A 53,163-nucleotide genomic window follows, 5' to 3' on the forward strand; every position below is an offset into this window, starting at 1 on the left:
GAGGCGCCCCCGCGAAACCGTACGGACGTGGTACGCGCGTGCCCTTGCCGTCGAGCGTCCGGTTCCGGCCACCGACAGTTGTCGGAGTGCGTGATTCGACTGCGTGTTGGCTGGTTAGAAGACTGGAAGTGTTTCAGCGGTACGGTCCAAAAACGATCGGGAACGTGCTGTGATCGTGAACACCGTGTTGCGCGGCGCCGTAGTGCTGGATACTGCGGGCAGCCGCCCATCGGTGACCGGTGCCGGGCGCGGTGAGCTGGAGGGGACGGTTCGCGTGAGCGAGATACCAGCGAAGGCCACGGAGTCCGGGGACCCGTCGGACGGCGCGAGGACGGGGGCGCCCGTCGACGGCATGTGGCAGAGCAGTCCGCCCGGCTCCATGTACGACTACATCCGCGTCGCGTCCTTCTCCATCGGCCCCGACGGTCTGGTCGACCAGTGGAGCCTGCGCGCCGAGCAGCTCTTCGGCATCCCGGCCGAACGCGCCGTGGGCATGGACCCCATCGCCGCGTTCATCGACCCCGACCGGCGTGAGCTGGGCCATCGCAAGATGGCCGAGATCCTCGACGGCCGCGAGTGGACCGGCGTCGTGCCCTTCCGCAAGCCCGACGAGGAGCCCGGCGGACCGGGCGAGGAGGCGCTCGCCGAGGTCTACGTCATGCCGACGCGGACCGAGGACGGCGAGAAGGCCGCCGTCTGCATCGTCGTCGATGTGCGCACCCTGCGCACGATCGAGACCGATCTCGCGGCCTCGCAGGCGATATTCGGTCAATCCCCGTTCGGCTTCCTGCTGATCGACCCCGATCTGCGGGTGCGCCGCGCCAACAAGCGGTTCGCCTCGCTCTTCGGCGGCACCCCCGACGACCACCGAGGCAAGGGCGTGCACGACTATCTGCCCCGGCCGGAGGCGGATCGGGTGACCGCGACCCTGCGCCGGGTGCTGGAGACCGGCGAGTCCATCACGGACATGCACGTCACCGGCTTCCTGCCGGGCTCCGAGGACCGCCGCCACTGGTCCGTCAACCTCTACCGGGTGCACAGCGGTTCGGGCCGGCCCATCGGTATCGCCTGGCTCGGGACCGACATCACCGCCCGCCGCGCCGCCGCCCGCGAGGCCGCCGCCGCGCGGCGCAACCTCGCCCTGCTGAACGAGGCCGGCGCCCGGATCGGCAACTCCCTCGACCTGGAGACCACCGCCCGCGAACTCCTCGACGTCGTCGTCCCCGGCTTCTGCGACCTGGCCACCGTCGACCTCTACCAGGGCCTGCTGGCCGGTGACGAGACCCCGCCGGGCCTCGCCGACGGCAGCGCGGAACTGCGCCGGGTGGCGTTCGCCAGCGCCGTCTCCGACGCGCCCTTCGTCGGCGGCACCGCGACTGTCGCGGTCGGCGCGGTCCACCACTTCCCGTTCAACTCGCCCTGCGCGGACGCCCTGCGCACCGCCCGCCCGCAGTCCGTGCCCGCCGAGGAGGGCGGCCTCGTCCAGTCCACGCTGGCCGTGCCGATGGTCGCCCACGACACCGTCGTAGGACTCGCGCAGTTCTCCCGGACCAAGGGCAGCGAGCCGTTCGGGGACCGGGACCGGGCGCTCGCGGTGGAGCTGGCGGCGCGGGCCGCGGTGTGCATCGACAACGCCCGGCTGTACCGCAGGGAGCACGAGCGGGCGCTGATACTGCAACGGTCCCTACTCCCGCCCGGCGACCCGGTCGCCTCCGGACTGGACATCGCCTGCCGCTATCTGCCCGGCAACTCCTCCTCCGACCGGCCGAGCGAGGTCGGCGGCGACTGGTTCGACGTCATCGAACTGCCCGGTCACCGCACGGCGTTGGTGGTGGGCGACGTCATGGGCCGCGGCCTGCGCGCCGCGGTCGCGATGGGCGAACTCCGCTCGGCGGTACGCACCTTGGCCCTGCTCGACCTCGAACCGGCGGAAGTGCTCAGCGCGCTGGACGAGATCGCGCGCGGGCTCGGCGCGCCGGGCGGGGTCCAGCAGGCCACCCGCGCCGCCCGCAGACCCCGCGAGGCGGACCTGTCCGAGGTGTACCTGGCCACCTGCGTGTACGCGGTCTACGACTCGGTGACCCGGCGCTGCACCTTCGCCAACGCCGGCCATCTGCCGCCCGTCCTGGTCGAACCCGGCGAGGACGCGCTGATGCTGGACGTCCCGCCGGGCATGCCGCTCGGCGTCGGCGGGGAGCCCTTCGAGGAGGTGGAGGTCGAACTGCCCGAGGGCGCCCTGCTCGCTCTCTACACGGATGGACTGGTCGAAAGCCGCGATCACCCCCTGGACGAGGGACTCCAGGCGTTCGTGGGCGCGTTGACCGACCCGGGCCGCCCGCTGGAGGACGTCTGCGACCACGTCCTCAACACCCTGGACACCCACCACGGCGAGGACGACATCGCGCTGCTCATGGCCCGCGTCCAGGGCCTGCCCGCCGACTCCGTCGGCGACTGGACCCTCCCGCGCGAGCCGCGCAGCGTGGGCCGCGCCCGCGAGTACGCCCGCGGCCAGCTCCTGAGCTGGGACCTGGAGCCGCTGGTGGACACGACCGAACTCCTGGTCAGCGAGCTGGTCACCAACGCCCTGCGCTACGGCGAGGGCGACATCCGCCTCCGCCTCCTCCTCGACCGCACCCTGGTCTGCGAGGTCTGGGACGCGGGCCTGGTCCAGCCCCGCCGCCGCAGAGCCCGCGACACCGACGAGGGCGGCCGCGGCCTGCAACTCGTCGGCCTGCTCAGCGCGGCCTGGGGCTCCCGCCGCACCCCGAGAGGCAAGACCGTCTGGTTCGAACTCCCCCTGCCGGACGGCGAGACAGGTCTGACGGACCCGGCGGAGGCCCTGCTGAGCCTGTTCTGACGGTCACCCTCGCCAGGTCACCCTCGACGCCCGCAGGTTCGCGGCCCCCCGAAGCTCAACGGCACGGAGGGCTCGGGGGCCGCGCCCCCAAGGCGTATGTCCTGCTCCGCCAGGTCGCGGGCGCGGCGGGAGAGGGCGTCCGCGGTGAGGAGGTCGGTGAGGCCGGGTCCGGTGGCCAGCAGGCGCCGGGACTCGGCCAGGCGGGTGCGGGCGGCGCTGCCGACGGTGCCCCGGTGGGTGGCGACGTGGGACTCCGCCGCGGCGGTCGAGGCGCGGGCCACCAGCCAGGCCGCCGTTCTCAGGACCCCGGCCCGGCCGTCCGCGACCGGCACCACCCCGCGCACGATCCGGCGCAGGGCCTCGACCGGGTCGTACGGTCCCGCCAGCAGCTCCTCCCGGACGTCGGACAGGACGCCGTCCGCGTGGGCGAGCCGGACGTCGGCCGGGCCGCCCGGGGTGCCCGTGGCCCGCTCGCGGGCCCCGGCGATCTCCGTCTCGGCGCCGGTCAGCGCGGGCGGGACCAGGGCCGCCGCCGCGGGCAGCTCCTCCGCCAGCCGTTCCACGGCGTCAACCAGGGTCTCGGCCTGTGCGACGGCCGTCTCCGCCGCGCGCAACTGCCCGATCGCCGGGTCCGTTTCGTCGCGGTCCGCGCTCTGGTGGGCCTCGTTGAGGCGGGAGGTGGCGAACACCAGGCGGTCCTTGGCCTGTTCCACGTATCCGGACACCGGCGCGGTCGCCGTCGGGCCGTAGCGTTTGGTCAGTTCCGTAAGGGTCGTGCCCGCGGCCCCGGTACGGGAGGTCAGTTCCCGGAAGCGTGCCTCCGCCGCACCCAGCGCCCCGGCCAGGTCGGCCTCCAGTCCTCGCAGTTGGTCGAAGCCCGCCGCCTCCGTGTCCAGTCGGCGTCCCGCCTCCTCGCAGCGGCCGATGATCCCCGCGAGCACTTGCCGGCGCCCCGCGTCGTCCTCCGGCACCCCGTCGTCGTACCGCTGCCGTATCCGGAACGCCGAGGCCAGCTCCCGTTCCGCCTCCCGGAGCGCCCGCTCGGCCGATTCGTCCGGCGAGGGGACGAAGGTCAGCTCCTCGCGGCTCACCCGCACCCAGTTGTCCGCCTCCACCAGCAGCGCCTGTGAGCGTTCGTCCAGGTCGGCCGGTCCGGGGGAGGCGTCCGGGGCGGGCGCGCCCCCGGGGGTCGTACGGGTCCGGGTGCGCCGGGTGCGGCGTACGTACGCGTATCCCGCGACCGCCACCGCCGCCACGGCCGCCACCAGCGGGAGCACCAGGTCGCCCGTCGAGGTCTCCGCCGGCTCCTCCTGGGCCGCCGCACCGGCCGCGACCCCGGGCTCCGGGGCCGAGGACGGGCCGGGCAGCAGCAGCCACACCGTGGCGACCAGCACACCCGCCACGGCTATGAGCAGCCGCACGGATATCTGCCCCTTGGCCCGCCGAGGCCGGCCCCGGATCAAGGATGGCGTCACATTTGGGAGCGTATGAGCAGGAAACCACCCGCGCGACCGGGGTGGCCCCCCGGAGGGAGCCGCCCCGGGGTCAGGAGCGTCTGCGGATCTTCGACCCGAGCCACACCAGCGGATCGTACTTGCGGTCCACGGCCCGCTCCTTCAGCGGGATCAGCGCGTTGTCGGTGATCTTGATGCCTTCGGGGCAGACCTCCGTGCAGCACTTGGTGATGTTGCAGTAGCCGAGCCCGTGCTCGTCCTGCGCCGTCGCCTTGCGGTCGAGGCCGGACTCCGCCGCCGCGTCCAGCGGGTGCATGTCCAGCTCCGCCACCCGCATCAGGAACCTCGGACCGGCGAACGCCTGCTTGTTCTCCTCGTGGTCGCGCACCACGTGACAGGTGTCCTGGCACAGGAAGCACTCGATGCACTTGCGGAACTCCTGCGAGCGGTCCACGTCCTCCTGCATCATCCGGTACTCGCCGGGCCCCAGTTCCTTCGGCGGCACGAACGCCGGGACCTGCCGCGCCTTCTGGTAGTTGAAGCCGACGTCCGTCACCAGGTCGCGGATGACCGGGAACGCCCGCAGCGGGGTGACGGTGATCGTCTCCTCCCTGCTGAACACCGACATCCGCGTCATGCACATCAGCCGCGGCCGCCCGTTGATCTCCGCGGAGCACGAACCGCACTTGCCCGCCTTGCAGTTCCAGCGCACGGCGAGGTCGGGCGCCTGGGTGGCCTGGAGGCGGTGGATGATGTCGAGGACCACCTCGCCGTCGTTGACCTCGACCTTGAAGTCCTCCAGGTCGCCGCCCTCGGTGTCACCCCGCCACACCTTGAAGCGGGCCTCGTAGCTGCTCACTCGTACAGCTCCTCTTCGGCGAGGTACTTGACCAGCTCCTCCTTGTCGAACAGGGCGAGCAGGTCCGGGCGGATGGGTTCGGTGGTCTCCCGGACGAGGTCGATCTGACCGCGCTCCGGGTCGGTGGCGGCCAGCCCGCCGGTCGGATCGGCCAGCCTGCACAGCAGATTGACGTTGCGCCAGGAGCGCTCCATCGTCGGATGGTCCTCACGGGTGTGCCCGCCGCGCGACTCGGTGCGCTCCAGCGCGGCCCGCGCCACGCACTCGCTGACCAGCAGCATGTTCCTGAGGTCCAGCGCCAGGTGCCAGCCCGGGTTGAACTGCCGGTGTCCCTCCACCCCGGCCCGCCGGGCCCGGACCCGCAGCTCGGCCAGCTTCTCCAGGGCGTGCGCCATCTCGCCCTCGCGGCGGATGATGCCGACCAGGTCGTTCATGGTCTGCTGGAGCTCCTGGTGGAGGGTGTACGGGTTCTCCGGGGCGGCCTCGTCCGGGCTCTCCGCGGAGAACGGGCGCAGCGCCTCCGCCGCGGCGGCGTCGATCTGCGCGTCCTCCACCACGGGCCGTCCGCCCGCGAGCCCGGCGGAGTACTCGGCGGCGTGCCAGCCCGCCCGGCGCCCGAAGACCAGCAGGTCGGACAGGGAGTTGCCGCCCAGCCGGTTGGAGCCGTGCATGCCGCCCGCGACCTCACCGGCCGCGAACAGCCCCGGCACCCCGCGCGCCGCCGCCGAGTCGGAGTCGACGGCGATGCCGCCCATCACGTAGTGACAGGTCGGCCCGACCTCCATCGCCTCGGCCGTGATGTCGACGTCCGCCAGCTCCTTGAACTGGTGGTACATCGACGGCAGCCGCCGCTTGATCACCTCGGCGGGCATCCGCGTCGACACGTCCAGGAAGACCCCGCCGTGCGGGGAGCCCCGGCCCGCCTTGACCTCGGAGTTGATGGCGCGGGCCACCTCGTCGCGGGGGAGCAGTTCGGGGGGCCGCCGGTTGTTCTCCGGGTCGTCGTACCAGCGGTCCGCCTCCTCCTCGGACTCGGCGTACTTCTCCTTGAAGACGTCCGGGACGTAGTCGAACATGAACCGCTTGCCGTCGGAGTTGCGCAGCACCCCGCCGTCGCCGCGCACCGACTCGGTGACCAGGATGCCCTTCACCGACGGCGGCCAGACCATCCCGGTCGGGTGGAACTGCACGAACTCCATGTTGAGCAGCGGCGCCCCGGCGAGCAGGGCCAGCGCGTGGCCGTCGCCGGTGTACTCCCACGAGTTCGAGGTCACCTTGAAGGACTTGCCGATGCCGCCGGTGGCGATCACCACGGCGGGCGCCTCCAGGACGAAGAAACGACCGGTCTCCCGGTCGTAGGCGAAGACCCCGGAGACCTTCTCGTCCTGCTTGAGGACGCGGGTGACCGTGCACTCCTGGAAGACCTTCAGCCGGGACTCGTAGTCCCCGGTCTCCTTGAAGTCCTCCTGCTGCAGGGAGACGATCTTCTGCTGGAGGGTGCGGATCAGCTCCAGGCCGGTGCGGTCGCCGACATGGGCCAGGCGCGGGTACTCGTGACCGCCGAAGTTGCGCTGGGAGATCCGGCCGTCCTTGGTCCGGTCGAACAGGGCGCCCCAGGTCTCCAGCTCCCACACCCGGTCCGGGGCCTCGCGCGCGTGCAGCTCGGCCATCCGCCACTGGTTGAGGAACTTCCCGCCGCGCATGGTGTCGCGGAAGTGCACCTGCCAGTTGTCGTGCTCGTTGACATTGGCCATCGCCGCCGCGATGCCGCCCTCGGCCATCACCGTGTGCGCCTTGCCGAACAGCGACTTGCAGATCACCGCCGTACGGGCGCCGCGCTCACGGGCCTCGATGGCGGCGCGCAGGCCCGCGCCGCCCGCGCCGACCACGACGACGTCCCACTCCTGCCGGTCCACCACGGACATCAGAACAACCTCGGATCGTCGAAGACACCGGACGCGAGCAGATAGACGTAGAAGTCGGCGAGCGCCACGCTCACCAGCGACGCCCAGGCCAGCAGCATGTGGCGGGCGTTGAGCTTCCCCACCCACTGCCACATCCGGTAGCGCACGGGATGCTTGGAGAAGTGCTTGAGCTTGCCGCCGACGATGTGCCGGCAGGAGTGGCAGGAGACCGTGTACGCCCAGATCAGCACGATGTTGACGAGGAACACCAGGGTGCCCAGGCCCATGTGGCCCCACTCGTAGTTCTCGTCGCGGAACGTCAGCACCGTGTCGTAGGTGAGGATCCCGGCCACCGGGACGGCGGCGTAGAAGAAGTACCGGTGGATGTTCTGCAGGATCAGCGGGAAACGGGTCTCACCGGTGTACTTGCGGTGGGGTTCGGCGACCGCGCAGGCGGGGGGCGAGGCCCAGAAGCCGCGGTAGTACGCCTTGCGGTAGTAGTAGCAGGTCAGCCGGAAGCCCAGCGGGAAGATCAGGATCAGGATGGCGGGGGACAGGCCCCACCAGCTGCCGAAGATCTCCCAGTTGGGGCCGTTGCGCATCGGCTCGCAGTTCTCCGCGAGGCAGGGGGAGTAGAACGGCGAGACGTACGGCGCCGCGTAGTAGTCGGCGTTGGAGAAGGCGCGCCAGGTCGAATAGACGATGAACGCGAGCAGACCGGCCGCGGTGGCGGCGGGCGCCAGCCACCAACGGTCGGTCCGCAGATGCGAGGCGGAGATCGCGGCGCGTGTCGGGGTGTGCACACCGCCGCTGTTCAGATGGGGTTCCGTACCAGTGGCCAAGGTTTGACTCCGGTCGGGGGCTGGGTTCAGGGGGCTCGCCGGTCCCGGGCGCCGAGACCCTCGTCGTCGGTGTCGATCCAGAGCGAGTCGTCGTACGGGGTGTCGGGGATCGTGACGAGGTCGGGGCGCTTCTGGGGCGCGGGGGTGGAAGCCGTCGCGCGCAGCAGGTCCACGCTCTCGCGCAGGTGGTCGCAGTCGGTACGGACGCGGCGGATGTCCAGACCGCCGCTGCCGAGCTGCTGTTCCAGACGGCTCACCGACCGGTTCAGGTCGTCGAGGCACCGCTGGACTGACATCAGGTCGTCGTGCACGGACATGACGTGACCTCACTTCCGTCGGCCGTGCGGCCGTGGGTGGCAACGTTCATGCGCCTGCGAGTGTTGCGCGTCACACCTGTCGCTGTGAAGGGACGTGCACCGATTGGCCGAGGCGCATAGGTGCATCCCGTGGTGCTTGCGCCACACGAGTGGGCTTCACGACGTGTGCCGCCGTGTCGCAGCCCGTTGCCGAACCCTTTCCTCTTCAGTGGCCGCATAGATGTGATCAGCTCCATATACCGCCAAACGTGATCATAACGCCCGCGGCCCCCGGAGGTAAGCAGAGATGTCCCACGACGGCCCAGGACCTCGCGCGGTGGCGCGATCGGTCGTTTTCCTGACCGCGGGTGCGCTCGCGGTGCCGCTGCTGGCGGGATGCGCCTCCGAGGATCCCGCGGGCAAGCCACTCGCCGGGCCGGACATCGTCCCCGCCGCCCGTTCCCTGCTGGTCGACGGCGGCACCCTGCGCTGGGCGGTGGACTCCGTGCCGGAGACCCTGAACACCTTCCAGGCCGACGCCGACGCCACCACCTCCCGGGTCGCCCAGGCCGTACTGCCGTCGATGTACCGCCTCGACGAGACGGGACGGCCCGAGATCAACCCCGACTACCTGGAGTCCGCGAAGGTCGTCGAGACCGAGCCCAAGCAGGTCGTGCTGTACAAGCTCAACCAGCAGGCCGTCTGGAGCGACGGCCGGGAGATCGGCGCCGCCGACTTCGCCGCCCAGTGGCGGGCGCTGTCCGGCAAGGACTCGGCCTACTGGACCGCCCGCAACGCCGGGTACGACCGCATCCAGCGCATCGAGCGCGGCGCCAACGACCTGGAGGTCAAGGTCACCTTCGCCCGCCCCTACGCGGACTGGCGCTCGCTGTTCTCGCCGCTGTACCCGAAGGAGGTCATGGGCACCCCGGACTCCTTCAACGACAGCGCCCGGCGCAAGCTGAAGATCACCGCCGGGCCCTTCCACGTCCGCAAGCTCGACCGCAAGGACGACGAGATCACCCTGGCCCGCAACCCCCGCTGGTGGGGCAGACCGGCCAAGCTGGAGAAGATCGTGCTGCGCGCGGTGCCGCGCGACGAGCGCGCCGAGGCGCTGGCCGACGGGAAGGTCGACCTGGCCGAGATCGACTCCGGCACCGTGCGCCGCATCCGTCTGGCCGACCGCGCCGACGGCAGGAAGGACAAGGCGCAGAGCAAGAGCGAGCGCCGGCAGCAGGCCCTCAGGGGCTTCGAGGTGCGCAGCTCCCTGGAGCCCGCCTTCACCCAGCTCGCCCTCAACGGCTCCGAGGGCCCGCTCGCCGACGAACGGGTGCGCCGGGCGGTGGCCAGGGCACTGGACCGCGAGGAGATCGCCAAGGCCGTCCTCAAGCCCCTCGGACTGCCGGCCGAGCCCGTCGGCAGCCACCTGGCCCTCGCCGGACAGGCCGCCTACGCCGACAACAGCGGCGCCCTCGGCGACCAGGACACCGCGGAGGCCCGGGCCCTGCTCGCGGACGCCGGATGGGTGCGCGGCGGCCCGGTCAAGGAGGAGAAGGCCGAGAAGGCGGCCGGGGCGGAGAAGGAGAAGGCCAAGGGGGAGAAGGAGAAGGGCAAGTCCGAGAAGGACGACGGCACCTACGTCGTCGGCGAGGACGACAAGGCGCCCACCGAGGCCGACCGCGAGAAGAAACGTCACGACCTCCAGCAGGGCAGCGCACCGGGCGCCTACGCCCCCAAGGGCACCGCCGCCCCCGCCGAGGCCGTCGCCAAGGCCGGCGCCACGCCCGCCGGTGCCGCGGCCGGTCCGCTGGCCAAGGACGGCAAGCCGCTCACCCTCCGCTTCGTCCTGCCCTCCGGGCCGGGCTCGGAGACCCTGCGGACGGTCGCCGAACGCATCCGGCGCATGCTCGACCGGGTCGGCATCCGCACCGAGCTGACCAAGGTCAAGGACGAGAGCTACTTCAAGGACCACATCGCCTCCGGCGAGTACGACCTGGCCCTGTACTCCTGGCCCGCCTCCGCCTACCCCGCCACCGACGCCCGCCCGATCTACGCCAAGCCGGTCCCGGCGGCGGACGGCTCGCTGAACGTGGAGCAGAACTACACCCGGGTCGGCACCGACCAGGTGGACCAGCTCTTCGAGCAGGCGATCTCCACCCTGAACGACTCCGCGCGCCGCAACCTGATCCGCAAGGCCGACTCCCGCATCTGGGCGGCGGCCGGGTCCATCCCGCTCTACCAGCGCCCGCAGCTCACCGCGGCCCGCAAGAACCTCGCCAACACCGGCGCCTTCGGTTTCCGGACCCCGGTCTACGAAGACATGGGCTTCCTGAAGAAGGGCGCGCGGCCGGCGCCGGGGGCCACCGCCTCCAAGAAGTAGCCCGGAGCCCGCCGAAAAGCCTCCCGTACCCCCTCCAACCTGGGCAGAAGCGGCCCGGCGCGCCGCAGCTGCCCAGGCCCCGTACCATGGGGTGAGGCCGTGGCATGTCAAGCCCGGCAGGGCCCGCGTCACACGGAAGTACGCGCAGGCCGTCCTCACACTCCGGGAGAACGCCGCAATATGGCCACGCGCCACGACATTCGAAACGTCGCCATCGTCGCCCACGTCGACCACGGCAAGACCACCATCGTCGACGGCATGCTGAAGCAGGCCGGGGCCTTCGCCGCCCACCAGCTCGACTCGGTCGACGACCGCATGATGGACTCGAACGACCTGGAGCGTGAGAAGGGCATCACGATCCTCGCCAAGAACACGGCGGTGAAGTACCACCCCAAGGACGGCGGGGAGCCCATCACGATCAACATCATCGACACCCCCGGCCACGCCGACTTCGGTGGTGAGGTCGAGCGCGGTCTGTCGATGGTGGACGGTGTCGTGCTGCTCGTCGACGCCTCCGAGGGCCCGCTGCCGCAGACCCGCTTCGTGCTGCGCAAGGCGCTCCAGCAGCGGCTGCCCATCATCCTGTGCATCAACAAGACGGACCGTCCGGACTCCCGGATCGACGAGGTCGTCAACGAGACCTACGACCTCTTCCTCGACCTGGACGCCGACGAGGACCAGATCGAGTTCCCGATCGTCTACGCCTGCGGCCGCGACGGCATCGCCTCGCTGACCAAGCCCGACGACGGCACGGTCCCGGCGGACTCCGACAGCCTGGAGCCGTTCTTCTCCACCATCCTGCAGACCATCCCGGCCCCGTCCTACGACGAGGACGCCCCGCTGCAGGCCCACGTCACCAACCTGGACGCGGACAACTTCCTCGGCCGTATCGCGCTGCTGCGCGTGCACCAGGGCGAGCTGAAGAAGGGCCAGACGGTCGCGTGGATGAAGCGCGACGGCTCGGTGTCCAACGTCCGCATCTCCGAGCTGATGATGACCGAGGCGCTCACCCGCAAGCCCGCCGAGAAGGCCGGCCCGGGTGACATCTGCGCGGTCGCCGGTATCCCCGAGATCATGATCGGCGAGACCCTGGCCGACCCCGAGAACCCCGTCGCGCTGCCGCTGATCACGGTCGACGAGCCCGCGATCTCGATGACCATCGGCACCAACACCTCCCCGCTGGTCGGCCGCGGCGGCACCGGCAAGGGCGCCGACGCCAAGGCGGCCGTCAAGGACCGCAAGGTCACCGCCCGCCAGGTCAAGGACCGTCTGGACCGCGAGCTGATCGGTAACGTCTCGCTGCGCGTGCTGGAGACCGACCGCCCGGACGCCTGGGAGGTGCAGGGCCGCGGTGAGCTGGCGCTGGCCATCCTCGTGGAGACCATGCGCCGGGAGGGCTACGAGCTGACCGTCGGCAAGCCCCAGGTGGTCACCAAGGAGGTCGACGGCAAGGTCTACGAGCCGGTCGAGCGCATGACCATCGACGTGCCCGAGGAGCACATGGGCGCCGTCACGCAGCTCATGGGTGTCCGCAAGGGCCGGATGGACAACATGTCCAACCACGGCTCCGGCTGGGTGCGCATGGAGTTCGTGGTGCCCTCGCGCGGGTTGATCGGATTCCGGACGGAGTTCCTCACCCAGACCCGCGGAACCGGAATCGCCCACTCCATCCACGAGGGCCACGAGCCGTGGTTCGGCACGCTGACCACCCGTAACAACGGCTCGCTGGTCGCCGACCGCTCCGGTGCCGTCACGGCGTTCGCGATGACGAACCTTCAGGAGCGCGGCGTGCTCTTCGTGGAGCCCGGCACCGAGGTGTACGAGGGCATGATCGTCGGCGAGAACAGCCGCTCCGACGACATGGACGTCAACATCACCAAGGAGAAGAAGCTCACCAACATGCGGTCGTCCACGGCCGATGTGGCCGAGTCGATCGTCCCGCCGCGCAAGCTCTCGCTGGAGCAGTCGCTGGAGTTCTGTCGCGACGACGAGTGCGTCGAGGTCACTCCCGAGGCCGTTCGCATTCGCAAGGTGAACCTGGACGCCCGCGAGCGCGCCCGCGCCGCGAGCCGCGCCAAGCACGGCTGATCCGGCGGGAACCCTCCGCAAGGACGAACGGCGCCGTACACCCCGTCCACGGGTGTACGGCGCCGTTCGTGTTCGAGGTGGGGAGCAACACTTGTGAGCGGAACGCGTAGAGCGTGGGGACGGGGTTGGGGAGGAGCGAAGGAGGGTAGGGAAAACCCTCTGTCCGGCCGGGAGGTCTCGGCGGAGCAGCCTCGACGTACTAGCCTGCCGGGATGGCCTGCCCTTCCGTCAGTTGATCCGGGACATCCGCGGTCCATGGCTGACTGCCTTGCCGGACAGGCGCGCTGAGCGCGCGGCGGCTCTGGGGTACGCGTCGCACGGTGGCGGACACGCCATGCACGGCGGCCACCATATGTGCAATTCGATTTCCCGTTGCGAGTGTCCGGTATTCGGACATCCGACGCCGATAGGCGTGTAACAAGTCCGTTTCGCAGGGATCTTTCACCAAACACTTTGTCCGGGTTCCGGAAGATGTAGGGCCTAGCTGTGATCGAACCGATATCTCGGGGGTGTGGTTCGGCCGGTAGCGCATGGCAGATAGTTAGGCGCGTAGAGCTCGGCTGAACGGGTCACGCGCTGACGGCGCCGACTTACGAGCACGGGAGCACCTGACGATCTCCGACACCGGCGACGGGCGGTGGGCGGTGACATGTCGTGTGCTCCTCTTTGCGGTGAACCAATGGACTCATGAGGAGGAACCCATGCGCGGTGCCAAGAGCGCCAAGTGGGTCGCGGGTGCGATAGTCGTCGCGCTGACCGCTACTGCCTGTGGTGGAAGCGACAGCGACAGCGAGGGGAAGAGCAAGGGCTCCGGCCTTGCCGGGTACGTCTCGATCGACGTCGGCGAGCCGCAGAAGCCGCTGATCCCGGCCGACACCAACGAGTCCAACGGCTCGTACGTCATCCAGTCCCTGTTCACCCAGCTCTTGGACTTCGACGCCAACGGCGAGATCGTCTACACGAACGCAGAGTCGGTCACCACCGAGGACTCGAAGACGTGGACGGTCAAGCTCAAGAAGGGCTGGAAGTTCCACAACGGTGAGGACGTCACCTCCAAGTCGTACATCGACGCCTGGAACTGGTACGCCAACATCAAGAACAACCAGCAGAACTCCTTCTGGTTCCAGGACATCAAGGGCTACGAGGACGTCCACCCGGAGAAGGGTGACCCGAAGGCCGAGGCCATGTCCGGTCTGAAGGTCGTGGACGACCACACCTTCACCATCGAGCTGAAGTACACGATGCCGTACTTCAACTACAAGCTGGGCTACTCCACGTGGGCCCCGCTGCCCAAGGTCTTCTACGACGACCCGAAGGCGTTCGGCCAGAAGCCGGTCGGTAACGGTCCCTACACCTTCGAGAAGTGGGACCACAAGAAGCTCATCCAGGTCAAGGCCTGGGACGACTACAAGGGCCCGAACAAGGCCAAGAACAAGGGCGTTCAGTTCAAGGCGTACACGACGCTTGAGGCCGCCTACAAGGACGTCGTCTCCGGCAACCTGGACATGATCCGCCAGGTCGGCCCGACGGACCTGCCGAAGTACAAGCAGGACCTGGGCGACGGCGCCATCGAGCAGCCGTACGCGGCCATCCAGACGCTGACCCCGGCCTTCTACTCCAAGACCTTCAAGGACATCGACCCGAAGGTCCTCCAGGGTCTGTCGATGGCGATCGACCGCGAGACGATCACCAAGACGGTTCTGAACAACACCCGCACGCCGGCCAAGTCCTTCACCCCGCCCGGCGTCAAGGGCAACCAGGACCTGGACACCGACGTGTTCACGTACGACCCGAAGAAGGCCAAGGAGCTCGTCGAAGAGGGCGGCGGCGTTCCGGGTAACAAGTTCACCATCCAGTACAACACTGACGGTGGACACAAGGAATGGGTGACCGCGGTCTGCGAGTCCATCCGTAACGCCACCGGTGTCGACTGCGTCGGTGACCCCAAGCCGGACTTCGCCACGGACCTTGAGGCTCGTGACAACGACCAGGTGAAGGGCATGTACCGCGGTGGCTGGGTCGCCGACTACCCGGTCAACGCCAACTTCATGAAGGAGCTGTACCACACCACGGCCGAGGCCAACAACGGTCGCTTCTCCAACAAGGAGATCGACAAGCTGATGAACGAGGCGGACCAGGCCTCGTCCCTGGAAGAGTCCGTCAAGGCGTTCCAGGAGGTCGAGAAGAAGCTGGTCGAGCACATGCCGGCCATCCCGCTCTGGTACTACCGCATCAACGGCGGCCACGGTAAGAACGTCGACAACGTGAACGTCGACTTCCACGGTGACCTCGAAGTGTGGGCCGTCACCACCAAGTAAGAGGATCTCGGAACCTCTTTCCACTCGGCCGAAAACCCGCCGCCGCTCCGGCGGCGGCGGGGAGGTTCGTGGGGCCGTCTCGTGACCAAGAGACGGCCCCCCACCTGCGTTAAAACCCCTCACGGAGGCACCTATGGGGCGCTATGTCGCACGACGACTGCTCCAGATGATCCCGGTCTTCATCGGGTCAACCTTGATCATCTTCTGTATGATGTACGCCCTGCCCGGCGACCCCGTCCGGGCCATGATGGGGGATCAGGCGTACGACCCGGCGGTCGTCGCGAACATCAAGAAGGACCTCGGTCTTGATCAGCCGCTGCTCCAGCAGTACGCGAACTACATGGCTGGGCTGGTCCAGGGTGACTTCGGCACCCAGATCGCCAGTCAGCGGCCCATCAGCGACGTCATCGGCGACGCGTTCCCGGTCACCCTCAGACTGACGATCTTCGCCTTCACCTTCGTCACGCTCGTGGGCATCGGCCTCGGCCTCATCGCCGGCCTGCGCCCCGACACGCTGCGGGACCGCGGACTGTTGACGCTGACGCTGTTCCTCGTCTCCATGCCGTCCTTCGTGCTGGGCTTCCTGCTGCAGTACCTGCTCGCGTTCAAGTGGAACGTCACCACCCCCACGGTGACCGATTCCACGGACTTCTCCCAACTCGCGCTTCCCGCCACCGTGCTGGCGTCGCTCTCCCTCGCCTATGTCGCCCGGCTGACCCGCACGTCGATCGCGGAGAACCTGCGTTCCGACTACATGCGCACCGCCGTCGCCAAGGGGTTGCCGCGTCGCCGCGTCATCGGCGTCCACCTGCTGCGTAACTCCCTGATCCCCGTCGTCACCTTCCTCGGTATCGAGATCGGCAGCCTGATGACCGGCGCCATCGTCACCGAGGGCATCTTCAACGTGCGCGGTATCGGTATCGAGATCTACGAGGCGCTCACCCGGCGCGAGGGCGCCACGGTCGTGGGCATCGCCTCGCTGATGGTGCTCATATACCTCGCCGCCAGCTTGATCGTCGACCTGCTCTACGCGGTCCTGGACCCGAGGATCCGGTATGCCTGACAAGACCATCGAGAAGACGGTCGACGCCCTTCCGGGCGACTCCGGGAGGACCGCCGTCGCCGCCATGACCGACGCCGGCCCGGCTCCCGAGAAGGCGCGCAGCCTGTGGTCCGACGCCTGGCACGACCTGCGGCGCAACCCGCTGTTCCTGATATCGGCCGTGCTGATCGTGTTCCTGCTGGTGATGGCGGCCTGGCCGGGACTGTTCACCAGCGCCTCACCGCGCCATGCCGACCTGGCCAAGCACTACCTGGGCGCGCCGAACTGGACCAACTTCTTCGCTGCGGACTGGTTCGGCTACGACGTCCAGGGCCGTTCGATATACGCCCGGGTCGTCTACGGTGCCCGCGCCTCGATCACCGTCGGTGTGGGCGTCACCGTCGCCGTCACCGTTCTCGGCACGGTCATCGGCATGATCGCCGGCTACTTCGGCGGCTGGACCGACACCCTGCTCTCGCGGGTGACCGACATCTTCCTCGGCATCCCGTTCCTGCTCGGTGCCCTGGTGATCCTCAACTCCTTCGACGACCGCACCGTGTGGGTCGTCATCATGGCGCTCGCCTTCCTGGGCTGGACCCAGATCGCCCGTGTCGCCCGCGGTGCCGTGATCACCGTCAAGCAGTCGGACTACGTGGTGGCCGCCAAGGCGCTCGGTGCCTCGACCACCCGGATCATGTTCCGGCACATCCTGCCCAATGCTGTCGCGCCCATCATCGTGGTGGCGACCATCGCGCTCGGCGGTTACATCGCGGCCGAGGCCACCCTGTCCTTCCTGGGCGTGGGCCTTGGTGACTCGGCCGTGTCCTGGGGCGGCGACGTGGCGCGTGGACGTGAGCAGCTCCGCATTGCCCCCCACACCCTGCTCGTCCCGTCGGTGATGGTCTCGATCACGGTGCTCTCGTTCCTGATGTTCGGCGATGCGGTACGCAACGCCCTCGACCCCAAGCTGCGCTGAGGGAGGCGTACGTGACCATCATCGATGAAACGGCCTGGAGCCCGGCGCCGGACGGCGCCGAGGAGGACGGCCGCCCGCTGCTCGAAGTCCGCGATCTGCATGTGGAGTTCAGCACACGCGACGGGATCGCCAAGGCCGTCAACGGCGTCAACTACTCGGTCAACGCGGGCGAGACGCTCGCTGTGCTCGGCGAGTCCGGCTCCGGCAAGTCCGTGACCGCGCAGGCCATCATGGGCATCCTCGACATGCCGCCCGGCCGCATCCCCAGGGGAGAGATCCTCTTCCGCGGCCAGGACATGCTGAAGATGTCCGGCGAGGAGCGCCGGAAGATTCGCGGCAACAGGATCGCGATGATCTTCCAGGACGCGCTGTCCTCGCTGAACCCGGTGCTCTCCGTGGGTTACCAGCTCGGCGAGATGTTCCGCGTCCACCAGGGCCTGTCCAAGAAGGAAGCCAAGGCCAAGTCGATTGAGCTGATGGACCGGGTGAAGATCCCGGCCGCAGCGGCCCGCGTCAACGACTACCCGCACCAGTTCTCGGGCGGTATGCGCCAGCGCATCATGATCGCGATGGCGCTTGCCCTGGAGCCGGACCTGATCATCGCCGACGAGCCCACCACAGCCCTCGACGTGACTGTCCAGGCCCAGGTCATGGACCTGCTCGCGGAGCTTCAGCGTGAGTACCACATGGGCCTGATCCTGATCACCCACGACCTCGGAGTCGTCGCCGACGTCGCGGACAAGATCGCGGTGATGTACGCGGGGCGGATCGTGGAGACCGCGCCCGTGCGCGAGCTGTACAAGCGGCCCGCGCACCCCTACACCAAGGGTTTGCTCGACTCGATCCCGCGCCTTGACCAAAAGGGCCAGGAGCTGTACGCGATCAAGGGACTGCCGCCCAACCTGACGCGCATCCCGGCCGGTTGCGCCTTCAACCCGCGGTGTCCGAAGGCGCAGGACATCTGCCGCACGGACATTCCGCTGCTGTCCCCCGTCACCGAGCGGGACGGCGGCGAGCTGGCCGGCCGCGGCAGCGCGTGCCACTTCTGGAAGGAGACGATCCATGGCTGAGTTGAAGAAGACGGACGAGTCCATGGACGCCACCCCCAACGTCACCGAGGTCGAGACGGCCGACGCCGCGACCGAGGCGGCGGCCGTGGCGGCGATCGACGCGCCAGTCGACCGGGGCGAGCCGATCCTTCAGGTGCGCAACCTGGTGAAGCACTTTCCGCTGACCCAGGGCATCCTGTTCAAGCGGCAGATCGGCGCGGTCAAGGCCGTGGACGGGATCTCCTTCGACCTCTACCAGGGCGAGACGCTCGGTATCGTGGGTGAGTCCGGCTGCGGCAAGTCCACGGTCGCCAAGCTGCTGATGCTGCTGGAGAAGGCGACCGCGGGCGAGGTTTTCTACAAGGGCCAGGACATCACCAAGCTGTCCGGGCGCGCACTGAAGGCGGTCCGGCGGAACATTCAGATGGTGTTCCAGGACCCGTACACCTCGCTCAACCCCCGTATGACGGTGGGCGACATCATTGGGGAGACCTTCGAGATCCACCCGGAGGTGGCGCCGAAGGGTGACCGACGCAAGCGGGTCCAGGACCTGCTGGACGTGGTCGGCCTCAACCCCGAGTACATCAACCGCTATCCGCATCAGTTCTCCGGAGGTCAACGCCAGCGCATCGGCATCGCCCGCGGCCTCGCCCTCAACCCCGAGATCATCATCTGCGACGAGCCGGTCTCCGCGCTGGATGTGTCCGTCCAGGCGCAGGTCATCAATTTGATGGAGAAGCTGCAGGACGAGTTCAACCTCTCCTACCTCTTCATCGCACACGACCTGTCCATCGTCCGGCACATCTCGGACCGCGTGGGCGTGATGTACCTCGGGAAGATGGCCGAGATCGGCACGGACACCCAGATCTACGACCACCCGACGCACCCCTACACCCAGGCGCTGCTGTCGGCGGTCCCGGTCCCCGACCCGGAGTCCCGCGAGGGCCGCGAGCGGATCATCCTCACCGGCGACGTGCCGTCCCCGGCCAATCCTCCTTCGGGCTGCCGCTTCCGCACCCGTTGCTGGAAGGCCCAGGACAAGTGCGCCGAGGAGGTCCCGCTGTTGGCCGTTCCCGAGCGCTTCAAGGCGTCCGACTCCCCGGCAGCCCACGAGTCGGCCTGCCATTTTGCTGAGGAGAAGGACGTGGTGCACGCGGCCTGACCGCGCCACGACGGTAAGAGCCGGTTGCCGGTACCCGCGGGGTACCGGCAACCGGCTTTTTCGGTTGCGGGTACCGCACACGGCCGGTCGAGATGCGGCCAAGAAGACAGCAGGCCGAACTCGTCCAGGAGCGCAGAGGGCGCTTTCGCTCTTCCGGCCAAGGTTCGGACACGGCCGTATGCGAAGCGTGCAGGCTCGTGAAGGATCTTGCACTCCGCACGGAGCCCGCCCATCCCGGGCTAGGCGCGAGGTCGCCTCCGGTGAACCTGCTCCTAAGGCCCTCCAGGCTCCGCTGAGGGCACGGTGAACCGACCTACCTGGTGGATGGTCCGTTCCGTGGGAGGACGCGCCTGGGTCCTCCGTTCGGAGTAGCGCCGCACTCCGACGGTGCAACTGAATGAGATCAATGCGGCTATTGGCGCGATATTGGCGAGAAGGAGCAGTGCACGCACCCACCGCACGTACTAGGAGGACTCCATGCGTGGAGCCACGCACGCCAAATGGACCGCATGCGCGGTGGCGGTAGCTCTCGCGGCGACGGCCTGCGGAGGCGGGGACGACGACGGGGGCAGCGGCGGCGACACCAGCGCGGTGCTGAGTGCCTCCTGGGGCGACCCGCAGAACCCGCTGGAGCCCGCCAACACCAACGAGGTGCAGGGCGGCAAGGTCCTCGACATGGTCTTCCGCGGCCTGAAGCGCTACAACCCGGAGACCGGCGCCGCCGAGGACATGCTCGCGGAGTCCATCGAGACCTCCGACTCCCAGAACTTCACCATCAAGATCAAGGACTGGACCTTCAGCAACGGTGAGAAGGTCACCGCCGACTCCTTCGTCAACGCCTGGAACTACGGCGCCAGCCTGAAGAACAACCAGAAGAACGCGTACTTCTTCAGCTACATCGAGGGCTACGACCAGGTCCACCCGGAGGACGGCAGCAAGCAGACCGCCGACACCCTCTCCGGGCTGAAGGTCGTCGACGAGAAGACCTTCACCGTCAAGCTCAACCAGAAGTTCTCGACCTTCCCCGAGACCCTCGGCTACTCCGCCTACGCGCCGCTGCCGCAGGAGTTCTTCGACGACCACTCCGCCTGGCTGAGCAAGCCCGTCGGCAACGGCCCGTACACCATCCAGTCCTACGCCAAGGGCTCCCAGATGTCGCTGCGCGCCTGGGAGGACTACCCCGGCGAGGACAAGGCGCAGAACGGCGGCGTGGACCTGAAGGTCTACACCGACAACAACACCGCCTACACCGATCTGCTGGCCGGCAACCTCGACCTGGTCGACGACGTGCCCGCCTCCCAGCTCGCCAACGTCCAGGCCGACCTCGGCGACCGCTACCTCAACACCCCGGCCGGCATCATCCAGACCCTCGCCTTCCCCTACTACGACGAGAAGTGGGACCAGCCGGACTCGGACAAGGTCCGCACCGGGCTGTCGCGGGCCATCGACCGCAAGCAGATCACCGAGACGATCTTCCAGAAGACCCGCACCCCGGCCACCGACTGGACCTCCCCGGTGCTCGGTGAGGAGGGCGGCTTCGAGGAGGGCTTCTGCGGCGACGCCTGCGAGTACGACCCCGACGAGGCCAAGAAGCTCATTGAGGAGGGCGGCGGCCTCCCCGGCGGCCAGGTCAAGATCACGTACAACGCGGACACCGGCTCGCACAAGGACTGGGTGGACGCGGTCTGCAACTCCATCAACAACGCCCTCGACAACGAGAAGGCCTGCGTCGGCAACCCGGTCGGCACCTTCGCCGACTTCCGCAACCAGATCACCGACCTGAAGATGAGCGGCCCGTTCCGCGCGGGCTGGCAGATGGACTACCCGCTCATCCAGAACTTCCTCCAGCCGCTCTACTACACCAACGCCTCCTCCAACGACGGCAAGTGGTCGAACAAGGAGTTCGACGACCTCGTCGACCAGGCCAACGCCGAGGCCGACACCGCCAAGGCCGTCGACCTGTTCAAGCAGGCCGAGGCCGTCGTCCGGGACAACATGGCCGCCATCCCGCTCTGGTACCAGAACGGCAGCGCCGGCTACTCGGAGCGGCTGTCCAACGTCAAGCTCAACCCGTTCAGCGTGCCCGTCTACAACGAGATCAAGGTCGGCTGAGCCCCCATGGGACGGTACGTCGTCCGGCGCCTGCTCCAGATGATCCCGGTCTTCATCGGGGCGACCCTGCTGATCTTCCTCATGGTGAACGTGATGGGCGACCCCATCGCGGGCCTGTGCGGCGACCGGCAGTGCGACCCGGCGACGGCCGCCCAGCTGGAGAAGGAGTTCGGACTCGACAAGCCGGTCTGGCAGCAATACCTGACGTACATGGGGAACGTCTTCACCGGCGACTTCGGCACCGCGTTCAACGGGCAGGAGGTCACCGAGCTGATGGCGTCGGCGTTCCCCGTCACCATCCGGCTCACCATCGTCGCCATCCTGTTCGAGATCGTCATCGGCATCACCCTGGGCGTCATCACCGGCCTGCGCCGCGGCCGGCCCGTCGACACCGGGGTGCTGCTGATCACCCTCGTGGTGATCTCGGTGCCGACCTTCGTCACCGGTCTGCTGCTGCAGCTCCTGCTCGGCGTGGAGTGGGGCTGGATCAAACCGTCCGTCTCCACCGACGCCACCTTCGGCGAGCTGATCGTGCCGGGCCTGGTGCTCGCCTCGGTGTCCCTGGCGTACGTGACGCGGCTGACCCGCACCTCGATCGCGGAGAACCGCCGCTCCGACTATGTCCGGACGGCGGTGGCCAAGGGGCTCCCGCGGCGCCGGGTGATCACCAAGCATCTGCTGCGCAACTCGCTGATCCCCGTGGTCACCTTCATCGGCACCGACATCGGCGCGCTGATGGGCGGCGCCATCGTCACCGAGCGGATCTTCAACATCCACGGTGTGGGCTACCAGCTCTACCAGGGCATCCTGCGCCAGAACACCCAGACGGTGGTCGGCTTCGTGACCGTCCTGGTGCTGGTCTTCCTGGTCGCCAACCTGCTCGTCGACCTCCTCTACGCCGTACTCGACCCGAGGATCCGCTATGCCTGAACCTCCCATCGAACCCGAGGGCGCGATCGCCTCGACCGGCGCGGGCGGTGCGATGGACCTGGCCACCGCGGAGGGGGAAACCCTGGAGAAGAATCCGCTCGGCCCGGAGGGCACCGGCCCGCGGGAGAAGCCGCGCTCGCTGTGGTCGGACGCCTGGCGCGACCTGCGCCGCAACCCGGTCTTCATCATCGCCGGGCTCGTCATCCTCTTCCTGGTCTTCATCTCCCTGTGGCCGGGCGCCATCACCTGGATGAGCCCCCTCAAGTGCGACCTGTCCAAGGCCCAGCAGGGCTCCCAGCCCGGCCACCCGTTCGGCTTCAACGGCCAGGGCTGCGACGTCTACACCCGTACGGTCTACGGCGCCCGGACCTCCGTGGCGGTCGGCGTCTGCGCCACGCTCGGGGTCGCCCTCCTCGGCAGCCTGCTCGGCGGGCTCGCCGGGTTCTTCGGCGGGGCGGCGGACTCGTTCCTGTCCCGCATCACCGACATCTTCTTCGCGATCCCGGTCGTCCTCGGCGGCCTGGTGCTGCTGTCGGTGGTCACCAGCAACACCATCTGGCCGGTCATCGGCTTCATGATCCTGCTGGGCTGGCCGCAGATCTCCCGCATCGCCCGCGGCTCGGTCATCACCGTCAAACAGAACGACTACGTGCAGGCCGCCCGTGCCCTCGGCGCCTCCAACTCCCGGATGCTGCTGCGCCACATCGCCCCGAACGCGGTGGCCCCGGTGATCGTGGTGGCGACGATCGCGCTGGGCACGTACATCGCCCTGGAGGCCACGCTCTCCTATCTGGGCGTGGGCCTGAAACCCCCCAGCGTCTCCTGGGGCATCGACATCTCCTCGGCCTCCCCCTACATCCGCAACGCCCCCCACGCCCTGCTGTGGCCCTCGGGCGCCCTGGCCCTCACGGTCCTGGCCTTCATCATGCTCGGCGACGCCGTCCGCGACGCCCTCGACCCGAAGCTGAGGTGACGCCGGCGATGACGGCGCCCATCGAAGCCCTCCGCGCCGACCGGGCGGCGGCCTGTCGCCGACGGTCTTCGCCCTTGGGCACGGCGTTCACCCGCCCGCTCCCCGCGCCGCCGGGCACGGCGCCCCTGCCCGGTCCCCGCCACCCACCGGGGAGTCTTACGCCGTGGGCGAGTCCTCCGCCCGAAGGCGGGGCGGTCCGACGGGACGGCGCCGCGCGGCACCACCGCCCGCCCGGTCGCCGTATGCCCCGCGCGCCCCATCCACCACCGGCCCGGAGTGACGTCGCCCCACCCGGCCCGCCGCCCCCTCACCCCCGACCCCGAAGCGAGGCGAGACGTGCTGCTCGAAGTGCGTGATCTGCATGTGGAGTTCCGGACCCGGGACGGGGTGGCCAAGGCCGTCAACGGGGTCGACTACGGCGTGGACGCCGGTGAGACGCTCGCCGTGCTCGGCGAGTCGGGGTCCGGGAAGTCCGTCACCGCGCAGGCGATCATGGGGATCCTCGACATGCCGCCGGGGAAGATCACCCAGGGCGAGATCCTCTTCCAGGGCAAGGACCTGCTGAAGCTGAAGGAGGAGGAGCGCAGGAAGGTCCGCGGCGCCGAGATGGCGATGATCTTCCAGGACGCCCTGTCCTCCCTGAACCCCGTGCTCAGCGTCGGCGATCAGCTCGGCGAGATGTTCGTCGTGCACCGGGGCATGTCCAAGAAGGACGCCCGCGCCAAGGCCGTCGAACTGATGGACCGCGTCCGCATCCCCGCCGCCAAGGAACGCGTCAAGCAGTACCCGCACCAGTTCTCCGGCGGTATGCGCCAGCGCATCATGATCGCGATGGCGCTGGCCCTGGAACCCGCCCTGATCATCGCCGACGAGCCCACCACCGCCCTCGACGTCACCGTCCAGGCCCAGGTGATGGACCTGCTCGCGGACCTCCAGCGCGAGTACAACATGGGCCTGATCCTCATCACCCACGACCTCGGCGTCGTCGCGGACGTCGCCGACCGGATCGCCGTGATGTACGCGGGCCGCATCGTGGAGTCCGCCCCCGTCCACGACATCTACAAGGCCCCCGCCCACCCCTACACCCGCGGCCTGCTCGACTCCATCCCCCGCCTGGACCAGAAGGGCCAGGAGCTCTACGCCATCAAGGGCCTGCCCCCGAACCTGATGCACATCCCGCCCGGCTGCGCCTTCCACCCGCGCTGCCCCATGGCCCAGGACGTGTGCCGCACCGACGAACCCCCGCTCTACGAGGTCTCCGAGGAGCGCGGCAGCGCCTGCCACTTCTGGAGGGAGTGCCTCCATGGCTGAGCCGATCCTCGAAGTGCGCGGGCTGGTCAAGCACTACCCGCTGACCCAGGGCATCCTGTTCAAGAAGCAGGTCGGCGCGGTCAAGGCCGTCGACGGCGTGGACTTCGACCTCGGGCAGGGCGAAACCCTCGGCATCGTCGGCGAGTCCGGCTGCGGCAAGTCCACGGTCGCCAAGATGCTGGTCCATCTGGAACGCCCCACGGCCGGCACCATCCGCTACAAGGGCGAGGACATCACCAGCCTGTCCGCCAAGGCCCTCAAGGCGGTCCGCCGCAACATCCAGATGGTCTTCCAGGACCCCTACACCTCCCTCAACCCCCGCATGACGGTGGGCGACATCATCGGCGAGCCCTACGACATCCACCCCGAGGTGGCCCCGAAGGGCGATAGGCGCCGCAGGGTCCAGGACCTGCTGGACGTCGTCGGTCTCAACCCCGAGTACATCAACCGCTATCCGCACCAGTTCTCCGGCGGCCAGCGCCAGCGCATCGGTATCGCCCGCGGCCTGGCGCTGCGCCCCGAGGTGATCGTCGCCGACGAACCGGTCTCGGCGCTGGACGTCTCGGTCCAGGCCCAGGTCATCAACCTGCTGGACCGGCTCCAGAACGACTTCGACCTGTCGTACATCTTCATCGCCCACGACCTGTCGATCGTCCGGCACATCTCCGACCGGGTCGGCGTGATGTACCTCGGCCGCATCGTGGAGATCGGCCGGGACAGCGAGATCTACGACCACCCCACGCACCCCTACACCCAGGCGCTGCTCTCCGCGGTCCCGGTCCCCGACCCGGAGGCCCGTGAGCACCGCGAGCGGATCATCCTCGCCGGTGACGTCCCGTCCCCGACGAACGTCCCCTCCGGCTGCCGCTTCCGCACCCGCTGCTGGAAGGCCCAGGAGCGGTGCGCGGTGGAGGTGCCCGTGCTCGCGGTCCCGCCCCACCTCAGCACGGTCAAGGGGCCCGCGGCCCACGACTCGGCCTGCCATTTCGCCGAGGAGAAGCACGTCGTCCCGACGGAGGCGGAGCAGTAGCGGGGACGGGAGGAGTAACACGCAGGCAACTCGCCCGACCCTGTTCCGATATACGGACGCGCCACTCTGAACAACGTACGGCCGTGCGGGTGCCGTAAACGGACCGGAGTGCCGCCATGTCACTCCGGTCCGTTGCCGTCTCAGCCGGACTGCATCCCCAACGACCGCTTCAGGAAGTCGACCTGGAGCAGCAGCAGGTTCTCCGCGACCTGTTCCTGCGGGGTCATGTGGGTCACCCCGGACAGCGGCAGCACCTCGTGCGGGCGGCCCGCCGACAGCAGCGCCGAGGACAGCCGCAGGGCGTGCGCGACGACGACGTTGTCGTCGGCCAGGCCGTGCACGATCATCAACGGCCGGTGCGGCTCGGCCGGTTCGGACAGCCTCTCGTCGGTGACGAGCGAACTGTGCGCGTACGACTCGGGGTTGACCGCCGGATCGCCCAGGTACCGCTCCGTGTAGTGGGTGTCGTACAGCCGCCAGTCGGTGACCGGCGCCCCCGCGATCCCCGCGTGGAAGACGTCCGGGCGGCGCAGCACCGCGAGCCCCGCCAGCCAGCCGCCGAAGGACCAGCCGCGCACGGCGACCCGGGACAGATCGAGCGGGTAGGTCTTGGCGAGGTCGTGGAGGGCGTCGATCTGGTCCTCCAGGGTGACGGTGAGGTCGTGATGGATGGCCTTCTCCCAGCCGGGCGAGCGGCCGGGTGTGCCGCGCCCGTCCGCGACGATCACCGCGAACCCCTGGTCGGCGAACCACTGGGAGGTCAGCAGCGCGTTGTGCGCGGCGACCACCCGCGGACCGTGCGGACCGCCGTAGGGGTCCATGAGGACCGGCAGGGAGGTGTCACCGCGGTAGTCCGTTGGCATAAGCACGGCGCACGGGACGCGCCGTGCGCCCCCCTCGATGAGGGTCACGCGCGGGGTCAAACCGGGATCTTCCGCATACGAGGCGATGGTGGCTTTCTGCTTCCCGTCCTTCAGAACCCGTACCTGCGCGCCCGGCCGCTCCAGCGACGCCGACACCAATACGGTCACGCCCCCGGCGCGTACCGCGGAGTGCACGCCGGGCTCCTGCGAGACGCGCTCCACGCCCAGCTCGTTGACCCGGTACACATGAACCTCGCCGATCTCCGGCTCGGCCGCGTCCTCCCCGGCGGACGCCGAGACCAGCACGTCATCGGCGGACACGTCCAGTACCGCACGTACGTGCAACTGGGCACCCGTCAGGGGTCGTTCGCCCACCGCGAGCACCCGTGCGCCGCCCTCGTCGGCGATCCGCACGAGCTGTCCCGAGGGGGACCAGCAGGGCACCCCGGCGAAAAGATCAAGCCAAGTTGGATCTTCGTCCGCGTGCACCATCCGGGTGGCGCCGGTGTCCGGGTCCACCGCCAGGAACAACTGGCTGCGCTGGTCGCGCGCCTGGACGAGCAGCAGCGGGGCACCCGCCGCTGACCAGTGCACATGCGCCAGATACGGATAGCGCGCCCGGTCCCACAGCACCTCCGTGCGCCCCCCGCCGAGGTCGATCACGAACAGCCGCACCTCCGCGTTCGCGCTGCCCGCCCGCGGGTACGCCACCCGCTGCGGCTCGCGGTCCGGATGCGCCGGATCGGAGATCCACCACCGGCTCACCGGCGTGTCGTCCACGCGCGCGACCAGCAGCCGGTCCGACTCTGGACCCCACCAGAAGCCCCTGTACCGCCCCATCTCCTCGGCCGCGATGAACTCCGCCAGACCGTAGGAGATCTGCTCCGACTCCTCCTCGGCGAGCACGCGTTCGTCCTCGCCCTCGGCGCCGACGACCCTGAGGGCGCCGTCCGCGACGTAGGCGACATGACGGCCGTCGGGGGAGGGGCGCGGGTCGATCACCGGGCCCCGGGCGGGGAGTTCACGGGCCGTCCCAGCTCGCAGCTCCGCCACGAAAAGCCGCCCCGACAAGGCGAAAGACGCCAACTCCAGGGCCGCGTCGGTGGCGTAGCCGACGATGCCGGCGCCGCCCTCACGACTGCGTTCGCGCCGGGCGCGCTCCTGCGGGGACAACTGCTCCGCCGTACCGTCCAGCAGCGTGCGCGGGTCCGCTGCCACGCGCTCCCTGCCGTCCTCGGGATCGAGCACCCACAGCGCGTTGGCCCGGTCGGTGCCGGAGGAGGAGCGCAGGAACGCGACCCGTGAACCGTCGGGCGCCACCGTGAACGCGCGCGGCGCGCCGAGGGTGAAACGCTGGGTACGGGCGTGCCGTCGGGGGAAGGAGTCAGACCTCGTCGTCATGTGCCGACCATATTGGCCATGCGCCCCCTTGTGCGGCCGTGCGCCGATCGATGCGCGCGTACGGATAGTTATGATCGCTAGCGCATAGTGGGTATGAACCTGCTGGCCGTTGTATGGATTTATCTGCCCCCATAGTTCCGTCCTGTCCGACCCCACGTCCCTGGGTTCTTTGGAGGTGAGCCGCCGTGGCACTCTCGATTTCGGCGGTGGTGCTGCTGGCGATCATCGTCTTCTTGCTGATCAAGAAGTCGGGCCTGAAGGGCGGACACGCGGTCGTCTGCATCCTCCTGGGTTTCTACCTGGCCTCGTCCACGATGGCCCCCACGATCAACGACCTGACGACGAGCGTGGCGAGCATGATCGGCAGCATCAAGTTCTGACGCGCGGCTCCGCCCCTGGCGGCGCCTGGGCGGCCGCGCCGACTGCGTCCGTTACGTCGGCGGCAAGATGGTCGGCGTCGGGGAAGAGGGTCCCTCAATCGGGTGGATCCCGACGCGTGCTCCCACGAGGTCCAGTCCGCCCTGATCGACGTACCCCTCAGCCCTTGGAGGCGTACGCCACGAAGTCGGCCCAGGCCTCCGGCGAGAGCCGGAGGCGGGGGCCGGCGGTGTTCTTGGAGTCGCGGACGTGGATGGTGGTGGGGGTGGGCGCTATCTCGACACAGTCGTTGATGTCGCTGCTGTCGCTGTAGCTGCTCTTGAACCAGATCAGGGCGGAAGCGTTGTCGGTTGCGCTGATCATGTCTCTCCCCGCAGGCGCTCGATGAAGGCCAACGATTCGTCCGGAGTCAGAGCCTGCGCCCGGATCATGCCATACCGCAGCTCAAGGATCCTGAGCTGCCTTGGATCGGAGACAGGGCGACCGTTGAATGCTCCCTCGGAGCGTCCGACAGCCGTACCGTCTTCGAACTTCAGCAACTGAATCAGTCCGCTCATGCCCGCGTGCTCCATCCGGCTCGTCGGCATCACTTGGATCGTGACGTTGCGCAACCTTCCTACTTCCAGCAGGTGTTCGAGCTGGCGGCGCTGCACCATCGTCCCTCCGATCGGGCGGCGCAGTGTCACCTCTTCTTGGACAAAACTGAGAACCGGGGCAGGGGACTGCCCGAAGACCGACTTTCGAGCCATGCGTGCCATCACGCCACGCTCCACCTCTTCGGGGGACTGCGGCGGTTGGGCCATCTCGAACAGAGCCTTCGCGTGTTCCTCGGTCTGAAGCAGCCCATGCAAGTTGTGGTTCCCATAGGACAGAAGTTCGACCGCCTTCGCCTCCATCTGGGCCAGATCCCGTACCTTCTTCGGATACCGGACCTTCTCCACGTCCTCCTTCATTGCGGAGACGAGTCCATCGGCCTGCAACACCCCGTCCGCCGTGTCCAGGAACTCCGGGCGTGGAATCCGCTTGCCGGACTCGATTTTGTAGACCATGTCCTCGCCGTACCCGACGGCCTTCCCGAAGTCGGCCGCCCGCATTCCCACCGCTTCGCGTCGCAGCCTCAACTGCCGCCCCACCGTGGCGATGACCGCGATCCCCCACTCGTCGTCCGGGTCCACCTCCCACCCAGGTTCGTCCGCCTCACCCACGACCTCGACGTCCGTCGCCATCCCGCACCCTCCGTCCTGTGACGTCCTGTGACTCCGCGAGCGACGCCCTACCCGCACGGCCCTGTCGACAGCGTGGACACCGCCGGACAACCCCCGGACAGTCACCGTACGCAACCGCATCGTCACTGTTCACGGTAAGCGGCTGCGGCCACTCTGAGTGACGTGATCCAGGAAACTCCCACCTCCGAATCCCAAGCCCACCAGCACATCCGCAACTTCAGCGTGCAGTTGTCGCCCACGCCTCGCGGCGCCCGACTGGCGCGGCTACTGGCGGTGGAGCAACTTCGTGCCTGGGGGCTGCCGTTGGACCCGGCCCGGCAGATCGTGGCCGAACTAGCGCTGAACGCGGTCACGCACGGTCGCGTGCCCGGAAGGGACTTCCGGCTGCTGCTGTACGTCGTCGCGCAGACGCTCCGTATCGAGGTGACGGACACCGCCGGGGACCGTCGGCCCTGCTACGGGACCGGCCACGGCCTGCGTCTCGTCGATGCCTTCTCCACTCGCTGGGGCTGGGCGCTCGGTGCTCACCCGCGCAAGACGGTGTGGGCCGAGGTCGAACTCCCGCCAGTTTGCTGCCCGGGCGGCCGAAATCCGTGCCCTCCGTTGAACGCTCCGCGGAAGCCCCAGAAGATGGTCATGGATGCGTGACGGCGTGACTACGTCACGCTGACTGTCGGAGTCGGGGAACCGGGGGCGAGCGTGCTGGAGAGCGGCTGTGCGGCGATGAGCGGTCGCCGATGAGGAACCGCATGCAGGTCGCGCTCCAGATCGTGCTCGCTCTGGTGGCATGCCTGTTCGGGATCGCCACCAATTACGCGACCAGCACGGATGAGGCGCCCTGGGGGTTCGGGACCATTCAGCGGTTCGCTGTCCCGGCCGTCGCCGTTCTCATCGTGGCGCTCGTGGTGGGCCAGGTCGTGGTCTACCGGCTGGAGAACCCCGCGCCGCCCCGGATCGAGTGGCCGCGAGACCGCGTGCCCTATCCGGGGCTCGACGCGTTCGACGAGGACGAGGCCGCTGTCTACTTCGGGCGGGAGGCCCAGGCCGCCGAACTGGCCCGCCGACTGCACATCACGGCGGCTCGCCCCGCGGATCGGTTCGTGGTGCTGGTGGGTGCTTCCGGCAGCGGAAAGTCCTCACTGGTCAGGGCCGGAGTGATGCCCAGGCTCCGGGAGCGCCGATGGACCGTTGTGCCGGCCTTCGCGCCCGGTGTCAGTCCGCTGGGCGCGCTGGCGGGTGCGCTGGCCGCCGCTGCGGGCGGGCACGAGTCGGCGAGCGCCGTGCTGCGGAGGCTGCGCCAAGGGCCCGACACGTTGCGGGAGGAGCTGTCCCGGCTCCGTGGGGGACGGTTCCGCCGGGTACTGCTCGTGGTCGACCAGTTCGAGGAGATCGTCACCCAGGCGGGGGAACGTGACCGTGAGCAGTTCATGGCGGCACTGCGCACGTGCGTCGAGCAGGATTCGGCAATTCGTGTCCTGGTCACTCTGCGGGTCGATCTCCTCGGGAGGGTTCTTCTGACCGGCCATGCGGATCTCCTTCAGCACCCCGTCGTCATTGGCACATTGGACCGTGCGCAACTCGTCGAGGTCGTGGAACGGCCGGGAGCCCTCGTCGGCCTTCGCTTTGAGCCCGGGGCCGTCGACTCCATCGTGAGCGAGACGGGTACGGACGACGCCCTGCCGCTGCTCGCCTACCTCCTCCAGGAGCTCTATTACGCGGCCGGTAGCGGCGGGACCGTGACCGAGGAGGTGTACCGGCGGCTCGGCGGCGTACCGGGAGCGCTGGCACGGCAGGCCGACAACACCGTCACCGCGCTCGGCACCGGCATTGGCATCGACTTCGTGCTCCGGGTACTGCTCCGCTTCGTCACTGTGGAGGGGCAGGACGTCGCCCGCCGCCGTGTGCCGCTGGCGGAACTCGACGAGCGTGAACGCGATGTCGTCGACGCCTTCGTCGAGGCCCGGTTGCTGCGTACCGACGTGACGGGCGGCGGAAATGACCCCGCGATCGAGGGCGGTGAGCCCTGCGGGCAGGTTACGCACGAGGCGCTGTTCCGTCAGTGGGCGCCGCTGCGTCAGGAGGTCGAGGCGTATGCGGAACGGCTTCGCGAGCGGGCCGAACTTGAGCGGTGGGCGGCGGACTGGGAGAGGGCTGGACGCAGCGACGATTACCTTCTCACCGGGGAACGTCTCACCGCCGCCCGGCGCTGGCTCCAGGCCCTGGAAGAGGCCGGTCAGGCATCCGAGCCCAGCCGTGCGCTTGTCGAGTCGTCCCAACGGCGCGACCTGACGTACCTGAAGCAGGTCTCCGACAGCATCGGCCGCCATGTGCTGCTGAGTGCCGAGACCGAGCCCGAGCTCTCCATCCTCCTGTCGCTCGCCGCGCTCGGTGAGTGTGCGCCGACGGCCTCGGCCGGGCGTGGGCTGATGACAGCGCTGGCGGCGAGCCACGTGCGCGCCCGGCTCGACGGGCACACGGACACGGTCCGGGACATCGCGTGGTCACCGGACGGCCGCATGCTGGCAACGGCGTCCCGCGACGGCACCGGGCGCATCTACGACGCGCCGTCCGGCCGGGCGCGGTCGGTGCTGCCGTGCGACGGCGTCATGGTCGAGTCCGTTGCCTGGTCACCGGACTCGACCATGGTGGCCACGACCGGCCGCGACCGTGTCGTACGGATCTGGGACGCCGCCTCGGGAGAGCCGGTACGGCTGCTGACCGGCGCCGGAGACATCAACAGGCAGGTGGCCTGGTCCCCGGACGGAAGACATGTCGCGGCGAGTTCCAAAGACCGAATCGTGCGCGTCTGGGAGTGCGGCACCGGGCGTCTCGCCCACGAACTGCGCGGTCACGCCGACGACGTGTGGGGTGTGGCCTGGTCGCCCGACGGCAACCGGCTCGCTTCCGCGTCGCACGACCAGACGGCGATCGTGTGGGATCTGCCGACCGGTGCGGCGACCACCACCCTCACCGGCCACTCGGACTTCGTCGAGGGCATTGCCTGGTCGCCGGACGGACGGTTCGTCGCCACCGGGTCCGGTGACCATACGGCCCGTATCTGGGATGCCGGAAGCGGTGCTCTGCGCCTGCTGCTGCGGGGCCACACCGACTACGTGTGGAATCTGGCCTGGTCACCGGAGGGGCGGATGCTCGCCACCGCCTCTTCGGATCGGACGATTCGCATCGCCGACACCGAGGACGCCAAAGTCGTGGCTGTGCTGCGCGGGCATGCGGACACGGTGTGGGGCGTTGCCTGGTCGCCCTGCGGGACGATGCTCGCCAGCAGTTCCACCGACGGCACCGGACGGATATGGAGTCTGCGTCCGCGTGGCGCCGAGGCTGTCATGGCCGACGGACACGGGGGACCGGTGAACCAGGCCACCTGGTGCGCGGACGGCAGCCGTATCGCCACGGCGTCGGACGACGGCACCGTCAGGATGTGGGACGCGGCCACCGGCACGCCGGCCGGGTCGGTCGCACGGGTGGCTGACCGGGTCTGGGCTGTCGCCTCGGCTCCGCAGGGGGAACGGCTCGCCCTCGGTACGAGCGACGGCCTCTTCAGGGTGGTCGACGGGCGGGGGCACACCCTCTTCGAACAGTGCGGTGCGGCGGTGGAGGGGTGTGCCTGGGCTCCGAGCGGCGGACGGATCGCCATCGGCAGTCATGACGGCGCTGTGCGGGTGCTGTCCGTCCCGGACGGCGCCGAGCTGCTGAAGTTCACGGAGCATCAGGACTGGGTCGGCCGCGTCGCCTGGGCGCCCAGTGGACGGCTGCTCGCAAGCTGCTCCGACGACCGCACGTGCAGGCTGTGGGACATCGCTGAGGGGCGCCAGCTCACGGTGCTGCGCGGCCACGAGAACTACGTGGAGGACGCGGCCTGGTCCCCGGACGAGACCAGGATCGCCACCGCTTCCGGGGACTGGACAGCCGCCGTGTGGGACGTGTTCACCGGACGGCGTATCGAGGTGCTCAAGGGGCACGAGGGACGGGTGCGTGCGGTCGCCTGGTCACCGGACGGCAGGCACATCGCCACAGGTGCCGACGACCGCACGGTGCGCGTCTGGTCCGCCGGCACTCTTGAGGAGCTCGCGGTCGTCGGTGTGCACCAGGACAGGGTGACCTCAGTGGCCTGGTCCCCGGACGGTACGCGCCTCTTGACCGGCTCGGTCGACGGCACTGCTCGGGTGTGGCTGGCAGAACCGGACCTCGACCGACTTGAGGCGACGGCCCGGGGAAGGGTCTTCCGCACCCTCACCCGCGAGGAGCGGCGCCAGTATCTGCTGCCTGCCGATCCCGGGTGAGGGCGTGCTCAGTACGCCACCTCGACGGTGCGTTCCTCGGTGCTGATGAGGTAGTGGTCCGGGTCCAGACCCATGGCTTCACGTTCGGGCGCTGCCCAGTACAGCGCGTTGCGCTCGGTGAAGGTCTCCGGACCGTCGTAGGAGATGAGCCAGATGAACTGGTTGTGCTGCCGGTCGACCCAGGCACCCCCGAGAGTGAACCCCAACTTCAGTCGAAGCGGCACGATTTCCTCGCGCCAGCGCTCCACCCACTCGTCGAGCAGGCCATCCCGGACGGTGTACGTGCGCAACTGCGTGGTCTTCGGCATGAGGACATCCTTCCCGACCGCACGCCTCGGCGCGGCGGAACTCCTTGGCGCCAACGATCGCGTGCCAGGACACACGCTCACTCACGCGAATGAATTCGCCAACTCCGCTGGATTCGGGATCCTTTGTCTGCCCTACGCTCAGAGCTGCACAACCGCAGACATGTGACGGCCCCCGCCGGGACTGCCATCCCAGTGCGAGGGCCTGACCACCGAGGAAGACAAGGACTTCCCGATGGATACGCGGAACCTTGGCGGGCCCCGGCCGAGCCATCATTGCGTCGGCCCGGTGGCGCTGTCGTGAGCGCCGCTCTCCCGTTGCCGCAGCCCGAGCCCGTCGCGCCCCAGCCCCGTCTCTCGGGCCGGATAATCTGGCCAGGGCACGTACGGGAGGACACCATGAGCACTCAGGCCGACCATGGACGTGAGCTGATCCCCCGCCCCGAGCAGACTCCGGATGCCCTGCGCGCGGCGCTTGCCGTCGTCGACCCTTCGCGGCTGGAGGAGATGCAGGCCACGAAGGACGACGCCTTCGCCAAGGCGGTCGAGTGGCAGTCCCTGAGCCCGGTGCAGAGCTGGGTACTCACCTGGGCCAGGGATATCGAGATCGCCCGGCGGCCCGAGTTGTCCGCCCGCCTCTCGCGCGCGCGGGCGAATCTCGAACACGAGGACTCCGTCATCGCCCGGGAGGCTCTGCGTGAGCTGAGCGCCGTCCTGGACGAAGCCATGAAGGCAGTCGGCGGGTGAGTTGGAAATGGGAGTACGCGTTCGGTGCTGAGGAAGCCGCCCGCACTGCTCCGGGCGATTTCCTCGCCGAGGTGGCGAGACGGGCAGAGGAGCTGGTCAGAGCCGCCGAAGCATTTCACGTTCACGGTCGAGCACATGATGGTCTCGACCCCAAAGGGGGCGATCTCATCGTCCCCGGCGGCATGTTCACGTACCAGGTCGTGGTGCGCAGCGAGCGCGTCTACGTGGTGCAGATCACCTATCTCGGGTTCTGACTTTTTCGCAGCTTGCGTGAGTACAAGCCGTCGCTGCCATTGACCACTGCCCTCGCGACCGCCCACGTGCTCGACGACGAGGAGTGAGCCGCACCCCGGAGCCGGCGGGCGGGCGGTGGAGGCCGCGGGCCTCGTAGGGTGGCCCCATGACGGAACTGCCCGCCCGGCGTCTGCTGCTGGTGCACGCGCACCCGGACGACGAGTCGATCAACAACGGCGCGACCATGGCCGCGTACTCCGCCCAGGGTGCCCACGTGACCCTGGTCACCTGCACGCTCGGTGAGCGGGGTGAGGTCATTCCGCCCGGTCTCGCGCATCTGTCCGGCGCCGCCCTCGGTGAGTACCGCCTGGGCGAGCTGACCGAGGCCATGCGCGCGCTCGGTGTCGACGACTTCCGTCTGCTCGGCGGTCCCGGCCGCTACTGCGACTCCGGGATGATGGGCTTGCCCGACAACGACGACCCGCACTGCTTCTGGCAGGCGGACGTCGACGAGGCCGCCGGGTACCTGCTGGACGTGATCCGCGAGGTCCGGCCGCAGGTGCTGGTCACCTACGACGAGAACGGCGGCTACGGCCACCCGGACCACATCCAGGCGCACCGCGTCGCCATGCGCGCCGCCGAACTCGCCGCCGAGGCCGGCGTCCCGATCGAGAAGGTGTACTGGAACCGGGTGCCGCGCAGCGTGGGGGAGCAGGCCTTCGACCGGCTCCGGGACGCCCTGCCCGACCTGCCCTTCACCAAGACGGCGGTACTCGACGACGTTCCCGGAGTCGTGGACGACGAGCGGATCACCACCGTCGTCGACGGCACCGCGCACACCGCCGCCAAGCTCGCCGCGATGGCCGCCCACGCCACCCAGATCGAGGTCTCCGGCGAGTACTTCGTCCTCTCCAACGAACTCGCCCAGCCCGTCTTCACCACCGAGTACTACGAGTTGGTGCGAGGGGAGCGGTCCGGTACGCCCGAGACCGACCTGTTCGCCGGAATCGGGGACCCGCGATGAAGAGCGGACAGACCTCCATGCTCGCCCAGCCCCTGAGGGCCCCTTCCCCGCGCCGGGCCGTACTGCTGTTCGGTCTGTTCCTGCTGGGCGCGGTCGTCGGGGTCGCGGGCGCGCTGGTGCAGGCCGCCTGGTTCCCGCTCGGACTGCTGCTCGCCCTCGCGGGTGAGATCGGCCTCTGCCTCGGCGGCGCGCTCGCGATGCGCGGCCGGGGCGGCGCGGTCGCTCCCGCCGGCGGCTGGATGGTCACCGTCATCCTGCTCACCACCACCCGTCCGGAGGGCGACTTCGTCTTCGCCTCGGACGGCGGCTCCTATGTCTTCCTGCTCGGCGGCATGGTCGCGGCTGTGATGTGCGCCACCCTCGCGCCGGTGCGGCAACCGGACGACGACGGCGTCCGACTTGGCAAGTGACGTACCACTTCTCCGCGTCGCGCACGTGCGAGTCCCGTGTGGGTTTCCCCGGCGGTCGTGGGATACGGGCCAGAAGTGGCCAGTATGGTGGTGCGCGCCGCCGAGCCGCCCGGAGCAGTGAGGTCGTGTCGGGCGGCGGAGCCAACCGGGAGAACCTGCCTTGAGTCGTGAAACTGACAGTCCGTCCTCCGGGCCCAACGGGCGCGGCGGAGCCGCTTACCCCTCGGGCACGCCGCCTTACGGGACGCCTGCGGTTCCCGACGGCGGTCCGGAATCGGGCCGTTCGGCCGCGCGGCCGGAGGAACGCAAGACCGAGACCACACTGACGACCCGGATCCGGATCAACATCCCCGGATCGCGGCCCATTCCGCCGGTCGTGGTGCGCAAGCCCGTCGTGGACTCCGACACCGCCGAGCACTCCACCGACCCCGAGGCCCCCTCCGCCCCGGGCGGCACCACCGCCACGCGTGCCCCCGAGCCGCCCGCCGAACCGGTGGCCCCGGCCGCCGAGGAGAAGACGAGCGACTGGTTCGCCCCGCGCAAGTCCGGGCCCCCGAAGGCCGGTCAGAGCAGCAGCCAGACCAACGGGGGCAAAACGCCCGGAGGTTCCGGAACCGGCACCGCTCCTTCGGCACCCCGCCCGGCCGGGGGTACGTCCGGTGGCGGCGTCGCCGCGATGAGCGCGCAGAGCGGCCCCCGTCCCGGCCCGTCCAAGGGCGCGAGCAACGGTTCCGGGCTTCCGGGCGGTGCGACCGGTGGACCGGTGGCTCCCGGTCACGGCGGCGGCACCGGCTCCTTCGACGTGACCGAGGCGCTCGCCGCGAGCCGCGCCGCCGACGAACCCCGCCGCGACGAGCTGCCGTACTTCGCGGGCAACGGACAGAACGGCCAGAGCACTCAGAACGGGCAGAACAGCTACGGCGGCCCCGCCACCCCGGGCGGCTTCAACGGACCCGGCGGACCGGCGGTCCCCGGCGGCGCGAGCGGCACGCACGGCCCGGCGGGCCCGACCACCGGCCCCGTCACCGGCGACGGCCCGACGGTGCCCCCGGTCAACGGCGCCGCCGCCCCCGGCATGTACGCCCCCGGCGGCGGCCTGAGCGACGACACCGCGATCCTCACCCCGCAGAAGCCGGCCCCCGAACCGGGCACCCCGGGCTACGGCAACCCCGGGGGCAACGTCTCCGGGCACACCGTCACCAGCGGCATCCCGGTCGTCCCGTCCGGCGGCACCCCCTTCGACGCTCCCGGCGCGCTCACCGACGGCCCCCTGCCCCACCAGCCGCCCAAGCTCCCCGAGCCCGTCGCCCAGAACGTGCCCTCGGCGCCCGCGCCGAAGAAGAAGGGCCGCGGCAAGCTGGGCCTGCTCACCGGCGGTGTGATCGTCCTGGCGGGCGGCGTCTACGGCGCGGGCCTGCTGATGAACCACTCCGACGTACCCAAGGGCACCACCGTGCTCGGCGTCGACATCGGCGGCGGCACCCGTGACGACGCCGTCCAGAAGCTCGACGACGCCTTCGGCGGGCGCGTCAACAAGGCGCTGAAGCTGACGGTCGGGGACAAGACCGTCACCCTCAAGCCGGACCAGGCCGGGCTCCAGCTCGACGCGGCGGCCACCGCCAGCTCCGCGGCGAAGAGCGACTACAACCCGGTCTCCGTGATCGGCTCGCTCTTCGGCCAGAAGCGCGTGGTCGAGCCGGTCATGCCGGTCGACGAGGAGAAGCTGGCCGCCGCCCTGGAGAACGCGGCGGGCGGCGCCGGCACGGTGACCGAGGGCACCATTACCTTCGACACCGGCAAGGCGGTCGCCGTGTACGGCAAGCCGGGCGAGGGCATCGACGTCGCCAGGTCGACCGCCGCGGTCGAGGAGGCGTACCGCACCCAGGTCGAGACCGGCGCGGCGCCCGCGGTCAAGGTCGCCACCACGACCAAGGAGCCCACGGTCTCCAAGGCCGAGGTCGACCGGATGATGAAGGAGTTCGCCGAACCCGCGATGTCCGGCCTCGCCACCGTGCAGACGGACCCGGCGCACAGCATCAACTTCGGCAAGCTGTCCCTGCCCAAGATCCTCGGCGTCAAGGCCGTCAACGGAAAGCTCGTCGACACCTACGACCTGAAGGCGCTCAAGGAGGCCTATGGCACCACCTTCGACGGCGTCCTGATCACCCGGGGCACCGGCAAGAAGACCGAGGTCACCCCCAACGACGTGGTCGTCGCGCTGCGCCAGGCCCTGCGCGGCAAGACCGCGGCCGAGCGCACGGTGGTCATCGACACCACCCCGAACTGACCGGCCCCGCGGCGCCGGACGACCTGACCTCGTCCGGCGCCGCGGCGCGTCCCGAAGGCACGGGAGCCGTGGCGGAGACGCGGGAGCCGTGGCGGAGGCGAGGGAGCCGTGGCGGAGGCGAGGGAGCCGTGGTGCAGGCGGCTCAGTTCAGCATCGCCCGTGCCGCCTGCGCCTGTCGGCGTACCCGCTCCGCGCCCGGGGCGTCGACCGCCTCCAGCACCCCCGCGTACGCCTCCAGCTCCGCCGCGCCCGTGAGGAAGTCGCCGCGCTGCACCAGCAGCTGCGCGCGCTCATAGCGCAGCCGGGCCGGGTGCGAGGGCAGCAGCAGGGCCAGTTCCACGGCCCACAGGGCCACGTCCGAGCGCTCCGGGCGGGCCGCGGCCCAGGCGCGGATGTTGTTCAGGATCCGCGCGACCACCTCCAGCGTGGTCGCGGGCACCAGCATCGACGGATCGAGCCCCGTCCCCGTGGCCCCGGCCACCAGCAGCTCCGCGTCGGCCCCCGTCAGCGCGCGGCCCCCGTTGAACGGGTCGGCCAGGACCTCCTCGTCCGGCTCCCCGAACCCCACGACGAAGTGCCCCGGCAGGGCCAGCCCGTACACCGGTGCCCCCGCCCGGCGGGCCACCTCCAGCCACACCACCGACAGCAGGATCGGCAACCCGCGCCGCCGCCGCAGCACCTCGTGCAGCAGCGAGGACTCCAGCCGCTGGTAGTCCGCCGGGGTGCCGTGGAAGCCGAGCCGGTCGCCGAGCAGCTCGCGCAGAGACGCGGCCCAGGCGCGCGCCCCGCCGGGCCGGAAGGGCAGCAGCCCCGCCAGCCGGTCCAGCTCCACCTGCGCGGCGTCCATGCCCGCCTCGTCCAGGGCACCGTCCGCCTCGGCGCCCACCAGCAGGCACAGCGTCGACAGATCGGGCCGCTCGCAGCGGGCCTCGTCGGCGAACCGGCGGCGCAGTTCGGCCGAGCGTCCGGGCGGCGGGGGACAGGGGGAAGGCATAGCAGGGTCGTGCCCTCTCACGGCGATCGGTTACCGGCCCGAGCCGGAGGAGTTCCCCGGCTCTCGGTAGTGGTGGTAGGCGTGGTGCGCGGCGAATCCCATCCCCGCGTACAGCGCTCGGGCCCCGGTGTTGTCCGCCTCGACCTGCAACCAGGCCGCCGACGCCCCCTCCTCCAGCGCCCGCCCGGCCAGCGCGGCCATCACGGCGGAGGCGAGCCCCCGGCGCCGCAGCGCCGGATCGACCTCGACGGCGGCGAACCCCGCCCAGCGCCCGTCGACCACGCACCGCCCGATCGCCGCCGGCACGTCGCCGTCCCCCGGGACCGTCGCGAACCACACCGAGGGACCGCTGCCGAGCACCTTCAGGGCGACGTCGCTCAGCCCCTTGCGCTGGTAGCGGGCCAGCCACGCCTCGTCGGCCGTCCGGGACAGCACCACCCCGGCGGGCTCCTCCCGGTCCGCGAGCGGCGCCAGCGAGCCGATCCACAGCTCGGCGGTCACCTCCCGCGTCCAGCCCCGTTTCTCCAGCTCCGCGCAGAGCAGCTCCTGCGTCCCCTCGGCGCCCGTCGCGGTCTGCACGTAGGCGGGCAGCCCGCGCGCGGCGTACCAGCGCCGTACGGCCGTCAGGGCGTCGTCCAGGGGCAGGCCCGGGTCGCCCAGCGGAAGCGCGGAGTTGGCGCGCCGGGTGAAGCCGGAGGCGGCGCGCAGCTCCCACGCGCCGAGCCGCTCGCTCTCCACCGGCCGCCACGCGCGCGTGGAGACGCGCGCCAGTTCCTCGTAGGAGGCGGCGGGTCCGCGGCGGCGGGCCGGGGCGCTCGGCACAACCTTCCCCGCGACCAGCGAGGATTCCGCGATCCGGACGGTTTCGCCACTCTTCCGTGTGATCACGAGCACACCGTCGTCCCATGATGCGAGAACACCCACCGTGTCGGTGAACTTCTCACCCGCCCGCGCAGGATCGTTCAGGCGTCGCACCGAGACCCGTTTACCCACGTCAGCAGCGGTGATACGGACCTCAAGGCGCCCCGTCGCTGAGATTTCCACAGGTCAGTTCACCCCTCCTGTTCGGATCATGCCCAAGAACGGAGATACTAGGGGCGGGCATCGACGACGCCGCGCTCCCGCGCGCCAGGCGGCGGAGCCTGCGGAGGCCCGCCAGCGCCCTATCGAGGAGGAACGACAGCGTGACCTACGTCATCGCGCAGCCTTGTGTCGACGTCAAGGACAAGGCGTGCATCGAGGAGTGCCCGGTCGACTGCATCTACGAGGGCCAGCGGTCCTTGTACATCCACCCGGACGAATGCGTCGACTGCGGTGCCTGCGAGCCGGTCTGCCCGGTCGAGGCGATCTTCTACGAGGACGACGTGCCGGAGGAGTGGAAGGACTACTACAAGGCGAACGTCGAGTTCTTCGACGAGCTCGGCTCTCCCGGCGGCGCCAGCAAGCTGGGCCTGATCGAGCGCGACCACCCCTTCGTCGCCGCGCTCCCGCCGCAGGCCGAGTAATTACGCAAGCGGCCCGCACAGCTGTGCCGCCTCGGTCCCGCACGGCCCGATCCGCCCGGATCGCCGTGCGGGGCCGAGGCGTTTGCCGTACGGACGAGAAAGAGAGCCTGATCCCGTGTCCGCAGTCTCCGACCGTCTCCCCACCTTTCCCTGGGACAAGCTGACGCCCTACAAGGCGACGGCTGCGGCCCACCCGGGCGGCATCGTCGACCTGTCCGTCGGCACCCCGGTCGACCCGGTCCCCGAGCTGATCCAGAAAGCGCTGATCGCGGCGGCCGACTCACCCGGCTACCCGACGGTCTGGGGCACCCCGGAGCTGCGCGACGCGATCACCGGCTGGGTGGAGCGGCGGCTCGGCGCCCGCGAGGTGACGCACCGGCACGTCCTGCCGATCGTCGGCTCCAAGGAACTCGTCGCCTGGCTCCCCACCCAGCTCGGCCTCGGCCCCGGCGACCGGGTCGCCTACCCGCGTCTGGCCTACCCCACCTACGAGGTCGGCGCCCGCCTCGCCCGCGCCGACTACGAGGTCTACGACGACCCGACCGGGCTGGACCCCGAGGGCCTGAAGCTCCTGTGGCTCAACTCCCCGTCGAACCCGACGGGCAAGGTGCTGTCCAAGGAGGAGCTGACCCGGATCGTCGCCTGGGCGCGCGAGCACGGCGTCCTGCTCTTCTCCGACGAGTGCTATCTGGAGCTGGGCTGGGAGGCCGACCCGGTCTCGGTCCTGCACCCGGACGTCAACGGCGGTTCCTACGAGGGAATCGTGGCCGTCCACTCCCTGTCCAAGCGCTCCAACCTCGCCGGGTACCGCGCGGCCTTCCTCGCGGGCGACCCGGCCGTCCTCGCCCCGCTGCTGGAGATCCGCAAGCACGGCGGCATGATGACCTCCGCGCCGACCCAGGCGGCCGTGATCGCGGCCCTCGGCGACGACGAGCACGTCCGCGTCCAGCGCGAGCGCTACGCGGCCCGCCGCGAGGCCCTGCGCGCCGCCCTGACCGGCCACGGCTTCCGTATCGAGCACAGCGAGGCCAGCCTCTACCTGTGGGCGACGCGCGGGGAGTCCTGCTGGCAGACCGTGGCCCACCTGGCCGAGCTGGGCATCCTGGTGGCGCCCGGCGACTTCTACGGCGAGGCGGGCGAGCAGTACGTCCGCGTGGCGTTCACGGCGACGGACGAGCGGGTCCAGGAGGCCGTACGGCGGCTTCAGTAGACGGCAGGAAGGGGCCCCGGGGAGGGCGTCTCCCCGGGGCCCCTTCGTGTGCGTCGACCTGTTGCTCAGCCGCCCAGCGGGAGGCCGCCGCCGACCGGCAGGCTGTCGGTGGGCAGGCCGCCGCCCTTGGTCAGGGAGTCCGTCGGCAGACCGCCCTTGGTCGCCGTGGACGTGGCGTCGCCCAGGACGTCCCCGGCCGAACCGGCCGCTTCGCCCGCGGTCTTCTGCGCGGCGGGCGCCGCCTTCTTGACGGCCTTGCCCGCGGTCGGGGCCGCCTTCTTGACCGCCTTGGTGCCGCTCTCGGCCGCGAGCCCGGTGACGTTCTGCGCCGCACCGTCGACCGTGTTGCCGAGGCCCGCCCCGTCCAGGGCGGTCAGACCGCCGAGGTTGGGGGTGGCGGGCAGTTCCGGGGCCGCGCTGGCGGAGCCGGCCGCACCGACCCCGGCGGCCGCTCCCGCAGCGACGAGCAGCGCGGCACGGGCGATCCGGCGGGTCAGGGGGAGGGTCATGATGCTCCTTCGACGGGTCTGTCTGGTGGGAACGGTGACTGTCCGACCGGCTGTGATCTCCGGCCTCGGACGCAGTGACTACCGCTCGAAGTCCGCGAAGGTTGCGGAGGGATAACGTAAAGAGTTGGCAATGCGTCGCATTATCTGCTGTGGATAAAAACGGGCAAAGAGATCGCGCGCGGGAACGCCTGCCGAATCCTTACAGCCCTTTGTCGCCAAGGGATTTGCAGGAACGGGGAACGAATGCGACGGCACACGGGGAAATCGTGGACCCGCCGCCTCGCGGGATAACCCGCGCGGATGACGCCCCGTACTACTGCTCGATCTGCGGCGCGATCTATTGCGCGGTCACGATGCGGACGGACCCGGCGTCCTTCTCCGCGCCCGCCGCGCCCTCGGACACGACCGGACGCCACGGGCTGCCGGTCGTCCGCCCGGCGGTCCACTCAAGACCCGCGTACGTCACCCGCTCTATCCGCAGCGCCGAGGCGTTGGCGACGGCCCAGTGCGCGAGCTGCCAGCCGCGCTGCTCCGCCGTGCGCGCACCGTCCTTGGACACCGGCAGCGTCAGCGTGCGCCCGTCCCGCACGCCCTGGGCCGTGTCGCCGCCGCCCGCGCCGACCACGGCACCGGCGGGCTTCAGCACGTCCTGCCCGAAGTCCCGTGCCAGCGCGGTGCGCACCGGGTCGGTGCCCCGGACCGGGGCCTCGCCCAGGCGCCCCTCGCAGGTCAGGGTGGCAGCGGAACGTCCGGTCAGGGCGGCGGCCAGCAGCTCGGCGTCCGGCTCGTGCTTGGCGTACGCGTCCGGGTAGCCGCTGCGCTGCACGCGCTGCGCGGCCTCGGTGAGCGGCAGCTCGGTGTAGTCCTCCACCTTCACCAGGTGGTCGTAGAACTCCCCAGCCGCGTACGTCGGGTCCATGATCTGCTTCTCGCTGCCCCAGCCCTGCGATGGCCGCTGCTGGAACAGGCCCAGGGAGTCGCGGTCGCCGTGGGAGATGTTGCGCAGCGCGGACTCCTGCAGCGCGGTCGCGAGCGCTATCGTCACCGCCCGCTCGGGCAGCCCGCGCCCGGTGCCGACGGCGGCGATCGTCGCCGCGTTCACCGCCTGCTCCGGCGAGAACTCGTACTCCGCTCTGCCGTCGTCGCCCGAGACGACCCGGCAGCCCGGCGAACCGGCGCCTCCGGTGACGTACTGCACCACGAGATAGCCCGCTACGGCGAGCAGGACCACGAAGGCCGCCGTCAGTCGGAAGAGGCGGCCACGACGTCGGGAAGTGGGGGACGGCTCTGGCACGCGTACAAGGTACTGGAGAGTAGAACGGGCCATCGAGAGTCGTCCGGAAACTGCCGGTGACCACGGGGCGCTAGGGTCGGGGCCATGCCCGACACCCCGCTTGACCTCACGCTGGACGCCGCGCTGCTGACCGCGCGGCTCGTCGACTTCCCCTCCGAGAGCGGCACCGAGAAGCCCCTCGCGGACGCGATCGAGACCGCGCTGCGCGCCCTGCCGCACCTCACGGTCGACCGGTACGGCAACAACGTCGTGGCGCGCACCGACCTCGGCCGCGCCGAGCGCGTGATCCTGGCCGGCCACATCGACACCGTGCCCATCGCGGACAACGTCCCGTCCCGGCTCGACGACGACGGCATCCTGTGGGGCTGCGGCACCTGCGACATGAAGTCCGGGGTCGCGGTACAGCTGCGCATCGCCGCCACCGTCCCGGCCCCCAACCGCGACCTGACCTTCGTCTTCTACGACAACGAAGAGGTCGCCGCACACCTCAACGGGCTGCGGCATGTGGCCGAGGCCCACCCCGACTGGCTGGCCGGGGACTTCGCGGTGCTGCTGGAGCCGTCCGACGGCCAGGTCGAGGGCGGCTGCCAGGGCACGCTCCGGGTACTGCTGAGGACCAAGGGGGAGCGGGCGCACTCGGCACGCGGCTGGATGGGCTCCAACGCCATCCACGCCGCCGCCCCGATCCTGGCCCGCCTCGCCGCGTACGAGCCCCGCTGGCCGGTCATCGACGGCCTGGAGTACCGCGAGGGCCTCAACGCCGTCGGTATCTCCGGCGGGGTCGCGGGCAACGTCATCCCCGACGAGTGCGTGGTCACGGTCAACTTCCGCTACGCCCCCGACCGCACCGAGGAGGAGGCGCTGGCTCACGTCCACGAGGTGTTCGCGGACTGCGGCGTGGAGGAGTTCGTCGTCGACGACCACAGCCCCGGCGCGCTGCCCGGCCTGTCCCACCCGGCCGCGGCGGCCTTCATCGACGCGGTGGGCGGCACGCCCATGCCCAAGTACGGCTGGACCGACGTCTCCCGCTTCTCGGCACTGGGAGTCCCCGCGGTCAATTACGGCCCCGGGAACCCGCATCTGGCGCACAAGCGGGACGAGCGGGTGGAGACGGCGAAGATCATCGAGGCGGAACAGCGGCTGAGGTCCTGGCTGACGGCGTAGGAGTACGTTTGTCAGGGCGGAACCGGACATACCAATGTCCCCCCTCCGTAACCCGCGTAGATCTACGCTGAGGTGGAACGCACGCACGACGGAGGGAGCGCGTATGGCTACCGGGAATCCCGCGGGCAAGAAGCAGCCGCCGGAGGAGCAGCGCCTGGGTCCGGTCCTCCGACGGCGGTCCCAGGTCACCCGCAGTACGACCGACCAGCGGCTGCTGGACGCGGGCGGGCCGTCCGACTGGGTGCACACCGACCCCTGGCGGGTGCTGCGCATCCAGTCGGAGTTCATTGAGGGCTTCGGCACGCTGGCCGAGCTGCCGCCGGCGATCAGCGTGTTCGGCTCGGCCCGGACTCCGGTCGACTCTCCCGAGTACGACGCGGGCGTCCGCCTCGGGCGGGGCCTGGTGGAGGCGGGGTTCGCGGTCATCACCGGAGGGGGCCCCGGCGCGATGGAGGCCGCCAACAAGGGGGCCTGCGAGGCGAGCGGGATCTCGGTCGGCCTCGGCATCGAGCTGCCCTTCGAGCAGGGGCTGAACCCGTACGTCGACATCGGGTTGAACTTCCGGTACTTCTTCGTCCGGAAGATGATGTTCGTCAAGTACGCCCAGGGCTTCGTGGTCCTGCCCGGCGGCCTCGGCACGCTCGACGAACTCTTCGAGGCCCTGACCCTGGTCCAGACCCAGAAGGTCACCCGGTTCCCGATCGTCCTCTTCGGCACGTCCTACTGGGGCGGCCTGGTCGACTGGCTGAAGAACACCCTCATCGCCCAGGGCAAGGCCTCCGAAAAGGACCTCCTCCTCTTCCACGTCACGGACGACGTGGACGAGGCGGTGGCGTTGGTCTCGAAGGAAGCAGGCCGCTGACGCACGGGGCGGCGGAGCCAGGCTTTCCTCGCCCCCGCCGCCCCTACCCTCCCCCAGAGGGGGGACCCCCCACCGTCCCCTGGGGGCTCCGCCCCCAGACCCCCGATCGGCCCTGAAGGGGCCTCGTCCTCAAACGCCGGACGGGCTGAAATCAGCCCCTCCGGCGTTTGAGGAGCGGGGGTCCAGGGGGCAGAGCCCCCTGGGATGGGACGGGTAGGGGCGGCGGGGCGAAAAAGCCCTCTACGCCAGCCCCCGCCTCGCCACCGCCGGCGGACGGTGGCCCGCGATCGACGCCACCATGTCCACCACCTGCCGCGTCTCCGCGACCTCGTGCACCCGGTACACCTGCGCCCCCAACCACGCGGACACCGCGGTCGTGGCGAGCGTCCCCACCACCCGCTCCTTGACCGGCCGGTCCAGCGTCTCGCCCACAAAATCCTTGTTGGACAGCGACACCAGCACAGGCCACCCCGTCGCGACCATCTCCCCCAGCCGCCGAGTCGCCTCCAGACTGTGCCGCGTGTTCTTCCCGAAGTCGTGCCCGGGATCGATCATCACCGACTCCCGAGGCACCCCAAGAGCCACGGCCCGCTCGGCCAACCCCACGGTCACCCGCAGAATGTCCGCCATCACGTCGTCGTACTCGACCCGATGCGGCCGCGTACGGGGCTCGGCGCCCCCGGCATGCGTACACACCAGCCCCACCCGATACCGCGCCGCCACCTCCGCCAGCCGGGGATCAACCCCACCCCACGCGTCGTTCAGCACATCGGCCCCGGCCTCGCACACGGCCTCCCCGACCTCGGCACGCCACGTGTCCACGGAGATCACGACATCCGGGAACCGGCGCCGCACCTCCGCCACGAAGCCCACGGTCCGCCGCACCTCCTCCGCCGCGGACACCTCCTCGCCGGGCCCGGCCTTCACCCCGCCGATGTCGATGATCGCGGCGCCCTCCGCCACGGCCTGCTCCACGCGCGCGAGGGCGGGCTCGTCGTGGAAGGTGGCCCCCTGGTCGTAGAAGGAGTCGGGCGTCCGGTTCACGATCGCCATGATCACCGGCTCATGCGTGTCGAACTCACGCCGTCCCAGCCTGAGCATCTGCTGTGAACCTCTCCCGTACGAACTGATCATCGGCCGTCTGCGACCCTAACCGCCGGACTCGCATGGCACGATCGGACCCTGACACACTCGACCGCACACTTCACCGACCCTGGGGACCAAAAGCGATGGTTATGTTCTTGTTCCTGGTCGTCGCGCTCGCCGTCGTGGTCGCCGCGGTGACCCTCGCGGTGGTGGGCGGCGGCGAGGGCGGCGGCCCGCTGCCGGACGCCGCGCCGGAACGCCTCCAGGACTCGCTGCCGTACGACCGCCCCGTGGCCCGCACCGACATCGAGCGTCTCCGCTTCCCGCTCGCCGCCCGCGGCTACCGCATGTCCGACGTGGACGACGCCCTCAGCCGCCTCGGCGCCGAGCTGGCCGAGCGTGACGCCCGTATCGCCGACCTGGAGGCCGCGCTCGCCGGAGCCCGGTCCGCGCGCCCCGGCCCGGTGCCCATGGACAAGCGGCCGGAGGAGAACCGGTGAGCGAGGGCGCCGCCCTGGCAGGCGCGGACGGTGTGCTGCGCTGCCCCTGGGCCCTGTCCACGCCGGACTACGTGACGTACCACGACGAGGAGTGGGGCCGCCCGGTCCACGGCGACGACGCCCTCTTCGAACGCCTGTCCCTGGAGGCGTTCCAGTCGGGCCTGTCCTGGATCACGATCCTGCGCCGCCGCCCCGGCTTCCGCGCGGCCTTCGCCGACTTCAAGATCGCGAAGGTGGCCGCCTTCACCGACGAGGACCGCGAGCGCCTCCTCGTCGACGCGGGCATCATCCGCAACCGCGCCAAGATCGACGCCACTCTCGCCAACGCCCGGGTCCTCGCCGACTGGACCCCGGGCGACCTCGACGAACTGATCTGGTCCCACGCCCCGGAGCCGGGCACGCCGCCCAAAACCCTGGCCGACGTCCCGGCCGTCACCCCCGAGTCGACGGCCCTGTCCAAGGCCCTGAAGAAACGCGGCCTGCGCTTCGTCGGCCCGACCACCGCGTACGCCCTGATGCAGGCATGCGGCCTGGTCAACGACCACCTGGAGGCATGCGGGGCGCGGACCGCACGCCGGGGCTAGCGGCCCAGGTACTTCGGCCTCTCCTTGTTCACGAACGCCTGCACCGCGATCGTGTGGTCCTCCGACGCGCCCGCCCGGGTCTGGAGTTCGTCCTCCTTCTCCAGGGTCTCGGCGAAGGAGTGCGAGAAGCCGTACGCCACCGACTCCTTGATCGCCGCGTACGCGACCGTCGGGCCCTCGGCCAGCGTCCGGGCGACCTTCTCGGCCTCCGCGGACAGCTCCGCGGCCGGTACCAGCCAGCTCGCGATGCCCAGCTCGTAGGCCTCCTGGGCCTTGATATTGCGCGGGAAGAGCAGCAGGTCGGCGGCCCGGCCGGGGCCGACCACGCGGGGCAGCGTCCAGGAGATGCCGGAGTCCGCGGTCAGGGCGACACCGGCGAACGACGTGTTGAAGGCGGCGGTGTCGGCCACCACCCGGTAGTCCGCGGCCAGGGCGAAGCCGAAGCCCGCGCCGGCGGCAACGCCGTTGACCCCGGCCACGACCGGCTTGGGCATCTCGGTCAGTGCCCGAGCGATCGGGTTGTAGTGCTCGCGCACCGTGCTCATCACCTGACCGGACCCCTCGGCCAGCAGTCCGATGTGCTCCTTCAGGTCCTGCCCCACACAGAAGGCCCGGTCCCCGGCCGCGGTCAGCAGCACGGCCCGCACTGAGGAGTCGGCACCCGCCGCCGTCACCGCCTCGCGCAGGGCGACCTTGGTCTCGATGTTCAGCGCGTTCATCGCCTCGGGGCGGTTCAGCGTGATCGTCGCGAGCCCGTCGCTCACCTCGTAGAGCACGGTGTCGGCCATGGTGTATCCCCTTTGATGTCGCGGCTCATCTGTGCGGCTGGTGTCTCAGGACAGCATGGCGGAGATCGCCGGGGGCGCACGTGTGACCTGCGTCAAAGAAATCCGGCCGGTTTCCGAACGGCGGACACGTGTGGGGTGGCGCAGTATCGCAGTCACATCGCCGAATTGAGTGGTTTTGCTCGGGCGCGTTGCCCAAGCGATGCCGACTGATGTTGGTCATCGGGTCCTGCGATGCGGGATAATGGCTGGGAAGCAATGTGTTCGATGCCGGTGTCGCGTGTCTCTCAGGGACCGCGCATGCCCTCCATGGGGCCGTCGGCTTTGACGATGAGCTGGTTTCAGGAAGGGGAACGAGCATGGCGGCCATGAAGCCGCGGACGGGCGATGGCCCGCTCGAGGTGACCAAGGAGGGGCGGGGCATCGTCATGCGCGTTCCGCTCGAAGGCGGCGGTCGACTCGTCGTCGAGCTGACCCCTGACGAGGCCGACGCGCTCGGCGACGCCCTCAAGAAGGTCGTCGGCTGACGCGCAAGCGACCATATCCTTTCAGCTGCCCCGGCATCGTAATCAGGTGCCGGGGCAGCTGTTTTCCCGGCCCTGACCTGGGGCGATGTGCCGTTCCTCAGCGCTTGACCGCGCACAGCAGGCCGTCGCCCACCGGCAGCAGCGACGGCACCAGGCCCTGGCTCTCGCGCACCGTGCGCAGCAGCTCCCGCAGCCGCAGTACCTCGGTGGGCTGCGGCCCCGAGTCGACGGTGCGGCCGTGCGCGAAGACGCCCTCGAAGACCACCAGGCCACCCGGACGCAGCAGGCGCAACGATTCAGCGAGGTAGTCGAGGAACTCCAGCCGGTCGCCGTCGCAGAAGACGAGGTCGTAGCCGGCGTCCGCGAGGCGGGGGAGTACGTCGAGCGCGCGGCCGGGGATGAAGCGGGCGCGATTGCTGGCGAAGCCGGAGGCGCGGAAGGCCTGCCGGGCGAACTGCTGGTGCTCCGGCTCGGGGTCCACGGTGGTCAGCACCCCGTCCGGGCGCATGCCGTGCAGCAGATGAATGCCGGACACGCCGGTCCCGGTACCGATCTCGGCAACCGCTTTCGCGTCCACCGCGGCGGCGAGCAACCGAAGCGCCGCGCCCGTGCTGGGCGACACCGAGCGCAGCCCGGCCTCGCGGGCCCGGTCGCGGGCCCAGCGGAGCGCGTCGTCCTCGGCGACAAAGGCGTCGGCGAACGCCCAGCTCGTCTGCCGGTTGCCGGTAATGACCCTCTCCTGTCCCCGTGGTTGCCTGGGCGTGACTGTATCCGTTGCGCCCGGGAACCCGCAGATGGGACCGGGCGTTTAGAAGGGTGGGAGACGTCAGGGGGGACACGGTTGGATCACGATGGCGGGCCGGGGGCCGAGCACATGCTGACGCAGACGCACGAGCCGTATCAGCCCAGATCAAATTCAAGTAAAACCGCTTATCCGGAGCTAACGGGCGAGGTGGCTATGGTAGGGGCTCCACTGGACACCACCAGAGCCGACAGGGGAGGTGCGGCTGCGCCTGTGGATCGGGGAGGAGTGCTGCGGCGCTTTCTCGGATCGGCGGGTAAGCCGAAATCCGTGAACGACACCGCAGCTGACCACGCCGCCGACCACGCCCAGACCGCGACCTTCTCCACCGACGCGGACGGGCAGGCGTGGACTCCGCCCACGTGGGAGGAGATCGTCAGCACCCACAGCGGTCGTGTCTACCGCCTCGCGTACCGGCTCACCGGCAACCAGCACGACGCCGAGGACCTCACCCAGGAGGTCTTCGTCCGCGTCTTCCGCTCGCTGTCCACCTACACCCCGGGCACGTTCGAGGGCTGGCTGCACCGCATCACCACCAACCTCTTCCTGGACATGGTCCGGCGCAAGCAGCGCATCCGCTTCGACGCACTCGGGGAGGACGCGGCCGAGCGGCTGCCCAGCCGGGAGCCGTCCCCGCAGCAGGTCTTCAACGACGCGCACTTCGACGCCGACGTCCAGCAGGCCCTCGACACCCTCGCGCCGGAGTTCCGCGCCGCGGTCGTCCTGTGCGACATCGAAGGACTGTCGTACGAGGAGATCGCCGCCACGCTCGGCGTCAAGCTCGGCACCGTGCGGTCCCGTATCCACCGCGGTCGCTCGCAGCTGCGCAAGGCCCTCGCACACCGTTCCCCGGAGGCCCGGGCCGAGCGCCGGTCCTTCGTGCCGCGCGTGCCCGCACTGGGGGGAGGGGGCGCGACCGCGTGAGTGGCACCCGACCCGAACCGGGCGAGCGACGGCTCGCCGAGCAGCACCTGGGAGACCGACTCTCCGCCCTGGTGGACGGAGAGCTCGGTCATGACGCGCGCGAGCGGGTCCTCGCCCACCTGGCCACCTGCGCCAAGTGCAAGGCGGAGGCCGACGCCCAGCGGCAGCTGAAGAGCGTCTTCGCGGAGGCGGCCCCGCCGTCTCCCTCCGAGAGCTTCCTGGCCCGTCTGCAGGGCCTGCCCGGCGGTGACCTCGGCGGCTCCGCGCTGGGCGGAGGCGGCTTCGGCGGGTTCTCCGAGCAGCCCGGCGACGGCCCCTTCGGGACCCGGCGCGAGGACCGCTTCGAGTTCGGCTACGTCCCGGCCCGGCCGCACACCCCCGCGCTCACCGGCGCCTCGGCGGGCGGCTTCCGGGTGCACTCCGTCGGCCGCCCCGACGCGGACCGGCCGTCCTCACGCGGGCTGCGGTTCGCCTTTGTGGCCGCCGGAGCGGTCTCGCTGGCCGCCATCGCGCTGGGCGGCGTCACCGTCGGCGGTGTCGCGGGCGAGCCGGAGGCACGCGGTTCCGGCTCCGGCAGCAATGTGACCCCGGCACGCAGCCAGGGCAGTACGGCCGCGGCCACCCCCGAGACCCAGCGCCGCCGCGGCGTCGGGCCCCTGCTGGTGCAGGGCCAGGGGCAGCGGGCGGTCGGGGACACCCCGGCGCCCTCGACCTCGGTGTCCGCGCCGCTGCTGCCGGGGCCCGTCAAGGCCGCTCAGCAGACCGGCGGCTCGCTCACCACCCCGGTGGACGCGGTCGCGATGTCCCCGCTGATACGTCCGCTCAGCGCCACCCCGCCGCTCACGCTCACCACCTGGCGCCCCGCGCCGGAGGTCGCGACCCCGGGCCTGGCGGCCACACCCGTCCCGGGGGCGAGCCAGTCCCCGTCCGTGTCCCCCACCCTCTCCGGCACCAACCGCTGACCCGGACTCTGCGCGGCGGCGCGTGAACCTGGTTGAATCCGGGGTGGGCCGCGTTCCGGGCAGGACAGCCGGGGCGCGGCGGCGGAGTTCGAGGGGCCGTCGTGGCCGGCTGTGGGGAGAGCATGGACGAGGGGAAGCCGACGAAGGCGAAGAGGTGGGGCCGCTCCTGGCTCCAGGGCCCTTCGGCCCGCACGGCCGAGGCGACACCGAACGCCGACGGCGACTTCGAACTGGAGCGACCCATCGCCGAGACGTCCTCCGACGGCGACTACGAACTGAGCCGTCCCGGTCCTCCGGCCCCGGAAACAGCGGCACCGGTGAGTGCCCATGGCTCCGGCTCCGCAGGATCGACGGCGCTCGACACGGCGGCTCCTGGGGAAGCGCCCGGTGCCCCCGGGGGCTCGACGGCATCGGACGGCTCCGGAACGATGGAGGCTTTCGCCGCCGCCGAGGCTCCGACCGCGCCCGGTACGGCCGCTCCGGCAGCAGCCATGCCCCCGGCCTCCGGCGAGCCCACGATGGCCGACGCCCCGGCCCCGGCAGGCCCGGCCGCCCCCGGCGCCGCCGCTCCAGTCGCCGCCGTTCCCGCCGAAGCGCACGCCGTCGATGGCGGTTCCGCCCCCGCCGACGACCGCCCCCGCCCCCTTCACGACCCCGACCCCTACAGCACCCCGCCCTACGGCGAGCCCGGCCCCT

General features: G+C 70.2%; 46 protein-coding genes and 1 pseudogene. 31 read left to right on the forward strand and 16 right to left on the reverse strand.

Annotated elements, in window-relative coordinates:
• Positions 1 to 274: 274 nt before the first annotated feature.
• The gene (locus GA0115233_RS25870) at positions 275 to 2,857 is read left to right on the forward strand and encodes a SpoIIE family protein phosphatase (RefSeq protein ID WP_093722703.1); all 2,583 of its coding nucleotides are present in this window, start codon (positions 275 to 277) and stop codon (positions 2,855 to 2,857) included.
• A 17-nt stretch (positions 2,858 to 2,874) separates the two neighbouring features.
• Here GA0115233_RS25870 and GA0115233_RS25875 read toward each other — a convergent pair whose 3' ends face one another.
• The 5 genes from GA0115233_RS25875 to GA0115233_RS25895 form a co-directional block, all read right to left on the reverse strand.
• Entirely contained in the window at positions 2,875 to 4,332 is a 1,458-nt protein-coding gene (locus tag GA0115233_RS25875; RefSeq protein ID WP_255310350.1) for a hypothetical protein, read from the reverse strand.
• A 70-nt stretch (positions 4,333 to 4,402) separates the two neighbouring features.
• Complete coding sequence (locus tag GA0115233_RS25880) at positions 4,403 to 5,170, reverse strand: succinate dehydrogenase/fumarate reductase iron-sulfur subunit (protein WP_093722704.1); 768 nt, start codon at positions 5,168 to 5,170, stop codon at positions 4,403 to 4,405.
• Positions 5,167 to 7,095, reverse strand: a complete 1,929-nt coding sequence (locus tag GA0115233_RS25885; RefSeq protein ID WP_093722705.1) for a fumarate reductase/succinate dehydrogenase flavoprotein subunit — start codon at positions 7,093 to 7,095, stop codon at positions 5,167 to 5,169. The genes GA0115233_RS25880 and GA0115233_RS25885 overlap by 4 nt, the downstream gene beginning before the upstream one ends.
• Positions 7,095 to 7,916, reverse strand: a complete 822-nt coding sequence (locus GA0115233_RS25890; protein ID WP_093722706.1) for a hypothetical protein — start codon at positions 7,914 to 7,916, stop codon at positions 7,095 to 7,097. Before GA0115233_RS25890 ends, GA0115233_RS25885 begins: the two co-directional genes overlap by 1 nt.
• 26 nt (positions 7,917 to 7,942) lie before the next feature.
• Positions 7,943 to 8,233, reverse strand: a complete 291-nt coding sequence (locus GA0115233_RS25895; protein ID WP_093722707.1) for a hypothetical protein — start codon at positions 8,231 to 8,233, stop codon at positions 7,943 to 7,945.
• A gap of 286 nt (positions 8,234 to 8,519) precedes the next feature.
• Between GA0115233_RS25895 and GA0115233_RS25900 the strand changes: the two genes are divergently transcribed.
• The 12 genes from GA0115233_RS25900 to GA0115233_RS25955 all read left to right on the forward strand — a co-directional run bounded on the left by GA0115233_RS25900 (position 8,520) and on the right by GA0115233_RS25955 (position 25,583).
• Positions 8,520 to 10,592 (forward strand): ABC transporter family substrate-binding protein, encoded by a 2,073-nt coding sequence (locus GA0115233_RS25900; RefSeq protein WP_093722708.1) that lies wholly within the window; start codon positions 8,520 to 8,522, stop codon positions 10,590 to 10,592.
• Between the two features lie 180 nt (positions 10,593 to 10,772).
• Positions 10,773 to 12,680, forward strand: coding sequence for a translational GTPase TypA (typA, locus tag GA0115233_RS25905; RefSeq protein ID WP_093722709.1), 1,908 nt, complete (start codon positions 10,773 to 10,775; stop codon positions 12,678 to 12,680).
• Positions 12,681 to 13,381: 701 nt separating this feature from the next.
• Complete coding sequence (locus tag GA0115233_RS25910) at positions 13,382 to 14,998, forward strand: peptide ABC transporter substrate-binding protein (RefSeq protein WP_093722710.1); 1,617 nt, start codon at positions 13,382 to 13,384, stop codon at positions 14,996 to 14,998.
• Positions 14,999 to 15,131: 133 nt separating this feature from the next.
• Positions 15,132 to 16,061 (forward strand): ABC transporter permease, encoded by a 930-nt coding sequence (locus GA0115233_RS25915; RefSeq protein WP_093722711.1) that lies wholly within the window; start codon positions 15,132 to 15,134, stop codon positions 16,059 to 16,061.
• Positions 16,054 to 17,016 carry an ABC transporter permease gene (locus tag GA0115233_RS25920; RefSeq protein ID WP_093722712.1) on the forward strand — a complete coding sequence of 321 codons (963 nt, stop codon included), beginning with the start codon at positions 16,054 to 16,056 and terminating at the stop codon, positions 17,014 to 17,016. The genes GA0115233_RS25915 and GA0115233_RS25920 overlap by 8 nt, the downstream gene beginning before the upstream one ends.
• Before the next feature lie 11 nt (positions 17,017 to 17,027).
• The gene (locus tag GA0115233_RS25925) at positions 17,028 to 18,086 is read left to right on the forward strand and encodes an ABC transporter ATP-binding protein (RefSeq protein WP_093722713.1); all 1,059 of its coding nucleotides are present in this window, start codon (positions 17,028 to 17,030) and stop codon (positions 18,084 to 18,086) included.
• On the forward strand, positions 18,079 to 19,227 hold the full coding sequence (locus GA0115233_RS25930; protein ID WP_093722714.1) for an ABC transporter ATP-binding protein: 1,149 nt from the start codon (positions 18,079 to 18,081) through the stop codon (positions 19,225 to 19,227). The genes GA0115233_RS25925 and GA0115233_RS25930 overlap by 8 nt, the downstream gene beginning before the upstream one ends.
• 477 nt (positions 19,228 to 19,704) lie before the next feature.
• On the forward strand, positions 19,705 to 21,339 hold the full coding sequence (locus GA0115233_RS25935) for a peptide ABC transporter substrate-binding protein (RefSeq protein ID WP_093722715.1): 1,635 nt from the start codon (positions 19,705 to 19,707) through the stop codon (positions 21,337 to 21,339).
• A 6-nt stretch (positions 21,340 to 21,345) separates the two neighbouring features.
• A complete protein-coding gene (locus tag GA0115233_RS25940; RefSeq protein WP_093722716.1) occupies positions 21,346 to 22,269 on the forward strand; it encodes an ABC transporter permease in 924 nt (307 codons plus the stop codon).
• Positions 22,262 to 23,242, forward strand: a complete 981-nt coding sequence (locus GA0115233_RS25945) for an ABC transporter permease (protein ID WP_093722717.1) — start codon at positions 22,262 to 22,264, stop codon at positions 23,240 to 23,242. Before GA0115233_RS25940 ends, GA0115233_RS25945 begins: the two co-directional genes overlap by 8 nt.
• Before the next feature lie 336 nt (positions 23,243 to 23,578).
• Positions 23,579 to 24,553: an ABC transporter ATP-binding protein gene (locus GA0115233_RS25950; protein WP_093722718.1), complete on the forward strand. Its 975-nt coding sequence runs from the start codon at positions 23,579 to 23,581 to the stop codon at positions 24,551 to 24,553.
• Positions 24,546 to 25,583, forward strand: coding sequence for an ABC transporter ATP-binding protein (locus GA0115233_RS25955; protein ID WP_093722719.1), 1,038 nt, complete (start codon positions 24,546 to 24,548; stop codon positions 25,581 to 25,583). Before GA0115233_RS25950 ends, GA0115233_RS25955 begins: the two co-directional genes overlap by 8 nt.
• Positions 25,584 to 25,723: 140 nt before the next feature.
• Here GA0115233_RS25955 and GA0115233_RS25960 read toward each other — a convergent pair whose 3' ends face one another.
• Positions 25,724 to 27,847: a S9 family peptidase gene (locus GA0115233_RS25960; protein WP_093722720.1), complete on the reverse strand. Its 2,124-nt coding sequence runs from the start codon at positions 27,845 to 27,847 to the stop codon at positions 25,724 to 25,726.
• Positions 27,848 to 28,032: 185 nt separating this feature from the next.
• On the opposite strand from GA0115233_RS25960, the gene GA0115233_RS25965 reads away from it, so the two are divergent.
• On the forward strand, positions 28,033 to 28,227 hold the full coding sequence (locus GA0115233_RS25965) for a hypothetical protein (RefSeq protein ID WP_093722721.1): 195 nt from the start codon (positions 28,033 to 28,035) through the stop codon (positions 28,225 to 28,227).
• A gap of 157 nt (positions 28,228 to 28,384) precedes the next feature.
• Here the strand turns inward: GA0115233_RS25965 and GA0115233_RS25970 are convergent, their stop codons facing one another.
• Both GA0115233_RS25970 and GA0115233_RS25975 read right to left on the reverse strand, forming a co-directional pair.
• Complete coding sequence (locus tag GA0115233_RS25970) at positions 28,385 to 28,588, reverse strand: DUF397 domain-containing protein (protein ID WP_093722722.1); 204 nt, start codon at positions 28,586 to 28,588, stop codon at positions 28,385 to 28,387.
• Positions 28,585 to 29,451, reverse strand: coding sequence for a helix-turn-helix domain-containing protein (locus tag GA0115233_RS25975; RefSeq protein ID WP_093722723.1), 867 nt, complete (start codon positions 29,449 to 29,451; stop codon positions 28,585 to 28,587). The genes GA0115233_RS25970 and GA0115233_RS25975 overlap by 4 nt, the downstream gene beginning before the upstream one ends.
• Positions 29,452 to 29,613: 162 nt before the next feature.
• Between GA0115233_RS25975 and GA0115233_RS25980 the strand changes: the two genes are divergently transcribed.
• Both GA0115233_RS25980 and GA0115233_RS25985 read left to right on the forward strand, forming a co-directional pair.
• Positions 29,614 to 30,099: an ATP-binding protein gene (locus tag GA0115233_RS25980; protein ID WP_255310351.1), complete on the forward strand. Its 486-nt coding sequence runs from the start codon at positions 29,614 to 29,616 to the stop codon at positions 30,097 to 30,099.
• 89 nt (positions 30,100 to 30,188) lie between these two features.
• On the forward strand, positions 30,189 to 33,752 hold the full coding sequence (locus tag GA0115233_RS25985) for an NACHT and WD repeat domain-containing protein (RefSeq protein ID WP_255310352.1): 3,564 nt from the start codon (positions 30,189 to 30,191) through the stop codon (positions 33,750 to 33,752).
• Positions 33,753 to 33,760: 8 nt separating this feature from the next.
• On the opposite strand, the gene GA0115233_RS25990 is transcribed toward GA0115233_RS25985, so the two are convergent.
• Positions 33,761 to 34,060 (reverse strand): NIPSNAP family protein, encoded by a 300-nt coding sequence (locus tag GA0115233_RS25990; protein ID WP_093722725.1) that lies wholly within the window; start codon positions 34,058 to 34,060, stop codon positions 33,761 to 33,763.
• A gap of 396 nt (positions 34,061 to 34,456) precedes the next feature.
• Between GA0115233_RS25990 and GA0115233_RS25995 the strand changes: the two genes are divergently transcribed.
• The 5 genes from GA0115233_RS25995 to GA0115233_RS26015 all read left to right on the forward strand — a co-directional run bounded on the left by GA0115233_RS25995 (position 34,457) and on the right by GA0115233_RS26015 (position 38,759).
• Entirely contained in the window at positions 34,457 to 34,804 is a 348-nt protein-coding gene (locus tag GA0115233_RS25995; RefSeq protein WP_093722745.1) for a hypothetical protein, read from the forward strand.
• On the forward strand, positions 34,801 to 35,058 hold the full coding sequence (locus tag GA0115233_RS26000) for a hypothetical protein (RefSeq protein ID WP_093722726.1): 258 nt from the start codon (positions 34,801 to 34,803) through the stop codon (positions 35,056 to 35,058). Before GA0115233_RS25995 ends, GA0115233_RS26000 begins: the two co-directional genes overlap by 4 nt.
• A 146-nt stretch (positions 35,059 to 35,204) precedes the next feature.
• Positions 35,205 to 36,062, forward strand: coding sequence for an N-acetyl-1-D-myo-inositol-2-amino-2-deoxy-alpha-D-glucopyranoside deacetylase (mshB, locus tag GA0115233_RS26005; protein WP_093722727.1), 858 nt, complete (start codon positions 35,205 to 35,207; stop codon positions 36,060 to 36,062).
• Positions 36,059 to 36,472 carry a DUF6113 family protein gene (locus tag GA0115233_RS26010; protein ID WP_093722728.1) on the forward strand — a complete coding sequence of 138 codons (414 nt, stop codon included), beginning with the start codon at positions 36,059 to 36,061 and terminating at the stop codon, positions 36,470 to 36,472. Before mshB ends, GA0115233_RS26010 begins: the two co-directional genes overlap by 4 nt.
• 160 nt (positions 36,473 to 36,632) lie before the next feature.
• Positions 36,633 to 38,759, forward strand: coding sequence for a hypothetical protein (locus tag GA0115233_RS26015; RefSeq protein ID WP_176711940.1), 2,127 nt, complete (start codon positions 36,633 to 36,635; stop codon positions 38,757 to 38,759).
• Between the two features lie 142 nt (positions 38,760 to 38,901).
• Here the strand turns inward: GA0115233_RS26015 and GA0115233_RS26020 are convergent, their stop codons facing one another.
• Positions 38,902 to 39,753, reverse strand: coding sequence for a transglutaminase family protein (locus GA0115233_RS26020; protein WP_093722730.1), 852 nt, complete (start codon positions 39,751 to 39,753; stop codon positions 38,902 to 38,904).
• A 30-nt stretch (positions 39,754 to 39,783) separates the two neighbouring features.
• Complete coding sequence (locus tag GA0115233_RS26025) at positions 39,784 to 40,797, reverse strand: GNAT family N-acetyltransferase (protein WP_093722731.1); 1,014 nt, start codon at positions 40,795 to 40,797, stop codon at positions 39,784 to 39,786.
• 140 nt (positions 40,798 to 40,937) lie between these two features.
• Between GA0115233_RS26025 and fdxA the strand changes: the two genes are divergently transcribed.
• Both fdxA and GA0115233_RS26035 read left to right on the forward strand, forming a co-directional pair.
• A complete protein-coding gene (gene fdxA, locus GA0115233_RS26030; RefSeq protein ID WP_018571242.1) occupies positions 40,938 to 41,258 on the forward strand; it encodes a ferredoxin in 321 nt (106 codons plus the stop codon).
• Positions 41,259 to 41,373: 115 nt separating this feature from the next.
• A complete protein-coding gene (locus GA0115233_RS26035; RefSeq protein ID WP_093722732.1) occupies positions 41,374 to 42,468 on the forward strand; it encodes a bifunctional succinyldiaminopimelate transaminase/glutamate-prephenate aminotransferase in 1,095 nt (364 codons plus the stop codon).
• 65 nt (positions 42,469 to 42,533) lie between these two features.
• Here GA0115233_RS26035 and GA0115233_RS26040 read toward each other — a convergent pair whose 3' ends face one another.
• Together GA0115233_RS26040 and GA0115233_RS26045 are read right to left on the reverse strand one after the other, a co-directional pair.
• Positions 42,534 to 42,977: an ATP-binding protein gene (locus GA0115233_RS26040; protein ID WP_093722733.1), complete on the reverse strand. Its 444-nt coding sequence runs from the start codon at positions 42,975 to 42,977 to the stop codon at positions 42,534 to 42,536.
• A 337-nt stretch (positions 42,978 to 43,314) separates the two neighbouring features.
• Positions 43,315 to 44,271, reverse strand: a complete 957-nt coding sequence (locus GA0115233_RS26045) for a heavy metal transporter (RefSeq protein ID WP_093722734.1) — start codon at positions 44,269 to 44,271, stop codon at positions 43,315 to 43,317.
• Between the two features lie 84 nt (positions 44,272 to 44,355).
• On the opposite strand from GA0115233_RS26045, the gene dapE reads away from it, so the two are divergent.
• A complete protein-coding gene (gene dapE, locus GA0115233_RS26050; RefSeq protein ID WP_093722735.1) occupies positions 44,356 to 45,435 on the forward strand; it encodes a succinyl-diaminopimelate desuccinylase in 1,080 nt (359 codons plus the stop codon).
• 103 nt (positions 45,436 to 45,538) lie between these two features.
• Complete coding sequence (locus GA0115233_RS26055; protein WP_093722736.1) at positions 45,539 to 46,297, forward strand: LOG family protein; 759 nt, start codon at positions 45,539 to 45,541, stop codon at positions 46,295 to 46,297.
• A gap of 240 nt (positions 46,298 to 46,537) precedes the next feature.
• Here the strand turns inward: GA0115233_RS26055 and folP are convergent, their stop codons facing one another.
• Positions 46,538 to 47,398, reverse strand: coding sequence for a dihydropteroate synthase (gene folP, locus GA0115233_RS26060; RefSeq protein ID WP_093722737.1), 861 nt, complete (start codon positions 47,396 to 47,398; stop codon positions 46,538 to 46,540).
• A gap of 128 nt (positions 47,399 to 47,526) precedes the next feature.
• Here folP and GA0115233_RS26065 point away from each other — a divergent pair, with 128 nt between their 5' ends.
• Complete coding sequence (locus GA0115233_RS26065) at positions 47,527 to 47,883, forward strand: DivIVA domain-containing protein (RefSeq protein ID WP_093722738.1); 357 nt, start codon at positions 47,527 to 47,529, stop codon at positions 47,881 to 47,883.
• Positions 47,880 to 48,467 carry a DNA-3-methyladenine glycosylase I gene (locus GA0115233_RS26070; protein ID WP_093722739.1) on the forward strand — a complete coding sequence of 196 codons (588 nt, stop codon included), beginning with the start codon at positions 47,880 to 47,882 and terminating at the stop codon, positions 48,465 to 48,467. The genes GA0115233_RS26065 and GA0115233_RS26070 overlap by 4 nt, the downstream gene beginning before the upstream one ends.
• Here GA0115233_RS26070 and GA0115233_RS26075 read toward each other — a convergent pair.
• Positions 48,464 to 49,255, reverse strand: a complete 792-nt coding sequence (locus tag GA0115233_RS26075) for a 2-cyclohexenylcarbonyl CoA isomerase (RefSeq protein WP_093722740.1) — start codon at positions 49,253 to 49,255, stop codon at positions 48,464 to 48,466. The genes GA0115233_RS26070 and GA0115233_RS26075 overlap by 4 nt on opposite strands.
• Before the next feature lie 356 nt (positions 49,256 to 49,611).
• Here GA0115233_RS26075 and GA0115233_RS26080 point away from each other — a divergent pair, with 356 nt between their 5' ends.
• Positions 49,612 to 49,779 carry a DUF3117 domain-containing protein gene (locus GA0115233_RS26080; protein WP_003966491.1) on the forward strand — a complete coding sequence of 56 codons (168 nt, stop codon included), beginning with the start codon at positions 49,612 to 49,614 and terminating at the stop codon, positions 49,777 to 49,779.
• Between the two features lie 97 nt (positions 49,780 to 49,876).
• On the opposite strand, the gene GA0115233_RS26085 is transcribed toward GA0115233_RS26080, so the two are convergent.
• Positions 49,877 to 50,575: an O-methyltransferase gene (locus GA0115233_RS26085; protein ID WP_093722741.1), complete on the reverse strand. Its 699-nt coding sequence runs from the start codon at positions 50,573 to 50,575 to the stop codon at positions 49,877 to 49,879.
• Between the two features lie 234 nt (positions 50,576 to 50,809).
• On the opposite strand from GA0115233_RS26085, the gene sigE reads away from it, so the two are divergent.
• The 3 genes and pseudogenes from sigE to GA0115233_RS26100 form a co-directional block, all read left to right on the forward strand.
• On the forward strand, positions 50,810 to 51,505 hold the full coding sequence (gene sigE / locus GA0115233_RS26090) for an RNA polymerase sigma factor SigE (protein WP_093722742.1): 696 nt from the start codon (positions 50,810 to 50,812) through the stop codon (positions 51,503 to 51,505).
• A complete protein-coding gene (locus GA0115233_RS26095) occupies positions 51,502 to 52,467 on the forward strand; it encodes a zf-HC2 domain-containing protein (protein WP_093722743.1) in 966 nt (321 codons plus the stop codon). The genes sigE and GA0115233_RS26095 overlap by 4 nt, the downstream gene beginning before the upstream one ends.
• A gap of 122 nt (positions 52,468 to 52,589) precedes the next feature.
• A pseudogene (locus GA0115233_RS26100) lies at positions 52,590 to 53,163 on the forward strand (protease); the annotation flags it as partial.

The sequence above is a fragment of the Streptomyces sp. DI166 genome, assembly GCF_900091315.1.
GTDB lineage: Bacteria > Actinomycetota > Actinomycetes > Streptomycetales > Streptomycetaceae > Streptomyces > Streptomyces fuscus.

Bases quoted from the DNA above. Each gene is read 5' to 3' on its own strand.
- GA0115233_RS26065 (WP_093722738.1), top strand. From the start codon at position 47,527: ATGGTTATGTTCTTGTTCCTGGTCGTCGCGCTCGCCGTCGTGGTCGCC.
- GA0115233_RS25990 (WP_093722725.1), bottom strand. From the start codon at position 34,060: ATGCCGAAGACCACGCAGTTGCGCACGTACACCGTCCGGGATGGCCTG.
- typA (WP_093722709.1), top strand. From the start codon at position 10,773: ATGGCCACGCGCCACGACATTCGAAACGTCGCCATCGTCGCCCACGTC.
- GA0115233_RS26020 (WP_093722730.1), bottom strand. From the start codon at position 39,753: ATGCCTTCCCCCTGTCCCCCGCCGCCCGGACGCTCGGCCGAACTGCGC.
- GA0115233_RS25885 (WP_093722705.1), bottom strand. From the start codon at position 7,095: ATGTCCGTGGTGGACCGGCAGGAGTGGGACGTCGTCGTGGTCGGCGCG.
- GA0115233_RS25920 (WP_093722712.1), top strand. From the start codon at position 16,054: ATGCCTGACAAGACCATCGAGAAGACGGTCGACGCCCTTCCGGGCGAC.
- GA0115233_RS26080 (WP_003966491.1), top strand. From the start codon at position 49,612: ATGGCGGCCATGAAGCCGCGGACGGGCGATGGCCCGCTCGAGGTGACC.
- folP (WP_093722737.1), bottom strand. From the start codon at position 47,398: ATGCTCAGGCTGGGACGGCGTGAGTTCGACACGCATGAGCCGGTGATC.
- GA0115233_RS25970 (WP_093722722.1), bottom strand. From the start codon at position 28,588: ATGATCAGCGCAACCGACAACGCTTCCGCCCTGATCTGGTTCAAGAGC.
- GA0115233_RS25900 (WP_093722708.1), top strand. From the start codon at position 8,520: ATGTCCCACGACGGCCCAGGACCTCGCGCGGTGGCGCGATCGGTCGTT.
- GA0115233_RS25945 (WP_093722717.1), top strand. From the start codon at position 22,262: ATGCCTGAACCTCCCATCGAACCCGAGGGCGCGATCGCCTCGACCGGC.
- GA0115233_RS25985 (WP_255310352.1), top strand. From the start codon at position 30,189: ATGAGGAACCGCATGCAGGTCGCGCTCCAGATCGTGCTCGCTCTGGTG.
- dapE (WP_093722735.1), top strand. From the start codon at position 44,356: ATGCCCGACACCCCGCTTGACCTCACGCTGGACGCCGCGCTGCTGACC.
- GA0115233_RS25930 (WP_093722714.1), top strand. From the start codon at position 18,079: ATGGCTGAGTTGAAGAAGACGGACGAGTCCATGGACGCCACCCCCAAC.
- GA0115233_RS25995 (WP_093722745.1), top strand. From the start codon at position 34,457: ATGAGCACTCAGGCCGACCATGGACGTGAGCTGATCCCCCGCCCCGAG.
- GA0115233_RS26010 (WP_093722728.1), top strand. From the start codon at position 36,059: ATGAAGAGCGGACAGACCTCCATGCTCGCCCAGCCCCTGAGGGCCCCT.
- GA0115233_RS25975 (WP_093722723.1), bottom strand. From the start codon at position 29,451: ATGGCGACGGACGTCGAGGTCGTGGGTGAGGCGGACGAACCTGGGTGG.
- GA0115233_RS25915 (WP_093722711.1), top strand. From the start codon at position 15,132: ATGGGGCGCTATGTCGCACGACGACTGCTCCAGATGATCCCGGTCTTC.
- GA0115233_RS26075 (WP_093722740.1), bottom strand. From the start codon at position 49,255: ATGGCCGACACCGTGCTCTACGAGGTGAGCGACGGGCTCGCGACGATC.
- GA0115233_RS26055 (WP_093722736.1), top strand. From the start codon at position 45,539: ATGGCTACCGGGAATCCCGCGGGCAAGAAGCAGCCGCCGGAGGAGCAG.
- mshB (WP_093722727.1), top strand. From the start codon at position 35,205: ATGACGGAACTGCCCGCCCGGCGTCTGCTGCTGGTGCACGCGCACCCG.
- GA0115233_RS25960 (WP_093722720.1), bottom strand. From the start codon at position 27,847: ATGACGACGAGGTCTGACTCCTTCCCCCGACGGCACGCCCGTACCCAG.
- GA0115233_RS25940 (WP_093722716.1), top strand. From the start codon at position 21,346: ATGGGACGGTACGTCGTCCGGCGCCTGCTCCAGATGATCCCGGTCTTC.
- GA0115233_RS26040 (WP_093722733.1), bottom strand. From the start codon at position 42,977: ATGACCCTCCCCCTGACCCGCCGGATCGCCCGTGCCGCGCTGCTCGTC.
- GA0115233_RS25910 (WP_093722710.1), top strand. From the start codon at position 13,382: ATGCGCGGTGCCAAGAGCGCCAAGTGGGTCGCGGGTGCGATAGTCGTC.
- GA0115233_RS25895 (WP_093722707.1), bottom strand. From the start codon at position 8,233: ATGTCCGTGCACGACGACCTGATGTCAGTCCAGCGGTGCCTCGACGAC.
- GA0115233_RS25955 (WP_093722719.1), top strand. From the start codon at position 24,546: ATGGCTGAGCCGATCCTCGAAGTGCGCGGGCTGGTCAAGCACTACCCG.
- GA0115233_RS25935 (WP_093722715.1), top strand. From the start codon at position 19,705: ATGCGTGGAGCCACGCACGCCAAATGGACCGCATGCGCGGTGGCGGTA.